Annotated in this window: 44 protein-coding genes and 1 tRNA gene (2 of these 45 running past the window's edge); 24 read left to right on the forward strand and 21 right to left on the reverse strand. The window is 54.8% G+C overall.

The window, feature by feature from the left end; all coding sequences use genetic code 11:
* Nucleotides 1-854, forward strand: partial view of an NAD(P)/FAD-dependent oxidoreductase gene (locus J2I47_RS12315; protein ID WP_207364874.1) — the 3' portion only. It extends 496 nt beyond the left edge of the window; only the last 854 of its 1350 coding nucleotides appear in the window; its start codon lies beyond the left edge, outside the window; its stop codon occupies nucleotides 852-854.
* Nucleotides 855-929: 75 nt separating this feature from the next.
* Nucleotides 930-1559: a sterol desaturase family protein gene (locus tag J2I47_RS12320; RefSeq protein WP_207364875.1), complete on the forward strand. Its 630-nt coding sequence runs from the start codon at nucleotides 930-932 to the stop codon at nucleotides 1557-1559.
* A 78-nt stretch (nucleotides 1560-1637) separates the two neighbouring features.
* On the opposite strand, the gene J2I47_RS12325 is transcribed toward J2I47_RS12320, so the two are convergent.
* The 11 genes from J2I47_RS12325 to J2I47_RS12375 form a co-directional block, all read right to left on the reverse strand.
* The gene (locus J2I47_RS12325; RefSeq protein ID WP_207364876.1) at nucleotides 1638-3140 is read right to left on the reverse strand and encodes a hypothetical protein; all 1503 of its coding nucleotides are present in this window, start codon (nucleotides 3138-3140) and stop codon (nucleotides 1638-1640) included.
* A gap of 42 nt (nucleotides 3141-3182) precedes the next feature.
* Nucleotides 3183-4592, reverse strand: coding sequence for a glycosyltransferase family protein (locus tag J2I47_RS12330; protein ID WP_207364877.1), 1410 nt, complete (start codon nucleotides 4590-4592; stop codon nucleotides 3183-3185).
* Entirely contained in the window at nucleotides 4589-6262 is a 1674-nt protein-coding gene (locus J2I47_RS12335; protein ID WP_207364878.1) for a hypothetical protein, read from the reverse strand. The genes J2I47_RS12330 and J2I47_RS12335 overlap by 4 nt, the downstream gene beginning before the upstream one ends.
* 285 nt (nucleotides 6263-6547) lie before the next feature.
* Nucleotides 6548-7279, reverse strand: a complete 732-nt coding sequence (locus J2I47_RS12340) for a GNAT family N-acetyltransferase (protein WP_207364879.1) — start codon at nucleotides 7277-7279, stop codon at nucleotides 6548-6550.
* A gap of 8 nt (nucleotides 7280-7287) precedes the next feature.
* Nucleotides 7288-7737 carry a DMT family transporter gene (locus tag J2I47_RS12345; protein ID WP_207364880.1) on the reverse strand — a complete coding sequence of 150 codons (450 nt, stop codon included), beginning with the start codon at nucleotides 7735-7737 and terminating at the stop codon, nucleotides 7288-7290.
* A gap of 58 nt (nucleotides 7738-7795) precedes the next feature.
* Nucleotides 7796-8398: a Crp/Fnr family transcriptional regulator gene (locus tag J2I47_RS12350; RefSeq protein WP_207364881.1), complete on the reverse strand. Its 603-nt coding sequence runs from the start codon at nucleotides 8396-8398 to the stop codon at nucleotides 7796-7798.
* A gap of 12 nt (nucleotides 8399-8410) precedes the next feature.
* Nucleotides 8411-8935: an NADH-quinone oxidoreductase subunit C gene (locus tag J2I47_RS12355; protein ID WP_207364882.1), complete on the reverse strand. Its 525-nt coding sequence runs from the start codon at nucleotides 8933-8935 to the stop codon at nucleotides 8411-8413.
* A 32-nt stretch (nucleotides 8936-8967) separates the two neighbouring features.
* The gene (locus J2I47_RS12360; RefSeq protein WP_207364883.1) at nucleotides 8968-9678 is read right to left on the reverse strand and encodes a 2-phosphosulfolactate phosphatase; all 711 of its coding nucleotides are present in this window, start codon (nucleotides 9676-9678) and stop codon (nucleotides 8968-8970) included.
* Nucleotides 9679-9785: 107 nt separating this feature from the next.
* On the reverse strand, nucleotides 9786-10892 hold the full coding sequence (gene gcvT / locus J2I47_RS12365; protein WP_207364884.1) for a glycine cleavage system aminomethyltransferase GcvT: 1107 nt from the start codon (nucleotides 10890-10892) through the stop codon (nucleotides 9786-9788).
* A 190-nt stretch (nucleotides 10893-11082) separates the two neighbouring features.
* Nucleotides 11083-12549 carry a TonB family protein gene (locus tag J2I47_RS12370; RefSeq protein ID WP_207364885.1) on the reverse strand — a complete coding sequence of 489 codons (1467 nt, stop codon included), beginning with the start codon at nucleotides 12547-12549 and terminating at the stop codon, nucleotides 11083-11085.
* A gap of 127 nt (nucleotides 12550-12676) precedes the next feature.
* Complete coding sequence (locus J2I47_RS12375) at nucleotides 12677-13957, reverse strand: citrate synthase (RefSeq protein ID WP_207364886.1); 1281 nt, start codon at nucleotides 13955-13957, stop codon at nucleotides 12677-12679.
* A 273-nt stretch (nucleotides 13958-14230) separates the two neighbouring features.
* On the opposite strand from J2I47_RS12375, the gene J2I47_RS12380 reads away from it, so the two are divergent.
* Entirely contained in the window at nucleotides 14231-14887 is a 657-nt protein-coding gene (locus J2I47_RS12380; protein WP_207364887.1) for a phosphoribosylanthranilate isomerase, read from the forward strand.
* Between the two features lie 69 nt (nucleotides 14888-14956).
* Here J2I47_RS12380 and kdsA read toward each other — a convergent pair whose 3' ends face one another.
* Nucleotides 14957-15775 (reverse strand): 3-deoxy-8-phosphooctulonate synthase, encoded by an 819-nt coding sequence (gene kdsA / locus J2I47_RS12385; protein WP_207364888.1) that lies wholly within the window; start codon nucleotides 15773-15775, stop codon nucleotides 14957-14959.
* Between the two features lie 266 nt (nucleotides 15776-16041).
* On the opposite strand from kdsA, the gene J2I47_RS12390 reads away from it, so the two are divergent.
* The 3 genes from J2I47_RS12390 (at nucleotide 16042) to J2I47_RS12400 (ending at nucleotide 17801) form a co-directional block, all read left to right on the forward strand.
* On the forward strand, nucleotides 16042-16281 hold the full coding sequence (locus J2I47_RS12390) for an acyl carrier protein (RefSeq protein WP_207338510.1): 240 nt from the start codon (nucleotides 16042-16044) through the stop codon (nucleotides 16279-16281).
* A 110-nt stretch (nucleotides 16282-16391) separates the two neighbouring features.
* The gene (gene rnc, locus J2I47_RS12395) at nucleotides 16392-17159 is read left to right on the forward strand and encodes a ribonuclease III (RefSeq protein ID WP_207364889.1); all 768 of its coding nucleotides are present in this window, start codon (nucleotides 16392-16394) and stop codon (nucleotides 17157-17159) included.
* An 81-nt stretch (nucleotides 17160-17240) separates the two neighbouring features.
* Complete coding sequence (locus J2I47_RS12400) at nucleotides 17241-17801, forward strand: Uma2 family endonuclease (RefSeq protein ID WP_207364890.1); 561 nt, start codon at nucleotides 17241-17243, stop codon at nucleotides 17799-17801.
* An 11-nt stretch (nucleotides 17802-17812) separates the two neighbouring features.
* Here J2I47_RS12400 and J2I47_RS12405 read toward each other — a convergent pair whose 3' ends face one another.
* From J2I47_RS12405 to J2I47_RS12415, 3 genes are all read right to left on the reverse strand, one after another.
* Nucleotides 17813-18178 (reverse strand): hypothetical protein, encoded by a 366-nt coding sequence (locus J2I47_RS12405; RefSeq protein ID WP_207364891.1) that lies wholly within the window; start codon nucleotides 18176-18178, stop codon nucleotides 17813-17815.
* A gap of 227 nt (nucleotides 18179-18405) precedes the next feature.
* On the reverse strand, nucleotides 18406-19500 hold the full coding sequence (recA, locus tag J2I47_RS12410; RefSeq protein ID WP_207364892.1) for a recombinase RecA: 1095 nt from the start codon (nucleotides 19498-19500) through the stop codon (nucleotides 18406-18408).
* A 140-nt stretch (nucleotides 19501-19640) separates the two neighbouring features.
* Entirely contained in the window at nucleotides 19641-22583 is a 2943-nt protein-coding gene (locus J2I47_RS12415; RefSeq protein WP_207364893.1) for a hypothetical protein, read from the reverse strand.
* Between the two features lie 114 nt (nucleotides 22584-22697).
* Between J2I47_RS12415 and J2I47_RS12420 the strand changes: the two genes are divergently transcribed.
* The 8 genes from J2I47_RS12420 to J2I47_RS12455 all read left to right on the forward strand — a co-directional run bounded on the left by J2I47_RS12420 (nucleotide 22698) and on the right by J2I47_RS12455 (nucleotide 33446).
* Complete coding sequence (locus J2I47_RS12420) at nucleotides 22698-23438, forward strand: ABC transporter ATP-binding protein (RefSeq protein WP_207364894.1); 741 nt, start codon at nucleotides 22698-22700, stop codon at nucleotides 23436-23438.
* 95 nt (nucleotides 23439-23533) lie between these two features.
* Complete coding sequence (locus J2I47_RS12425; protein ID WP_207364955.1) at nucleotides 23534-25141, forward strand: ABC transporter permease/substrate-binding protein; 1608 nt, start codon at nucleotides 23534-23536, stop codon at nucleotides 25139-25141.
* Between the two features lie 283 nt (nucleotides 25142-25424).
* The gene (locus tag J2I47_RS12430) at nucleotides 25425-30122 is read left to right on the forward strand and encodes a T9SS type A sorting domain-containing protein (RefSeq protein ID WP_207364895.1); all 4698 of its coding nucleotides are present in this window, start codon (nucleotides 25425-25427) and stop codon (nucleotides 30120-30122) included.
* Between the two features lie 130 nt (nucleotides 30123-30252).
* Complete coding sequence (locus J2I47_RS12435; RefSeq protein ID WP_207364896.1) at nucleotides 30253-30690, forward strand: nucleoside deaminase; 438 nt, start codon at nucleotides 30253-30255, stop codon at nucleotides 30688-30690.
* 124 nt (nucleotides 30691-30814) lie between these two features.
* On the forward strand, nucleotides 30815-31429 hold the full coding sequence (locus J2I47_RS12440) for a superoxide dismutase (protein ID WP_207364897.1): 615 nt from the start codon (nucleotides 30815-30817) through the stop codon (nucleotides 31427-31429).
* Nucleotides 31430-31565: 136 nt separating this feature from the next.
* Nucleotides 31566-31639, forward strand: a tRNA-His gene (locus J2I47_RS12445).
* 72 nt (nucleotides 31640-31711) lie between these two features.
* Nucleotides 31712-32365 (forward strand): carotenoid biosynthesis protein, encoded by a 654-nt coding sequence (locus tag J2I47_RS12450; RefSeq protein ID WP_207364898.1) that lies wholly within the window; start codon nucleotides 31712-31714, stop codon nucleotides 32363-32365.
* Nucleotides 32366-32567: 202 nt separating this feature from the next.
* Nucleotides 32568-33446 carry a MerR family transcriptional regulator gene (locus J2I47_RS12455; RefSeq protein WP_207364899.1) on the forward strand — a complete coding sequence of 293 codons (879 nt, stop codon included), beginning with the start codon at nucleotides 32568-32570 and terminating at the stop codon, nucleotides 33444-33446.
* 97 nt (nucleotides 33447-33543) lie between these two features.
* On the opposite strand, the gene rpsJ is transcribed toward J2I47_RS12455, so the two are convergent.
* From rpsJ to J2I47_RS12470, 3 genes are all read right to left on the reverse strand, one after another.
* Nucleotides 33544-33849, reverse strand: coding sequence for a 30S ribosomal protein S10 (rpsJ, locus tag J2I47_RS12460; RefSeq protein WP_015329401.1), 306 nt, complete (start codon nucleotides 33847-33849; stop codon nucleotides 33544-33546).
* A 172-nt stretch (nucleotides 33850-34021) separates the two neighbouring features.
* Nucleotides 34022-36130 carry an elongation factor G gene (fusA, locus tag J2I47_RS12465; protein WP_207364956.1) on the reverse strand — a complete coding sequence of 703 codons (2109 nt, stop codon included), beginning with the start codon at nucleotides 36128-36130 and terminating at the stop codon, nucleotides 34022-34024.
* 316 nt (nucleotides 36131-36446) lie between these two features.
* Nucleotides 36447-37346, reverse strand: a complete 900-nt coding sequence (locus J2I47_RS12470) for a helix-turn-helix domain-containing protein (RefSeq protein ID WP_207364900.1) — start codon at nucleotides 37344-37346, stop codon at nucleotides 36447-36449.
* 176 nt (nucleotides 37347-37522) lie between these two features.
* Here J2I47_RS12470 and J2I47_RS12475 point away from each other — a divergent pair, with 176 nt between their 5' ends.
* From J2I47_RS12475 to J2I47_RS12485, 3 genes are all read left to right on the forward strand, one after another.
* Entirely contained in the window at nucleotides 37523-38356 is an 834-nt protein-coding gene (locus J2I47_RS12475; protein ID WP_374759905.1) for a phytanoyl-CoA dioxygenase family protein, read from the forward strand.
* A gap of 112 nt (nucleotides 38357-38468) precedes the next feature.
* On the forward strand, nucleotides 38469-40754 hold the full coding sequence (locus J2I47_RS12480; RefSeq protein ID WP_207364901.1) for a protein-disulfide reductase DsbD family protein: 2286 nt from the start codon (nucleotides 38469-38471) through the stop codon (nucleotides 40752-40754).
* A 15-nt stretch (nucleotides 40755-40769) separates the two neighbouring features.
* Entirely contained in the window at nucleotides 40770-41168 is a 399-nt protein-coding gene (locus tag J2I47_RS12485; protein ID WP_207364902.1) for an HIT family protein, read from the forward strand.
* 10 nt (nucleotides 41169-41178) lie between these two features.
* Here the strand turns inward: J2I47_RS12485 and J2I47_RS12490 are convergent, their stop codons facing one another.
* On the reverse strand, nucleotides 41179-41577 hold the full coding sequence (locus tag J2I47_RS12490; RefSeq protein ID WP_207364903.1) for a DoxX family protein: 399 nt from the start codon (nucleotides 41575-41577) through the stop codon (nucleotides 41179-41181).
* Between the two features lie 139 nt (nucleotides 41578-41716).
* The gene (locus J2I47_RS12495; protein ID WP_207364904.1) at nucleotides 41717-42724 is read right to left on the reverse strand and encodes an NAD(P)H-dependent glycerol-3-phosphate dehydrogenase; all 1008 of its coding nucleotides are present in this window, start codon (nucleotides 42722-42724) and stop codon (nucleotides 41717-41719) included.
* Between the two features lie 322 nt (nucleotides 42725-43046).
* Between J2I47_RS12495 and J2I47_RS12500 the strand changes: the two genes are divergently transcribed.
* From J2I47_RS12500 to J2I47_RS12530, 7 genes are all read left to right on the forward strand, one after another.
* Nucleotides 43047-43757 (forward strand): META domain-containing protein, encoded by a 711-nt coding sequence (locus tag J2I47_RS12500; protein WP_207364905.1) that lies wholly within the window; start codon nucleotides 43047-43049, stop codon nucleotides 43755-43757.
* An 85-nt stretch (nucleotides 43758-43842) separates the two neighbouring features.
* Nucleotides 43843-45108: an McrC family protein gene (locus J2I47_RS12505; protein ID WP_207364906.1), complete on the forward strand. Its 1266-nt coding sequence runs from the start codon at nucleotides 43843-43845 to the stop codon at nucleotides 45106-45108.
* Between the two features lie 103 nt (nucleotides 45109-45211).
* Nucleotides 45212-46543: a gluconate:H+ symporter gene (locus tag J2I47_RS12510; protein WP_207364907.1), complete on the forward strand. Its 1332-nt coding sequence runs from the start codon at nucleotides 45212-45214 to the stop codon at nucleotides 46541-46543.
* A gap of 17 nt (nucleotides 46544-46560) precedes the next feature.
* Nucleotides 46561-47487: an alpha/beta fold hydrolase gene (locus J2I47_RS12515; RefSeq protein ID WP_207364908.1), complete on the forward strand. Its 927-nt coding sequence runs from the start codon at nucleotides 46561-46563 to the stop codon at nucleotides 47485-47487.
* Nucleotides 47488-47622: 135 nt separating this feature from the next.
* Entirely contained in the window at nucleotides 47623-48279 is a 657-nt protein-coding gene (locus J2I47_RS12520) for an SGNH/GDSL hydrolase family protein (protein WP_207364909.1), read from the forward strand.
* 107 nt (nucleotides 48280-48386) lie between these two features.
* Nucleotides 48387-49148, forward strand: a complete 762-nt coding sequence (gene eutC, locus J2I47_RS12525; protein WP_262899015.1) for an ethanolamine ammonia-lyase subunit EutC — start codon at nucleotides 48387-48389, stop codon at nucleotides 49146-49148.
* A 39-nt stretch (nucleotides 49149-49187) separates the two neighbouring features.
* Nucleotides 49188-49952, forward strand: coding sequence for an MBL fold metallo-hydrolase (locus J2I47_RS12530; protein ID WP_207364911.1), 765 nt, complete (start codon nucleotides 49188-49190; stop codon nucleotides 49950-49952).
* A 2-nt stretch (nucleotides 49953-49954) separates the two neighbouring features.
* Here J2I47_RS12530 and J2I47_RS12535 read toward each other — a convergent pair whose 3' ends face one another.
* A protein-coding gene (locus J2I47_RS12535; RefSeq protein ID WP_207364912.1) for a hypothetical protein crosses the window boundary here: on the reverse strand, nucleotides 49955-57671 show its 3' portion. 3515 nt of this gene lie beyond the right edge of the window; only the last 7717 of its 11232 coding nucleotides appear in the window; its start codon lies beyond the right edge, outside the window; it ends in the stop codon at nucleotides 49955-49957.

The raw sequence follows: 57671 nt of genomic DNA on the forward strand, positions 1-57671 counted from the left end.
TGGTGGTGGTAGGCGGTGGGCCCACGGGCGTAGAACTCTGCGGTACCCTGGCCGAGATGCGCAAGACCGTGTTGCCGCGTGATTACCCCGAACTCGATTTTAAAGGAATGGATATCCACCTGATCGAATCGGGGGGTGAGGTATTGGGGCCAATGTCGAAACAGTCACAGGAGCATTCGCTGGCTTATCTGAAAGAGTTGGGTGTAGATGTGCGGCTGAACACCCGCGTGAAAGATTTCGACGGAAAAACGGTGTTCATGAACGACGGCACGACTATCCGCACCAACAACCTGATCTGGGCGGCGGGTGTGAAAGCCAATACCCCCACGGGCATTCCCGCCGAAGCCATTGGGCGCGGCGGGCGGCTCATCGTGAACCGGTTCAATCAGGTGCAGGGTTTCACCGACATTTTTGCCGTGGGTGATCTGGCCACGATGGCCGAAGGCGACGCCTGGCCTAACGGACACCCACAGGTAGCGCAACCTGCCATTCAGCAGGGTAAATTGTTGTCGAAAAACCTGACGCTGCTGATACGAGGGGGGCAGATGAGGCCCTTTGTCTACAATGATCTGGGCTCAATGGCTACCATTGGACGAGGCCTGGCCGTGGTCGATTTGTCATTCATCAAGTTTCAGGGCTTCTTTGCATGGCTTACCTGGTTGTTCGTGCACCTGATGGCTATTTTGGGGGTGAAAAACCGGCTTCTTATTTTCATCAACTGGATGTGGAATTACCTAACATACAATCAATCTTTGCGGTTAATCATTAAACCTAAGCTGCCCAAAGCTCCATTGGACGTTCCAAAGGAACGATTAAACGATTCGGTGGAAGTTGCCAGATCAGGGGCGATTTAGTCAATTTGGTTGACTGTCTGGAACAGACAAAAGATGAAATAGGTTAATATTGCCAACTACTAATTACTCGATTGTATGCAAGTTGAAGAATACAAAGCGGTTCATTCAAGACCCAAAAACAACGGAACCAAGCAACTTTTCGACAACCCAATTCTCGAAGCGCTTTCACGTACCCATATCTCGGTTCCTATCACGATGTGGCTGACTTTATCGGCCTTCCTGGCGTGGTACGCATTTACCTACACCAATATGAGTGCGGGGCGTATTGGCGGTCTGTTTGCCATCGGCTTGTTTGTGTTCACCATTTTCGAATACGTGCTTCACCGTTACCTATACCATTTGGCCCCAACTACTCCTGAGCGGGCCAAGATTCAGTACACGTTTCATGGCGTTCACCACGAGTATCCGAAAGACAAAACCCGGCTTGCTATGCCCCCGGCACTGGCCATCATTGTGGCGGGCTTCTTTTTCGGCTTGTTTTTTCTGATGATGGGCGAAGCTGCCTATGCCTTCTTCCCCGGCTTCATGGTAGGCTACACGGGCTACCTGGCGGTCCACTTTATTGTGCATGCCTACGCCCCGCCTAAAAACATGTTTAAGCAGCTTTGGATTAACCACAGCATTCACCACTACAAAAACCCCGACAGCAACTACGGCGTTTCCTCGCCCATGTGGGACTACATTTTCGGGTCGTTCCAGAAGTAGGCTATAAGAAGTAAGAGGTGAGAAGCAAGAGACAAGATTGAACTCATCGTCAGCAGATCCAATCTTGTCTCTCACTTCTCACTTCTTTCTTCTTAGAAGGTACACGGCATTGAGGTCATCCTGATACACCCGCTCGTAGCGCCCAACGCGAGCGGGTGTTTCTTTAGGTATGCAATAAGAAAAGTCGCGCCCATAGTCGCTGATAACGGCTACGGCACCGTCGGCCTCTGCCAGCCCGAAGAACTGCCCAACGGTCAGGCGGCCCCCATACGATTTCTGGTTGAGCAGGTGGTAGTAGGTCAGGCCGTGAATTCGGTAATGCTCATGCTGGTTGTAAAAGAAATCGAGTGGCGCAATCACCCGGGCACCAGGCTGCTGAATGTAGGCCGCCAGTTGGGCGTTTTTCTGGACGATATTGGGCTGCGCCATGTTCGACTGAATGGTTACCACGGCTTTGTAGGCACCTGCCAGCAAGTACACGCCCAGCAATAAACCCAGGCCGTAGGATCGCCAGCGAACCATAACCGGTGCCGTTTTAGCCGTTGACCAACTTGCCACGCACTGGGTGACCCAGACGCACATGAAAGGCAGAAAAATGAGGTAATAATAGTCGGTGTTGCTTTTGGTAATGAGCGCAAAAGCCAGCAACAGCAACAAAAGATACCGACCCGTTTTGGCCGACTCGGATGTGACAATAGTCTGTTTCGGCAGGGTATATTGTCCGGGCCAATAGGTCAGTCCAACAACGCCAATAACCAGCGCCGACAGGCTTGTTTCTTCCTCGCTGTGGAACAGAAGTTCGTGTAGTTTGCTGGATATCAGTAGCTTGTCGGAAATGGTTGATACGCGGCTGATTGTGCTGATATTGCTGAATTGATCCCAAAGACCGGCTAACTGGTTGGCAAACAGGGCATCGGCCAGGTAGAAACTGCTAACCAGTGCGGCAACAAAACCGAAGCCGAAAACAGTAGGCCAGGGTGTTGCGGTGGCAGACTGAGGCGTGTTGGCGGGCGAGTTGGCCGGCCGGTGGTTATTCCACAGCAACCAGCCCAGCCCGGCCAGCACGAAGCATAATCCATTGAGGTGAGTGAGCACCGACAGCCCGGCCAGTAAGGCTGCAACCAGAAGCCGTCCGCGGTTTAAGAACGAAAAGGACAAAAAGCCCAGCGCGGCATACATCGATTCGGGGCGGTAAACGAACGTGTATTCAATCAGCATGCCGTTGGCTACGTAGAGCAGCAGGGCCAGCGAGATCCATTTGTCACGTAAACCTAACCAGCGCAGATGCCACCAGATAGCCAACCCGCCTACCAACGTCCAGAAGGCCCCAATGGCTTTACCAATGGGCGGCGAAAAGCCCAGCCAGCCCTGCACCAGCGCCCCCAGCGCGACAAAAAGTTTGTGGAAGACGAAAAGCTGTTGTTCACTGCCGTCCATGCCCCTGAAAAATTCGGAGTGTACGTGGCCATCCTGCACCAGCCAGTAGGCCTGCTCTGCACACCAGGCTTCGTCGAAATGTTGGGTTCGGTGGTAGGCCGTAGCAAGCAGCAATACCAGAAAAAGCCAAAATAAACGATTCATTCGTTGAGTAGTTGAGCCGGAGCTTAGTCCTTTAACGACATTTTAGCGGTCAGGCAGATACAAACTGTTCCAACGGTCCTGATATACGCGATGATACCTGCCGATGTGGTTGAGCGAATCGAGTAAAGGACGGGTATCTGATAGGGGGGCGGTGGCGCCTTTGCCATCGTAGGTAATGACGGCGGCAAAACCTTCGCGCCTGGCCATGGAGAATAGTTGCTCGTTGGTTAGTCCGGTCCCCTGGTGGAGGGGGGCAAAAAAGCCACCCAGGTGGCGGTCGATGCACCGGATTTTATAATGGCCAATTTGCTCATAAAAAAAGTCAACAGGAGCCAGCACTTCGCTGCCGGGTTGGCCAATAAGTGCGGCCATTTGCGCGTTCAATGCCGTCACCTGGGGTATGGTCAGGTTGTTATAAAGTAGCAGGCTACCCCGGTATAGCCCCGCCAGCAAATACGTTCCCAGCAAAGTTTGCCAAAGCCAACTGGCACGTTTGGGTTGCCACGCCGCCAGCTGTAGCGCCACAAACGCACACACAAACGGCACAAACTGCAGACCATACTGGATGGCGCTGCTACGACTGGCCGCGAGGTGAGCGATAACCAACAGCACCAGATAACGAGCTACCGGCTGTGAGGGAGTGCTTTCGGGGCGGGGTTGGCGGGTTAGCCAGTGTGCACCAACAGCCAACAGTCCTATTTCGAGGATTAGCCGTACCGGTTTCAGGGCCTGAAAGGTCGCTTTCAGCTTGTCGCTAAGGCTGTTGATGTGCAACAGGGCCGGTTCGTTGCGCCACTGCATCAGCAGCGCAGCCCAGCCGTCGGCCAGCCATACATCGAGGAGATAAAAGCTGGAGACCACACCAGCGATAAATCCGAAACCAACGGCCCAACCAGGCTTTCGGTACCACAGCAGCCAGCCGAACCCCGCCAGCGCAAAGCACAGACCATTGAGGTGAGTAAGCGTGGCCAGCCCGGCCAGCACACCCGCCCAGGCCCAGCGGTGGGTGGTCAGCAGCCAGAACGAGGCAAACCCAAAGGCCACGCACATAGGCTCGGGGCGATAAACAAAAGAGAACTCAATGACCAGACCATTGGCCACATACAACGCCATGCCCAGCCAAATGTGCTGACTATCCTGCCGTTGCTGCCGGAGGTATCCCCATAACAGCAAACCCAGCAGCCCGGCCCACAATCCGCTGAACGCTTTGCCCGCTACCAGCGAAAAACCAAACACCTTCTGCCAGCCCGCGCTGAGGTAGATGAAGAGTTTATGGTAGATGAACAGCTGCTCTTCCCAACCGTTCAGGCCGCAAAAAAGCTCAGACCGTACGCGCCCGTCCTGCACCAGCCAGTAGGCTTGTTCGGCCAGCCAGGCCTCATCGAAATGATGGGTGCGGTGATAGAACGTGGCCAGCAGCAGGACCAAAAAAGCCCAGAAAAGGGCCTTCATTTCAGCAGTTCGCGGATTTGCACTACCAGTTTGTCGAACTGATCGGGCAGCAGGGCCTCCTTTCTGTTGAGCTTGCCGGCAGGCGTGAAGATTCGGGCGGGGTTAGGGTCATACAGGTTAAGCAGCGATGTTGCCTGTATCGTCTGGGCTTCGCTGAGGCGCACGTGCTCACCACGCAGGCGGTTGCGCACGATAAACTCCAGCCACAGGTCGTCATCCGTGTTGTTGGTAGAAACAAACAAAAGGGTTAGGTCGCGGGGGCTGAAAATGTCATTAAGCCGTTGAACATCCTGCGCCAATTGCACTGTAGGCCCACTTTCCGGCGACCAGATCACCGTATACACCACCCGCCCCCGGTTGCGGTCAAGTACTTTCTGTACCAGATCAGCCCCGTTGTCGAATGAAGCGGCGGTAACAATGATGCCGTCGTCGACGGGACCAGTGGCGCGTTTTTTGTCCAGGGCGAGGTAAGCCGTGCGGGCCAACCGAACGCGGGCCGTGTCGCGCAGGGCCAGGGCCAGCACGTCGTTGAACGACTGACTGAGGTGCTGCCCCGCCAGTTGGGGGCGGATGTGCTGACCCAGCAGCCTGACAACATCCAGGGTGAGCTGGGGTATTTCCGTAGCCAGGGTATAGCCTTTCAGGTAATTAACGGCCGTGCTGTCGAACAGGCTACGGGCCGCCGCGAGTGTATTTTCGTAAGCAATTACTTTGCCCAGCGTGTCGGGGTTGCGCTCCATGAGTTTGGAAAAATAGCGCAGGTCGGCCTGACGGGCGGTGTTGCTTTGTTCAAAACCCGCCAGTCGTTCGCGGTCAGCGGGGGTAAGGTCTTTACCATAGCGGAGCAGCAACCCGGCTATGGTACGTACTTTGATGTTGCGCCCGGCCAGCGACGAATTTTGGGCAACGGCAGTCACGGCATACGTACCAAACCGCCCAAGGGCCGTGGCGCGGGCGGGGGTCATGAGGTTGTCGGCACCTGAGAAAAGGCCCGTCTGACCCAGGCTACCTATTTTCTGGCCTGTTTCGTTGGCTTTGTCGAGCACATACGCCGCCGCATCGTAGCGGGCATTGGCCTGCACCCAGGTATTTACCAGTGGAAACACAGTGTGCGTTGCTGAAAACGATGACAATGGGCTACTAAACAACGCGTTAAGGGTGGTAAAAGCATCAGACAGTGAGCCACCCAGTGCTCTCTGAATTGCTTTCTGGCGAGCCGTTGCCGCCTTACCGGCCTGCTGTTCGGCTTCGTAGGCTTTGTATTGCGCAAACTGCTGATTGACCTGCGCGTTGACCCCGCCAAACTGAAACGGCACCGCCGCCACATACAGCGAATCATTATCAATGTTGATCGTTACCGACCCCGCCGTAGCCAGGAAAGCCGTGGCCGCGTTGCCCACCTGAAACTGCATTTCTTCGAGTGGGTAAATAATGGGCACTGCCACCCGAAACCGCCCGTCGGTTTGTAGCGGTGCCGAAAACAACTGGTCAACGCCCCCGCGCAGGATGTTGGTGCGGCTCACCGCAATGTTGGGTGACTGCCGATACAGGCGCGCCGACAGCCGCTGCACCTGCCCGGACACAATCACCGAATCGACCGCCGTTTGGGCGTGAGAAATCCCCGCCAAAGTCAGGCAAAACAGACCAACCAGAATAAACCGCATGTTCATAGGGAGGTAAATTAGGCAAAAAAACTGCCTCCTACTTTGTAGCTGCTGGTCAAGATGATATATCTTGACCAGCAGCTACGTGACCGAATGGGTTTGAGCGAAGGCGAAAGTGGGGAGGAGAAAAACCGTAAGTAAGAAGCGTGCGGCAGAAAGCATAAGGCAGGAAGTTGGCCTGCTAAAATAGTGGTGAAACGCCCGGTTGGCACGAAAAATTAGCAATATAAGCTCGCTTCGCGCTACTTTATTCCACAGCCCTCGCCCATTCCACAGGTAAATCAGCACCCGCTATGCGTCAGGCGGCAAACTGTAGTTTACTTGAACAAACTGCTCGCTAAAGCCCAACGTTAGATACAGCCCCTTGCCCATAGCCGATGCCTGGAGCACTGCATAAGTGAACCCTTCCGCCATTGCCTGGTTGAGTACCGTTATCATCGTTTGGCGAGCCAGCCCTTTAGCCCTCATCGTCGGGATAATCCCCACACTATGAATGCCAATGATAGACCCGTTGGTATGGTGAAGAGCGCACGTCCCAATGGGTGTATTATTCAGATAAACCAGGAAGAACGCTGTCGTTGGATAGGTCGGCAGAAGTAGGTCGGCGGTAATTCGATAGCCAAAAGCTTGACTAAACAACGCCTCCCACTCAACGGCCATTGCTTTGGTTCTAACGGTCTCTAAACGAATGGGTTGCGTTTGTTTCAGGGGGTGGTGCAGGTCCATACCCATACCTGCCTGCTCTGATATTCTCTTGAAACCGGCACGCTCTAACAGACTCTGCGACCCGCTATTGTAGATGTCCCAATAAGGAACGATCAGCTTCACAGATGCGGCTTTTACTTGCTCCAAGGCCAGCTTCACCTGCGCCTCGTTATGATCACCGCGAAACCATAGTCGGTTGGGCCACTCGGCGTTATTGACCATACAGATGTCGAACTCCGGAGTTGACAAGTATGCGTTTACTGACTGGCCCACTGTCTGCCAGAGCGATGTCAGGTTCGCTATGTTCTCCTGGATCATGGTCGGTCTTACGATTTATTAATGAGAAATAAGTCTAACAGCAACGCCCCTACACCCCATGCTTTTTTGGCATTGATTGGCTGAACGGACAAATCGAACCAGCCAAAATATCCCGCCAAAACCGAGAAAAGAAGTTGACCGCTCAGGCCTAAAGGCAGCATAGTGGCAATTCCCAATTTGGGTACAGTACAATGGTAAAGCTCAATGCCTGCCATGCTACATATGCCGCCTGCAAACCATAAATAATGGGGCACGGCTTTCAACTGATGTAGCGTTGGGACGTTTTTAACACTCAATAGCACCACTAGGGTACCAACAACCGCGCTGCTAAGAAAAGCAGACAACGAAGCCAAGAGGGAGTGTTTGAGAAGAACGCCCAACAGGGTATTCAAACCAGCCTGAAGGGCCAGAAAAACGCCTCCCACAAAAGCGAGCACAGACAAGGTTACTTGATTCATGCCCAAACTTAAACGAGAGCCTAACCAACGGCATTTACATATGTTAAGTGGGCAAAAATTAGATAAGATTTAGCCCTTTACGAATGCGACTTAGCTGCGTCGGCGTGATACCGAGGTATGAAGCAATGTGTAGCTGAAGTACCTGCTTCTCCAGATCAGGGTAATCGTCAAGGAATGTAAGATACCGCTCGGTAGCGGTTTGAGTGGCGAAGGCTAACTGCCGCTTCTCGTTGTTGATGACCCAGTTTCTTTCTAAATAAGCAATATAGAAATTCGTCAGATCGCTGTTTTCGCAGATGAGCTGTTTGTACTGACGATAATCAACCACCAGTATGATGCTCTCGACTATTGCCTGTAAACCGAAGGCCGACGGAGAAGCCTGAAGCAGCGACACAGTCGAACCGGCAAAGTTACCGGCTATGAAAAAGTTTTTGATGTGAGCCGCTCCTTGTTGATTGATCAGCAGCGACGCCAGTATGCCCTCGCAGACGAAGTAAAAATTACGGGCTGTTTGGCCGGTTTGCACCAAAAAATTCCCTCTCGGCACCGATTGACACCGCAGTAGAGCGAGGAGTTTAGCGAACGATGCGTCGGTAACGACCGAATAGCTGTCGATCGTTCGCCGAAATTGGTTGCTATAAGCTTCTGGTACAACTTTCATCGAAGTATCGTGTCATACTACGTTCGTCGAAATACCGTGGTATCGTTCTGGTTCGGTGTAGTCGCGGCGGAGGGGGTGGCCGGTCCAGTCGGTGGGGAGCAGAATACGGCGCAGGTCGGGGTGGCCCACAAACCGGATGCCGACCAGATCAAATGCCTCGCGCTCATGCCAGTCGGCGGTACGCCAGATGGCCGTTAGGCTAGGTACATCGGGCAACGCTATCTCACTAATATTTTCTAAATCAACTGGTTGGATTATTTGTACAGGTCGCGCAACGGTCAATTTTAGCATAAGGTCGTGACCGTATGGAATGGATGTCAGGTTATAAATTACTTCCATCGTTCCCGTTTCTACCCCGTTATCAATCGCCGTGACGCAGGCCAGCAAATCGAAGAAAAGGCGGTCGTCGTTGCGCAAAAACTGACAAAGTGCCACCAGTTCCCCAGCCTCCACCGTCAGGTACGGCTGAAAGTTCGCTTCAACAGGCGTTACTGTAAAGCGCTGGGCAAGGAGGTCGGTGATTTGGGAGAAAGTCATTACAGTAGGCAGTATGCAGTGGCAGTGGGCAGCTATAGTTCCATTTTCACCAGTGCATTGCCGCGCAGCACGGGCACCACGTCGTAGAGATCGTGTTGCAGGCAGTAGGCAATGTCTTTTTGAATGCCCAGGCGTTGCAGGCGGCGGATGTGCGAGGCGGCAGCGAGGTAGCTAATGAGGTTCTCCTTGCCGTCGCAATAGAGGCGGTGGGCCATCAGGACGCTGTCTTCCATCATCGAATACTCGTCTTTAAGGCGGTCGGCGAGGGCACCGGCAAAGAGCGTGTCTTCCAGGTTTACCCGCCCTTTCCAGCCCGCGCACAGCACCAGCACGTCATACGACTGCCCGCGCAGGTAATTGGCAATGGCGTCCAGGTTCAGAAACGACCCCACCAGCACTTTCACCGCCGACCGCGATTTGGTAATAGCCAGGGTGCCGTTGGTAGTGGTCATGGCAATGTCGGCGCCATCCAGCCGCTCATCCATGTAGCTAAACGGTGAGTTGTCAAGGTCAAACCCTTCCACGGTGCGCGCATTGCGCTCAGCCGCAGCCAGGTAACCCCGTTCCTGCAGGTTGCGGCACTCCTCGACGGTGGCCACGGGAATGATGCTCCCCACGCCATAGGCAAAGGCCGTAACCATGCAGGATGTAGCCCGGAACACGTCGGCCACCACCACAATCGTGTTGTCTACGTCGTGAAGGTGCAGTAAATCCGGGGTCAAACAAACGTCAATGTGTTTCATAGAAGAGAAGGAGAAAAGGAGGAGGGAGGAAAGCAGGAAGGGGCTTCGCCTTGGTCTTCTGGTACAGCGCGAAGCCTCTTCCTGCTCTCCTCCCTCCTCCTTTCTGCCTATTTTTTAATAAAGGGTATTTTAGTCACCTCGGCTTTCAACAGTTTATCGCGCACCTTCACGAAAATATCGGTACCGGGTTTGCTTAATTCGGTGGGTACGTACCCCATACCGATGCCCTTGCCCAGCGTGGGCGATTGGGTACCCGATGTTACCTCGCCGACTGCGGTGCCGTCGGCAGTGCAGAGTTCGTAATGACTGCGCGGAATACCCCGGTCTATCATACTGAAACCGACCAGCTTACGCGTCAGCCCTGCTTCTTTTTGCGCTTTCAGGGCGGCAGCATTAATAAAGTCGTGACTACCCGCAGCCGTAGTAAACTTGGTTACCCAGCCCAGCCCGGCTTCCAGCGGTGAGGTCTCGTCGGTGATATCGTTGCCGTAGAGGCAATAACCCGATTCCAAACGGAGCGTATCACGGGCACCGAGACCTATTGGCTTGATGCCGAAGGGTTTGCCAGCTTCCATAATGGCATTCCAGACGGCTTCGGCCTGATGATTCGACACGTAGATCTCGAACCCACCCGCGCCCGTATAGCCCGTTGCCGACACAATCACGTTGGCCATACCCGCAAAATCGGTCTTCTCGAAAGTATAGTAACTCATCGAATCAAGCAGGGCGTTGGTCAATGGTTGTAAGGCTTTGGCGGCCAGCGGCCCCTGTACGGCAAACAGGCACATGTCGTCAGACACGTTCACCATCTCGACATCGAACTCTGAAGCATATTGACTGATCCAGTTCCAGTCTTTCTCAATGTTTGAGGCGTTAACCACGAGCATATATTCGATCTCCGAAATCCGGTACACCAGCAGGTCGTCGACCACACCGCCCTGGTCATTGGGGAGGTAGGAATACTGCACCCGCCCGTCATAAAGTGCGGTAGCATCGTTGGCCGAGACTTTCAGAATAAGGTCGAGTGCACCGGGGCCTTTGAGGACAAACTCGCCCATGTGCGAGACGTCGAAGATGCCCACGGCATTGCGAACGGTGTTATGTTCGTCGAGATCGGAGGAGTAGCGAACGGGCATTTCGTAGCCCGCAAAAGGAACAATCTTGGCCCCCAACGCCCGGTGGACAGCCTCAAGGGGAACGTGTTTCAGCGACATGTTGACGAGTTAATAAGCCGCAAAAATACGTCCTTTCGGCTACACCCGTTGATCAGAAGAAAATTTGCCGTTCATAGCTGTCGAACGAGTGGTGTAGTGGGGATGGCACAGACACACAACACTGTTGCTTACAGACCGACCCTATGAATCGGCTTGTTACTCAAGGCCTAGCCCGTCTATTAACAATACTCTATTCTAATTGAAACGACACCGGCAGTCTATATCTGGTCCTCACTGGCTCACCCCGCTGAACGCCAGGTTTCCAGTTAGGCATCCTTTTTGCCACTCGCAATGCCTCCTCATCAATAGAGGGATGTACGCCTTTAAGAATCTCGTAATCGCAGAGTGAACCATCGGTGCAGACGGTAAAGGACAGGAATACCTTACCAGAAACATTTTTTCTTTGTGCGTCGGCAGGGTAGCGTATGTTCCGGCCCAGAAAGGCATATAATCCCGAAACACCCCCGGCGAATTCAGGCATTGTCATGGCTTCATCATAGGCCAGGGTTTTACCATTCAGTAAAGCTTTGCCGCCCTTGCATCCGCCTTTTTCGTACTGCTCTTCGTAGCTATATGACCCGTCGGCATAGCGCCCTTTCCAGATGCCTTGTTTCAATCCATCAGCATAAGCTCCTTCTTCAACGAACGTCGTTTTGTGGCTTGAATCACGCCGGGATGCAGCCTCATAGTGGAGTAGCCGGTAACCGTTTCCACGGGTCACTTCTGCTTTACCCGTACTGTCCCAGGCACTGACCAACAGATTGTAAGACGTGTAGTCGGCGGGCTTGTCTTTTTTTTGGGTCATAATGCTTCGCAACTGTCCGTCAGGATACCAATCTACTATCGGTTCGTTATTGCCGAACGTCGTGATACGCCGTACCATGCCGTTACTGGCGTATAATATTTCGCGGCCATTTTGCCGGTCTGCGGGCATCACGCTGAGCACCTTGCCTGTGGCATCAAGTGTGTAGATCAGGCCAAGCCAGTCGCTCGTTGGCTGCTTGTGGCCAACCTGATAGGTGGGTTTATCAGCTGATTTGGTGGGTTTGATCTCATTACGCACCAACGGAAAGCGGCTGGCTTCTTTACCCTTCACCCCCCTGTCCATTTCGTAGAAAATGACATCACCATTGGGCATTCCCGTCAGGGTATCAATAGGGGTTAACTGTACATAACGGGCTGTTGCCGGATCACTCACCGAAGCAAATTTGATGTCGTAATAAGCCATCAACATGCCATCTTTAAAGGGCGTAGGTTCGTTGGCCCGAAAAGCAACGGGATACGTTACGCTTTGCCGAACGGGCTGTCCGCCTTTGATGGCAGGCTTCCAGGCATTAAACAGGCCCATAGCCCGCAGAGCCTCCCGGTCACAGTCGGGACGCAACCCGCGGACGATCTGCACCTCAGATACCCGACCGCTGGGTTCCACAATCGCTTTTACGTAGACCTTACCCATTATGTTGGCCACCTGCGCCATAAAAGGCTTTTGTACGTTCGCCTTCAAAAATGTCTCCAGCATGGGGTAGCCACCACGCGGTACGGCCACTGAATCAACGTTGACCGCCTCATAGACAGGTGCCTGTGCATGAGCATATTGGCCGAGAACAAGCAGAAGAAACAAGCTGCTCAGCCCAACAAAGCGCTGACTGGAAAACATGGTGAGGTAGTAAGTTGTGTACTATCAAATATAATCTAAAACATAAAACGCATAACAAAAATGGGCTGACACCTTAGCGCCAGCCCATTCTCAATTTCTTACTTCTTGTCTCTCACTTCGTGCCTCTCTACCGCTCCCCCATCGCTTTAAAATCGCGGAGGGTGGAGCCGGTATAGATCTGTCGGGGGCGACCAATGGGTTCTTTCTGCTCGCGCATTTCTTTCCACTGTGCAATCCAGCCCGGCAACCGGCCAATGGCAAACATCACCGTAAACATATTGGTCGGAATGCCCAAGGCGCGGTAGATAATGCCCGAATAAAAATCGACGTTGGGGTACAGCTTGCGCTGCACAAAATAAGGGTCGTTCAGGGCGGCTTCTTCCAGGCCTTTGGCAATTTCCAGCACCGGGTCGTTCACGCCGAGTTTGCTCAGCACGTCGTCGGCGGCTTTTTTGATGATCCGGGCGCGGGGGTCGAAATTCTTGTACACACGGTGGCCGAAACCAAACAGGCGGAAACCCGTGGTCTTGGCGTTTTTGGCCATGTCGATGTATTTCGCCACGTCGCCGCCCCCTTCCTTGATTTCTTCCAGCATCTCGATCACCTCCTGATTGGCACCACCATGCAGTGGTCCCCACAGGGCATTGACTCCGGCGGCAATGGATGAATAAATATTGGCCTGCGACGAACCCACCAGCCGGACTGTGCTAGTTGAGCAGTTTTGTTCGTGGTCGGCGTGGAGGATTAGCAGCACGTTCAGCGCCTGCGCCACTACGGGGTCTACTTTATAATCTTCTACCGGCAACGCGAACATCATGTTCAGGAAATTCGCGATGTAGTCGAGTTCATTCTTCGGGTAGTTGATCGGGTGGCCCTGCGACCGTTTATACGACCAGGTGGCTATGGTGGGCAGTTTGGCCATCAACCGGGTAATGTGCAGGTCGGTGTTTTGGTTGCCTTCGTACGAGTCAGGATAAAACGCGCTCATGGCGTTCACCAATGAACCCAGCACACACATCGGGTGGGCGTTGACGGGGAAGCCATCAAAGATCTTCCGCATGTCTTCGTTCACCAGCGTATGCCGACGGATACCCGTGGCAAAGGCGTCGTATTGAATCTGTGTGGGCAGTTCGCCATAGATAAGCAGGTAGGCTACTTCCAGAAAAGAGGCCTTTTCGGCCAGTTCTTCAATAGAATACCCCCTGTAACGTAGAATGCCTTCTTCACCGTCGAGAAACGTAATGGCACTTTGGGTGGCACCGGTATTCTTGTACCCCCGGTCGAGGGTAACGTAACCCGATTGGTCACGGAGATTAGAAATGTCTACGGCTTTTTCGTGTTCAGAGCCTTCCAGGGTAGGAAAACTGTACGATTTGCCGTCAACGATTAGTTCAGCATTGCTTGCCATACGTGCGTGCGGGGAAGAATTTCAGCGTTAACAGGTTGTGCGCCCGTGTTTCAGAGCAGCGGGCGAAATTAGTACCAAAACGATTCGAAAGCCCCGCGCTTTCGCCGAAAAGTTCAAGTGCAGGGCGGTTCGTTCATACAACACCGAAAGGTGGGAGCCAGTTTTAAAGAGTGAAAGATAGAAAGATAGAAAGAGTGCTTTTATCGGCGTATGGCCAGTTAGTGTCAACTATACGCCGATAAAAGCACTCTTTCTATCTTTCTATCTTTGCCCATGGTTCGCGTAAAAATCTGTTGCATCTCCAGCCCCGACGAAGCCCACATGGCTATTCGCTATGGTGCGTCGGCACTGGGGTTGGTTGGCCCCATGCCAAGCGGCCCCGGCGTTATTACCGACGAAGAAATTGCGGCCATTGCCAAAACGGTACCGCCCCCCGTCGCCACGTTTCTGCTCACCAGCGAAACCGACGCCGACGCCATCATTGCCCATCAACGGCGGGTAAACACCAACACGGTTCAGATCGTAGATGCTTTACAATCAGGCGAATATGCGCAGATCAGGGCTGCGTTGCCTGGTATTCGGCTGGTGCAGGTGATCCATGTTATTGACGAAAAATCGGTGGCCGAAGCCTTGCAAATCGCCCCGAACGTCGATGCGCTGTTGCTTGATAGCGGCAATCCGAATTTGGCGGTGAAAGAGTTGGGCGGCACGGGACGTGTACACAATTGGGTACTCAGCCGCCAGATCCGCGAGCAGTCGCCCGTGCCAGTTTTCCTGGCCGGCGGCCTCCGCCCCGACAACGTCCGGCAGGCCATCGACGCCGTTCAACCCTTTGGCCTCGATCTGTGCAGCGGCGTCCGCACCAACGGGAAACTAGATGAGGAGAAGCTGAAGGCGTTTATGAAGGAGGCTTTAATGTACAATGAATAATGTACAATGTACAATGGCTGACGCACCCCTATTACTGACGCGAAGCCATTGTACATTATCCATTGTACATTATTCATTGTACATTAAAGCCTCCCTCACCCTTACCAGCCGTTCCAAAAGGGCCTCCAGTTGGTCCAGGGGCAACATGTTGGCTCCGTCTGACTTGGCTTCGGCGGGGTTGGGGTGTGTTTCGATAAAGAGGCCGTCGGCACCGACGGCAATGGCGGCTTTGGCGATGGTGGCGATCAGGGCTGGTTTGCCGCCCGTTACGCCCGACGACTGGTTGGGCTGTTGCAGCGAGTGCGTACAGTCCATCACCACGGGCACGCCAAACGACTGCATCGCAGGAATGTTCCGGTAGTCGACCACCAGATCGCCATAGCCAAAGCTATTGCCCCGGTCGGTGAGGAAAACGACGGCGTCGGGGTTGGTAGCCTTTACTTTTTCGGCGGCAAACCGCATGCTCTCGCCCGACAAAAACTGCCCTTTTTTCACGTTAACGGCCTTCCCTGTCCTGGCGGCGGCTTCCAGCAACTCGGTCTGGCGGCACAAAAACGCCGGAATCTGGAGCACGTCCACGTGCGGGGCCGCTATAGCTGCCTCGTGTGATTCGTGGATGTCAGTTACAGTCGGAATATTAAAGGTGCGGCCTACTTCCTCCAGAATAGACAGGGCCAGTTCGTCGCCGATACCGGTGAATGAGTTAAGCTTGGTGCGGTTGGCTTTGCGGTATGAGCCCTTGAAAATGTAGGGAATCTGGAGGCGGTCGGTAATCGCGACGATGCGCTCGGCAATGCGTAGCGCCATGTCTCGACCTTCAATGGCGCAGGGGCCGGCCATCAGAAAAAAGAGGCCACTATCGGTATGTTTCAGTTTGGGAAGTTGCATGTAAATAATGGTCAGCAATATGAGCAGGCGAAGGTAATGGGTTGGCCGTTGCCGGAAGAGTAACCATATTACACTACTTTACAAATAGAGTAATTGGATGATTGGTCCAGGCTACCTCTTTTATGTGTTTGTAACCTATTCATAAACAGTATGTTATCGTGACTATTTCGGGTTCGGTGAACGCTGTCGGACTGAAAAAATTGTTTGGCAATCAGCGGGTAAAGTGTTTTCTTTGCATCGTTTTTTAACAAAAAAGGACTACCAAAATGTCTCAGACTGACGAAAAAGTAAAGCAAATCATCGTTGACAAATTAGGCGTTGATCCGTCGGAAGTTACGCCGGAAGCAAGCTTTACCAATGACCTGGGTGCCGACTCGCTTGATACTGTTGAGTTGATCATGGAATTTGAAAAAGAATTCAACATCCAGATCCCCGACGACGAAGCCGAGCAAATCACGACCGTAGGTCAGGCTATCAAATACCTTGAAGCAAACGCTGGCAAGTAATGCCGTTTACCCGGTATTGGTGCTAACAGCCTGCTGCTCACACGAATACCGGGTAATTCGCCCTTCCTCTTTTCGCCGAAAACTTCTCTGTTCCCCACGTCAACTTGTTCGTGCCCCTCGCGTTACCCCGCTTTATCACGCAGCCTTTAGCTGACTGGTTTGGTCCTTCTAAAGAGAAAGACCGCCGGAAGCAACTGCGTCAGGCCATAACGCATATCATTGGCGAGAAACCAGGTAACCTGGGGCTGTACCAATTGTCGTTACGCCACACCTCGGCCTCAAAAGAAACCATCGTCAAAGGGTTTCGGGAGTCGAACGAACGGCTGGAATACCTGGGCGATGCCGTGCTGGGCATGGTCATTGCCGAATACCTCTTCAAAAAATACCCCTACAAAGACGAGGGTTTCCTGACCGAAATTCGGTCGCGCCTTGTGAACCGGGAGGCGCTCAACATTATTTCGCGGAAAATTGGCTTAGACAACCTGCTCGAATACGACGGGCAGCGTGGCCGCATGATGCCCGCCCGCACGTCGATGTACGGCGACGCCCTCGAAGCACTCGTCGGAGCAGTTTATCTGGACAAAGGGTTCAATTTTACGCGCCGTTTTATTCTACATAACCTCTTGACACACTACGATTTAGAGGCCATTGTGAATAACAATGTCAACTTCAAAAGTAAGCTCATCGAGTGGGCGCAACGCGAGGGCAAAGAACTCCGGTTCGATATTGTGCTGGAGCGAGGTACGAGCCAATTCCGTGAGTTTGTAGCGCAGGTGCTGGTCAACGAGCAGCCACTAGCCACCGGTACGGGCTACAGCAAGAAAAAAGCAGAGCAGTCGGCCGCCGAAAAAGCGTTTGAAACGCTGGGGCTGGATTAATCATTACAAGTCGTTAAGAAGGAGCCTTGTGCCGAAGTAGGAGTCTCAACGCTATCTTTATCTCCGAACACGTTTGAAAACATGGAAACGGCAGTCGAGCAGCGAGTGTATACGGTTGAAGAATACCTGACTTTTGAGGAGACAGCCGAACTCCGCCATGAATTTGTTGATGGGCATTTAGTTGATATGGCAGGAGAATCAATTGTTGCGAATATGATCGCCTTAAATCTGGCGGTGTTTTTTAAGGCCACGTTGCGTGGTCAACCCTATATTACCCTCACTCATGAGGTCAAATTGAAGGTCAACGAAAAACGCCGGTACCGCTATCCAGATTTAATGGTTGTGCCAGCTACGGCCCGCCGCGAAACGCACATGGTAACCGAAGCCGTGCTGGTGGCCGAAATTACGTCTGAGAGTACAATTGAGACTGATACGCACAGCAAGTTGCTGGAATACTCGTCGCTGCCGTCGGTACAATGCTACCTCATCATTGCACAGACCGAGCCGCTTGTTGAAGCCTATATCCGTCGGGGTGATGCGTGGGAATACAAACCCTTTCGCGCTGTGACCGACTCAGTTACCATTCCGGCACTGAACCTGACCCTCGCGCTGACGGACCTATACGAAGGTATTTTTCAGTAAACGTCACATACCTACCTGTGCAGAGCCAATGTGGAAACTGCCTGCGCAGACAAGGCCTGAGTTAGCCGCTTATTTAGCCATAGTACTACCGATACTTTTCTGATATTCAGCCGCTTCTGTAGCAACGTATCTATCTTGATTTCCCGGTTCTGATCGGTATAGTACCGAACGATGATTGGCCCTTTTTGCCGGATATAGTCTTCCACAACCCAGAAACCACCAGTGGGCATTGGCGGTGGCTGGCGAAGTCGGTTTATCAGCTTAGCAGCGTAGACGTCGGACCAGGTACCGGTGGTAGGTGGATCGGGGTCGATGATTTGTGCTTCCATGGCCCCGCTGAGCCAAAAGCTGATGCAGATAGTCAAGAACGTTTTCATGGTGGGTAGTGTGAATGGTGAGACTCATGGTGTGTATAGAGCGGAAAGCCGCTTTGACTAGTACAAACCTCGGCAGGCTGACCATTACAGCGCGTCCCATAAACGAGTGACGTAGAAACTACGCAGTAGGGGAGATATACGCGACAACAAAAAAGCCGTTTCCTGCATGGAAACGGCCCTTTTTTTAGTAAACCACAAGGCTTTGAGAACCTATAATGGTTGTTAGACTATACGTCTGCTTCGTCTTCGGCCTCGTCGTCGTCTTCGGCACCGGCAGGGTCGAGAAGGGCGTTTTGGTCGTCGGCGATCTTGGTGCGGATCTTGTTCTCCAGTTCGGCCATCAGTTCGGGGTTGTCCAGAATGAGGTCTTTCACGGCATCGCGACCCTGGGCCAGACGGCTGGTGCCATACGAGAACCATGAACCCGACTTCTTGATGATCTCCATCTCAACAGCGAGGTCAAGAATTTCACCTACTTTCGAGATACCCTGGCCGTACATGATGTCGAACTCGACCACTTTGAAGGGGGCAGCCATTTTGTTCTTTACCACTTTCACCTTGGCGCGGTTACCAATGATGTTGTCGGCACCTTCTTTGATCTGCCCAATACGGCGGATGTCGAGGCGAACCGAGGCGTAGAATTTCAGGGCGTTACCACCGGTGGTTGTTTCGGGATTACCAAACATCACGCCGATTTTTTCACGCAACTGGTTGATGAAAATGCAGCAGCAGTTGGTCTTGTTGATCGTGCCGGTCAGCTTCCGCAGGGCCTGCGACATCAAACGGGCCTGCAGACCCATTTTGCTCTCACCCATTTCGCCTTCGATCTCGGCCTTGGGCACAAGGGCGGCAACGGAGTCGATGACAATAATATCGATGGCACCTGAGCTGATGAGGTGCTCGGTGATTTCGAGGGCCTGCTCACCATTGTCTGGTTGGGCAATAAGCAGGTTGTTTATGTCGATGCCCAGTTTTTCGGCGTAGGTACGGTCGAAAGCGTGTTCGGCGTCGATAAAGGCAGCAAGGCCACCCGTTTTTTGTGCTTCGGCGATGCAGTGCATCGTGAGCGTGGTTTTACCTGACGATTCTGGTCCGTAGATTTCAACGACACGACCGCGGGGAAGGCCACCAATACCGAGGGCCAAATCAAGGCCGAGTGAGCCGGTCGAGATTACAGGAACGTCCATGACTTTGGTCTCGCTGAGCCGCATCACGGTGCCTTTACCAAAGGCTTTGTCTAGTTTTTCAATGGTGGTCTGAAGGGCTTTCAGCTTATTGTCATTAGCAGATGCTGTGGCCGTAGCCGAGTCCGATTTTGCCATGTTTACGGGGTTGTTTAACTGGATAAAAGTACTACTTTTTTGGCGCTTTTCCAAGCATTGATTTGTCTAAAAATAGCCCGCTGGTACCGCTGTACGCCGACAGGTTTGGTGGCCTTAGGAAGAACAAAAACGGGCCTGTTTTACTTCCCGGTCGGCGGCACTTTCTCCCGATTTATTTGCCGCCTCAACTGCCCAAATAGTGTGAGTGGCCGCTTCAGGCTGTCGCCTAAATTTCGGCTGGCCTGTTCACCCATTCGGGCTACGGCGGTGGGTGAAATGTACCATCCCAGCGGATAATGATGGTTTTTGGTATCCAGCACCAGACTGGTGTAATCAAAGCTAAGCCCGCCCCGGTCGCGGCGCAGGGTGCGGCCAATGAGCTGGTTCAGACCCACGCCGTTGCGATCCCAGGTGCGCAGAAACCCCTGCACGGGTTCGGTCAGAAACCGGAAGGCACCCAGTGGTCCTTTGGTTTCGGCGGCGGCTGAATTGGGCAAAAACAGGAGGTAATACTGCACGGGCCGACAACCCAGCCAAACGGGGGGATGAAGGCGGAGGTCGGCTTCGATGCGCTGCATATTTTTGATGAGCTGCACCGCCGTCAGCAGCCCCGTATTTTCGGCATAACCACCATCGATAATGTGGTAGTTGTGGTCGGTGTTACTGTCGGAAATATTGGGCAGCGGGCCGCTTGTTCGTCCGCCGCTGGTTACAAACGGGAAGCGGGCGCAGAGGAAGGTGGCTGTTTTGTAGGGTACGTCGTGGCCCGCGCTGGCGAAGAGGTCGGCCACGTCGTAGAATGGATTGGTGAGGTCGGCGGTGTTGCCCAGGGCCAGGTTGGTCATGATGATTTTTTGGCCGGTTTCGGCCACGGCCCCGTTTAGCAGTAACGCGGGCAGCGCAAGCGAGGCCGTATCCAGGTTGCGCCCCGCTGATGGCCAGAACGCCAGAAACGACTGCGGTAAGTCGCGGCGGGTAACGGAATCGGGCAGGATGTCGGCGGTGAGCATCCGGCGCTCCCAGGCATCTTCAAGCCAGCGGTTACGGTCCAGCGCAGGTACGGGCACTGGCATGAAATTGTGCACCCCACCCCGAAACAGCATCGACGCCACCGTGGGCGATACCAGGTCTTCTGTAACAACGTAGCGCAACCGCCGCCGAAACTCGGCTGGTGCCGCCGATTGCCCCCCGCGCAGCAGGGCCACGTAGGTAGCCGCCCCCACCCCCCCGCCCGACACCCCACTGATGCCAAACAGATGCCGGTTGAAGTTGGGTAGTTGCTGATTCAGCGCAAACAATACTTCGGTGGTCCAGGCCGCTGCCCGGATGCCGCCCCCCGCCGTGGCAATTACCACCACTGGTAATGGACTGGTTGAGTCAATAGGTTGGCCGGGCACCGGGGCAAGGCGGGTTTGCAGCCAGCGACTGTAATAAGCCGCCAAGGCGGGGCGCAGCAGGGCGGGCGACGGGGCCAACTCGGCTTCGCGGCGTGTTTGCCGGGTGGGCAGGGGACTTTCGCGGATGGCGCTGTTGTCATTATAGCGCGAAAAGATCAGTACCGCTGCAATCAGCGCCACAATAACCGGGTAACTCGGCAGCCGGTTGAACTGGTACAGGATCGTGATAAAATAGGTCAGCGCGGCCAGCCAGAGCAGCACAATGGCGTAGAGGCCAATGGTTTTCGCCAGCACCAGCCCTGTAGCCGTAGGCAAAAAAGCCATCATAGTACCTGCCAGCAACCCCTGCCCAAACAAAATGCTGCGCGGAGCCAAATCGACCAGCAGGGCATAGTCGCGGAACGGGTTAACCGATTTGAAAAGAACAATATCACGCTCGTCGAGGCTTCGGTGAAAGTAATTGATGATCCGGGTAAATAGCCAGTAAGCCCCTGCCAGCACCAACAGAATCAGCACGTATTTGAACGCGTAGTCGGGGTTGCCCTGCTCATCGGGCCGGAGGCGGTTGTAATTTAGCCCCAGTGTGATCAGCATCAGCAGGAATGGGCTGTAGGCCAGCCACTTGGGTGTGTTGCGCAGCAGCCGTAGTTCGCGTTGGTGCATGAGTAGTATGCGGGCGGTGGAGCGGGCATCGCCGGGGTCTACTTCGCCAAAATAAGTGGGCTGCACAAACAGGAGAATCTTACTGCACACATAGACCATACCACCCCAGAGGCCCAGTGCCAATAGGGTAGCCAGCAACACTCCAAAGCCGCGCCCTTCGGTGAGCAGGAAAAAGAACAGTTCGTCGAACTGATCGAGTTGAAAAACGGCCCCCATCAGCAGGATGAGGTAGATGACATACTGCACATTCAAAAAACCCTTCCAGGCTGTGCTGAGGTAATCACGAAAGCGGAGGCGACGGGTGCGGGGCTGGTGCTGTTCGCGCAGGTCGGCCAGGGCGTCGTTGATGGCGATCTCGTTTTTTCGCCGGCTGATGATGTGGTTCAGCAGCGTACGCCGACCGTCGTTCTGGGTAAATCCTGATACGTTGAACAGATTAAAAAACGCCTCACGAACGGAGAAAACGATGGCTAGCGGGTGGAGCAGAATATAGAAAATGGCCAGGGCGATGGGGCCAAGTTTCAGCACGCGGATGGTGCCCACGAACCAGGGCGGCAGGGTTAGCGCCACGTTGAGCAGCCAGCCAATCAGGGTCTGGTTTTCCACCAAATCAGCCGCTGCCCCAATGAGCAGCGCGCCCGTAGCCAGTTGCCCAAACCGCCGCATGAACCGGGCAATGTGTGGCTGGTAGGGATTGGTGACAAAGAGCGTGTGGGCCGAAAAGTACCAGCACCAGACAGCCAGCGTGGTCAGGTAAGCGGGAATGAACAAAAACGTGTCAACCAGCACCTCCAGCCACGCCAGCCGCTGCCGGTTGGGTTCCCAGCGCCGGATCAATGCCATTGGGCTCAATTCCGAATCCACATACCGCCCCGCCAGGGTGTGGATATCCTGCCCGTCGAACTGGTTTTCGATAAACGTAAGCAGCCCGCCAACGGCCAGCGTAAGCAGCAGCCAGTAGACCCGGTTGGGGGCCTGTTTGTCCAGAAATGTCAGCAAACGGGTGCGCAGGGGAGAATGCATGACGGTTGGGTACGTACTTCCGGCAGCAAGGTACATGCCGAGGACGTAGTCTATTTACGGGCTTAAAAGTAATTTTTGCGAGCATGCCCCGCCGAAACTTCCGTTCTTGGGTGAATGAATCCAACGCCTGCTGCCATTGACCTGCAATCGGTAACGAAACGCTACCAGAACCGCGCCGTTGTTGACGACCTTACGCTGACGGTGCCAGCGGGCGAGACATTGATTCTGCTGGGCACCAGTGGCTGCGGTAAAACCACCACGCTGAAAATGATTAACCGCCTTATCGACGCTGATGGAGGCACGGTAGCTATCAATGGGGTGGACGTACGGCAGCAGGAACCCCATGAGCTACGGCGGCACATCGGATACGTGATTCAGGACGCGGGGCTGTTTCCGCACTACACCGTGGCGCAGAACATCGCCGTGGTGCCACGACTGCTGAACTGGAGCGCTACTCAGATCACCGACCGCACCCACGAACTGCTGACCCTGCTTCGCCTGCCCGAAACCGTACTCGACCGCCTGCCCGATGCCCTTAGCGGTGGTCAGCGGCAACGGATAGGCCTGGCCCGCGCCCTGGCCGCCGACCCGCCCATTATTCTGATGGACGAACCCTTTGGTGCCCTCGACCCCATCACCCGCGACGACATCCGGCAGGAGTTCAAACAACTGGATGTCTTTCAACGAAAAACCATTGTTCTCGTCACCCACGACGTCCGCGAAGCCTTTGCTCTTGGCGACCGTATTGCGCTGATGGACAATGGCCGGATCGTACAAATGGGCCAGCCCGACGATTTCCGCCAAAACCCTACTACACCATTTGTAGAGCGGTTTTTGGAGGCAAGCGGGTATTGATGTACGATTTACGATGTACGATTTACGATTTATTGCTGACGCATAAGAAGGCTGGCGTCAGCAATAAATCGTAAATCGTACATCGTAAATCGTACATCATTCCCGTGTTCACTTTCCTCCGCGAAAATGCCGCCAAGCTAGCCGACCAGACGCTGACGCACCTGGGGCTTACGTTTGCATCGTTGTTGATGGCCCTGCTGCTGGGCTTGCCGCTGGGTATTTACATTGCCCGGCGGAAGCGCGTGGCGTCGGCGGTGCTGGGTGTGGCGGGGGTGCTGCAAACCGTGCCGAGTATCGCCTTGCTGGGCTTCCTGATTCCGCTGCTGGGTATCGGCGCTGGCCCAGCCCTGACGGCCCTGTTTCTCTACGCCCTGCTGCCCATCATTCGGAATACCTACGTCGGCATATCGGAAGTGAACCCCACCCTGACGGAGGCGGCGCGGGGTATGGGCATGACGGCCCGGCAGGTGCTCTGGCGGGTGGAACTGCCCCTGGCGATGCCTGTCATTTTCGCGGGAATCCGCACGGCCACGGTCATCAACGTGGGCGTGGCTACGCTGGCGGCCTATGTGGCGGCAGGTGGTCTGGGTGAATTTATTTTCGGTGGTATTGCCCTCAACAACACCAACATGATGCTGGCCGGGGCCATACCCGCCGCGCTGCTGGCTGTTGGCTTCGACCTGGGTTTAGCGCGGTTGCAACGCGTGCGCTGGTCGGGATCAGTAGGGGGCGATGCGGGGGGGGCATCGGGCAAGAAACGGGTGGCCACAGGAGCGGGGCTGCTGGTGGTTGTGGCCGTGATGGCGGTGGCGTGGCCCAGAAACAACCCACACCGGCTGCTGGCGGGGTTTGCGCACGAATTTGGCGGACGGGCTGATGGGTATCCGGGCCTCCAGAAAGTCTACGGTATGACCATCGAAAACCGCCTTCTCGACCAGAGCCTGATGTACGAAGCCATCCGCACCAATAAAGTCGACGTCATCAGCGGCTACTCCACCGACGGGCGCATCAAAGCCTTTGGCCTGACCGTGCTAGACGATGACAAACACGCTTTTCCGCCCTATGCCGCCGCGCCCGTAGTTCGTGAGGCCACGTTGGCGAAATACCCTGAACTGCAACCCGCGCTGGATCGCCTCAACGGCCGTTTGACTGATTCGATCATGACCGAGCTGAACTACCGCGCCGACTACCTGCATGAGTCGCCGGAGCGGGTGGCGCGTGGTTTTCTGATGAAGGTAGGTTTGCTGCAACCCGCCATAGCCGCCCGCACGGGGCAGGTGGTGATGGGGTCGAAGGTATTTACGGAGCAATATATTCTGGCCGAAATCTACCGGCAACTCATCGAAGGCTATACCACGTTGCGGGTCGTGTCGAAAACGGGTTTTGGGGGCACCCAGCTTTGTTTCGACGCCCTGCGTACCGGCGCCATCGACTTCTACCCCGAATACACCGGCACGGGTTTGCTGGTCATTCTGCAACCCGCCCAGGCCACCCTCGATTCATTGAAACGGTTGCCCGGAGCAAAGCAGCCCGCCGCCATCTACAGCTATGTGAAGGCCGAATTCACCCGCCGCTATGCCCTGCGCTGGGGGGTACCGCTGGGCTTCAACAATGCCTATTGCCTCATGATGCGCCAGACCGATGCCAAACAACGGGGGATACGTACGCTGTCTGAGCTGACGAGGTATGTGAAGGGGGTTTAACGTTCAATGTCTAAAGTTCAATGTCTAAAGTTTAAAGTTGCTTCGCGCACTAGATTACGCTGGTGCGCGAAGCAACTTTAAACTTTAGACATTGAACTTTAGACATTGAACGTTAAACCCCCTTCATATTTTCCGGCTTACTTTTTGTGGTAGCGTAAAAATCTGCCTGACAGTCGAATATGCGCCTGATTGGTCGAAGCCTACAGTAGTAAGCCGGGGCCTTCGGCTATTTGTATTAATTTTAGGCCATCTGTTTCTTTGATAACCCATAGTACACGCTTGTATGAATTGGAATACTACGTATCGGACCCTACTGGTCACGGTCTGCTTAAGTCTAGCTACCCTTGCCAGCAGCCTGGCACAGACCATTGGTATCCCCAGCATTTCACCAACTGCACCCTGTCCGGGAGCACCCGTATCAGCAACGGTGAGCACCACCGGCTCCTTTTCGGCAGGTAATATATTTACGCTTCAACTTTCCGATGAGTTTGGCACGTTTGGTAGCGTCACATCTGTGGCTAGTGTCACGGCTGCGCCCACGAGTGCTACGTCTATTGTTTTTCCAGCCACAGCACTGCCCACATCGCTCAACTACGGAACGGCCTACCGGTTCCGGGTAACGTCTAACAAGCCGACCGTACCTCCAAGCCAGACGAACCCGATAAGCATTGGCACGCCTCTACCCGGTTTGGCCACTACAGCATCTTTCTGCCAAAATACGGGCAATCAGAACATCACGGCAACAGGAAATAATATAGAGTGGTATGCGGGGTTCGCCGCGAATGCACCGGTATTATCTCCAACTGGCAATACGTATCCGGTTTCTACGTCCTTGGCTACTACTGGTAACGGCATTACCTATTATGCCACGCAAACGCTGAACGGCTGCAAAAGCGCCAAAGCAGCCATCAACGTTACGGTAGTTGCGCCACCCAGCACTCAACCCACTGTTGGAAACCTTAGCCCTGCCTATTGCCCGACGGCATCACCCACGCCGCTGTCGGCATTGACCAACGGAACGGGAGCCAGCATTCGGTGGTATTCGCCCCCCAGCAGCACCACGTCGGGCGGAACAACACTGGCAGCCCCCCAGACTACAGGTACGTATGCCTATACCGTTAGTCAGTTGAACGCCCAGGGTTGCGAAGGCCCCAAGCAGTTTGTGAACGTTACGGTGTATGATACTCCTACAACGAAACCCAAAATTTCGGGCAGTCTTACTCCACAGTTCTGTTCGAATCAATTACCTGCCGTGCTGTCAGCCACCAACGACGGTACCGTCGGTACTAAAATTCGGTGGACCACATCTGGTGCTACAGATGTTGACAATTTCACCATTGCGGTACCTAATACGTCGAAGACCTATCAGGTGTACCAACTCTCTGCCAACAACTGCCCGTCAGGGGTATTTGAAACCGTTGCTGTTTCAGTCAACACAACCCCCGGTAAGCCGACGTCGGCTTACACCAACGATACGCGGAGTTATTGCGCTGGTAGTACACAGGCCGCCATATCAGCCAATGCCAACTCTGGTTACAGCCTGAAGTGGTACCTGCCCGCCGCTGCTGGCGGTGGCACAAAAACTCAATCGACCATCGATGCGCCCACCGTAGCTGGTACCTATGCCTACACCGTGACCCAATTGAACCAGGTAAATGGGTTTACCTGCGAAAGCTCACCGCTGGTGATTACTGTAGTGGTGAAGGACGCGCCCACTGGCAAGCCCAAAACTAATTACCCAAACAACTCGCCGAGCTATTGCGCTAATCAGGTGCCAACCAGCCTGGAGGCTAGCACCGACAACAACGCGGGTACGTTTGTCCGTTGGACATTACCTAATAATACAATTTCTGATAGCCCTACCGTCAATGCACCTGCCACCTCGGGAACTTACCAGGTCCGGTTGGTCAACACCGCCACGGGTTGTGAGGGGCCACAACTGGCTGTTCCGGTAGCGGTCAATGGCGTTCCCGGTGCACCCACGCCAACTAATACAGCGCTTACCTACTGTATTGACAATGCTCCGGCCACTTTATCGGCTAACTCGGATGCCGGTAATAAGCTGGTTTGGTACGTGCCGGGTGTGACTGGCGGGCAGGAGCAAACCACCTATCCAGCCCCAAGAGTTGGCGGTCCATACGCCTATAGTGTCAGTCAGAGAACAACGGCTGGCTGCGAGGGAAGCAAACTTGAGTTAAAAGGAACGGTCAACGTAGGTCCAACCACGGCACCTTCCGTGCAAAACGTTACGTATTGCGATAACCTCCGGCCTGTTAGTCTGACGGCCACTACCACCGGTACAGGCAAGACGATTCGCTGGACACAACTTGGCGGGTCAACCACTGACGGACCCACCATCGATGCACCTAAAACAGCTAATACCTATTTTTATGAAGTTCAGCAGCTAGATGCTAACGGTTGCTCAAGCAGTTCACCCAAATCAATCACGGTAACGGTTAATGGGTCGCCATCCGCACCCCTGGTAAAGACGCTGACACTTTGCCAAAGCCGCACTACGCAACCGCTGGCAGCTACGGCAACGGGTACAAACGTGTTAACCTGGTATGATGCCGCTGGCAACGCACTAACCGGTACGCCTTCGCCTGCTGTTTCGGCCACGGGGACTACCGATTATTTCGTCACCCAAACTAACGGCAATGCCTGTATCAGTGACAAGGCTAAACTGACCGTTAGTGTCAATGCCGTTCCGACGAAACCTGCTCCGGTTACTCCACGTGACTATTGCGCTGGCGAAACGGCCAGTGCCCTGTCAGCTACGGGTAGTAACCTGCTCTGGTACGGAACCGACCCAACGGGCGGCACCGGAAGTGGGCAAGCCACAACGCCTGCTACGTCTACTCCCGGCGTGACCAACTACTACGTGACTCAGACGGTAGCCTCTTGCGAAAGTGATCGTCAGGTTATTCCCGTCACGGTGAAACGTAAGCCAGGTCTACCAACGGCAGTTAATAACCTCGAATTCTGCCAGAACTACACGGCTCCCATTCCCACAGCCACGGCTGAAACTGGTGCTTCATTGTCATGGGTATCAGGCAACACGGCTTCTCCTACACCGCCCAACGTCCCTACAAATTTGGTGCAGACATACACCTATGCAGTGTACCAAACGCTCGATGGTTGCGCCAGCGACCGGGCACCGTTTACCGTGCGGGTAAAGCCCACGCCCGGTCAGCCTGGTACTACGCCGTTTCAGCTTTGCCAGTTTGGCCCTACACGTTCACTGGATGTACAGGGAACCCAGATCAAATACTATGACGCCAACGACCAGTTGCTGGGTGGTGCGCCAACCCTGCCCGTCGATCAGCCGCAGACGTTGACGTACAAAGTGACCCAAACGTTGGATGGCTGCGAGAGTCAGCCTAAGAAAACATACAGTGTGATCGTGTACCCCAAACCGGGCGCGCCCACTACGCAGTCGGTTCAATATTGTCTTGATACGCAGGACCAGCCCAAACAGACTGTGCAACCTCTCACAGCTGGTGGTCAGAACCTGCGGTGGTTCTTTGTCGATGGAGCCGAGTTCCCGGGAGCACCCACACCTGTTACCTCGTCTACGTCGGTGTTCGATTTTGGAGTAACACAGACTGTCAACAATTGCCAGAGCGACAAAGCAACCCTGCGCGTGAGTGTACTATCAACGCCCACGCCGGTACTCTCCAGCAGTGTAGTGGCCTATTGCCGCAATGACGTAGCCAAACCGTTTGAGGCAACGGGAGAGAACCTGACCTGGATTGATCCCAATGGTGTAGTGACCAATACCACACCAACGCCACCCACCATCAACGCCATCAGCGGGGCCACGTATCAGGTGTATGCCAGAGGAACCGCCAACGGTTGTTACAGCGCACGGGCCAAAGTGAAGCTCGTTGTCAATACCAGTCCCACGCTGGCGCTTTTGGGTGGGACAACCATTAACTACGGTCAAACAACTAACCTACAACTGCGTTTTACGAGCACCCCACCCTACGCCTATACATTGTCGGACGGTACGTCGGGCACGGCGGTCGATTCGCTAGCGACGGTAGCGGTAAAACCCCTGCGCACTACGACGTATCAGGTTGCCAACGTAACCAACAACTGCGGAAGCGGCCTGCCGGGTAACCCCGCTACGGCTGTCATTACGGTCAACATTCCCACCATCACTACGGCGCCGCTGGCGGTTACGGGTGGACTGTGCGTGGGCAACACGTTCAGCGTAGGCTACACCACTACCGGGTCGTTCAACACAGGCAACGCGTTTAAAGTCCAGATTGCCGACACTACGTCGAAAATATACGTAGATGCCTCGCCAGCCTCACTAGCCAACCCGCTGACGGCCTCTCTGCCGACCACGCTCAAGGGCGGGCCGTATTTTGTGCGTGTCACGGCCACCAACCCCGGTGCCGAAGTGGCTGGTGCCAACAGCCCCACGGTGCTGACGGTGCGCGCCCTGCCCACCGCCACGCTGCTGGGTACGCAAAATATCTACGAAACGTATCCCGCTAACCTGACCGTTGTCCTCACCGGCGATGCCCCCTGGGCCATCACCTACAGTCAGGATGGGGGCAGCCCGATTTCGTTCAACACCGCAGCCAGTCCCCATATCCTGAACGTGCAACCGGCTAAAACAGCCACCTATACGCTGGGCACTGTGACGAATAGTTGCGGTACGGGCGTGGTATCAGGTACGGCGGTGGTGACAGTACTGCCTTTGCTGGCAGTCGAAGAACCGCTCAATGGTGCCGTAGACGTGTACCCCACGCCAACACAGGCTGTGCTGACAGTTGATATCAACGTTAGACTAACAGCCGAGAACCCGGCTACGCTCACATTGACAGACATGGTTGGCCGCCCTATGCTCACGCGCCGTGTTACGGATCAGCATACGCAGCTGGACCTAAGTCAACAACCCGCTGGCCTGTACCTCCTCAACGTATCCGTCGGCGACAAACGGGTGGTGCGGAAGGTAATGAAACAATGATCTGATTTACGAGCGGTCCGCCGCCGCGGTTACGATGTACGAATTACGATTTATTGCTGACGCGTCAACTTGCTTTTGTGTAAGTTGACGCGTCAGCAATAAATCGTAATTCGTACATCGTAATTCCATTATGTTTTCCGACGAATACTTCATGGAAATAGCCCTCAGTCTGGCTGAGGAAGCCGACGCGGCGGGGGAAATTCCGGTGGGAGCGGTGGTGGTGTGCAAGAACCGGATCATTGGCAAAGGCCGCAACCAGACCGAACAACTCACCGACGTGACGGCCCATGCTGAACTAATGGCCATTACGGCCGCTACGCAATCACTCGGCGGCAAATACCTCGCCGACTGCACGCTCTACGTGACCCTCGAACCCTGCGTGATGTGTGCCGGGGCCATTTTCTGGGCGCAGTTGGGCCGACTGGTTATTGGCGCCGACGACCCCAAACGGGGCTATTCGCGGCTGCAACCTTCGCCACTGCATCCTAAAACGCGTCTGGAAACGGGCATCCTCGCTGACGAAAGCCGCCAATTGCTGACTAACTTTTTCGGACGCCTAAGAACATAAAATTGGAACCCGCTGTTAAACCCGATGAATCGACAGGGCATAGCGTGGTTGCACTGCCCCCGGTCTGCCGCTTTTCAGTCGGCTTAACGTCGAACTCCAAACGTCAAACTATAAATACCTCATTATGGCCTTCGTTCTAGATCCGCTGCCTTATCCGAGTGATGCACTCGAGCCAAATATTGACAAGCAGACCATGGAAATTCACCATGGGAAGCACCACAACGCTTACGTGACCAACCTCAACAACGCTGTAGCGGGTACTGAGATGGAGAGCCTTGCTATCGACGAACTGGTAGCTAACGTGAGCAAATACCCTATGGCCGTGCGTAACAACGGTGGCGGACACTTCAACCACACCCTGTTCTGGAATATCCTGTCGGCCAATGGTGGCGGGCAGCCTACCGGACAACTGGCTGAAGCGATTAACCAAAAGTTTGGGTCATACGATGCGTTCAAAGAGGAATTTACCAAAGCGGCTACCACCCGTTTCGGATCTGGCTGGGCCTGGCTGATTGTCAACGCCGATGGTGAGCTGGCTATTACGTCAACGCCAAACCAGGATAATCCGCTTATGGACGTGGCTGAGCAGAAAGGCACACCCGTTATTGGCCTCGACGTTTGGGAACACGCCTATTACTTGAAATATCAGAACAAGCGCCCCGACTATATTGCTGCATTCTGGAACGTAGTCGATTGGAATGCCGCTGAGAAACGGTATCAGCAGGCTAAGGCAGCGTAAAGAAAAAATGTAGAATGAATAATGTACAATGAGTCAGTTGGTTACAAGGTTGCTAGCGTGCTTTTAACAAAATCATCGCTCATTTTACATTCTTCATTTTACATTTTTCATTAAATTTGCACTCCCAAACAACATGGTGCGCGTAGCTCAGTCGGTTAGAGCATCGGTTTGTGGTACCGAGGGTCGTGGGTTCGAGCCCCATCGTGCACCCAAAGCCCCCCGCCTGAGCGGGGGGCTTTTTTTATTTGTTATGCCGCTATAATCCTGCCAATACGCGTCTCTATGACCACCGAGTCTATATATCGCTATGCTGTGCCTATCCGTGTTGTGCTGGTGTTGGCTTACGTGGCAGGTCTGATTGGTCTTCAACTGCCAGCCGTAGCCGGGTATTTTAAAGCACTTACGGCTCTTAATCTGCTGGCCACGCTGGCTGTGCTGCTCTATTTCCATACCGACTGGCAACCATCATTCTATTTCTACGTAGCTCTGGCCGTGCTGACGGGTTTTTTTGTAGAAGTACTGGGTGTGCACACCGGTGCCGTATTTGGTGGGCCATATGCCTATGGAACCGGCCTTGGCCCCAAAATTTGGGGAGTACCACCCGTGATCGGTGTAAACTGGCTGCTTTTAACCTACTGCTTCGGCTCCCTTGCCGACAGGCTCTCGTTGCCAGTCTACATGAAAGCCATTCTGGCAGCTACAGGCATGGTGTTGCTCGATTTCCTTATCGAGCCGGTAGCCATCCGGCTCGATTTCTGGACGTGGTTTGGTGGGCCAATTCCGTTACAAAATTACCTTGGCTGGTGGCTGGTAGCGCTGGTTTTATTAAGCGTGTGGTACGGACTACCCTTCCGAAAGGAAAATCGCGTAGCAGGTCTGATTATCAGCCTGCAAGCCTTTTTCTTTGCAGGACATAATCTGCTTTACTATTTATGAGTGGCTATAAACAGAACCCTGTTTTTTGAGTTATATCCGTTGGAGCTAGCCTAATTTTTTAACAACGCAACTAAAAATTTGCAATTCGATTTTGAGGTGCCTAGTTTAGATGTTACTTCTGTCGAAGAAAAGTTAAACGGAACTTAGCTGAACTACTTAGGTACGTGCAACTCCCACCATATTTGTATAATCAGACTATCCCATGAGTAACTATTCGATTAAAGATTTGGAGCAACTATCGGGTATCAAAGCCCATACGTTGCGCATCTGGGAGCATCGCTATAATATCATTTCGCCTAAGCGGACAGATACCAATATACGTACCTACGACGACCAGGACCTGAAGCTGGTACTTAACATCTCACTGCTGAAGGACCACGGTTACAAGATCTCCGAGATATCCAAGATGTCGGTTGAGGCGATGTATCAGGAAGTCATCAAGATTTCTGACCGTCAGCTGAGCTACCCCGATCAGATTCATGCGCTAACCATCTCGATGATCGACCTCGATGAGGAGCGCTTTGAGAAGATTATCAGCACCAACATTTTGCAGTTTGGTTTCGAGAGTTCGATGATTCATATCATCTACCCATTCCTGAGCCGTATTGGTACGCTCTGGGTAACGGGTTCCATTGGTCCGGCACAGGAACATTTCATCACGAACCTGATTCGGCAGAAGCTGATTGTAGCTATTGATGGGCAGGTAAACAAGCAACGCCCTAATGGCAAAAAATACATGCTCTACCTGCCCGAGGGCGAGTTGCACGAAATAAGCCTGTTGTTTGCCAATTACATTATTCGTGCCCGTCACAACCGGGTTGTTTATCTGGGTCAAAGCCTCCCGTTCAACGAGTTAGTATTTGCCTATAACGTGCATAAGCCCGATTATATCTTCTCGGCTATTACGTCGGTGCCCTCCAACCACGAAACGCAACTCTACGTCGACAAATTAGCCAAACAGTTTCCCGAATCTCATTTGTTGCTGACCGGGTATCAGGTAGTTGGTCAGGATATTCAGATGCCCGAAAACGGCACAATTATTAATAATATTGACGATTTAATTCGTATGGCGAGTGTCTGATAGAGCGATTTGCTCCGTTTTCCAACAAAATAAAAAACGGAGCAAATCGCTCCGTTGGACTTTGAACAAAAAACCCGGCTTCTGGCCGGGTTTTTCATTATACTTTGATTTCAACATCGACACCACTGGGGAGTTCGAGCTTCATCAGGGCGTCAACCGTTTTGGCGCTGGTCGAGTAAATATCTACCAGACGCTTGTAGGTGCAAAGCTGGAATTGCTCACGCGCCTTCTTGTTGACGTGCGGTGACCGCAGCACCGTGTAAATCTCCTTGTCGGTAGGAAGGGGAATTGGACCACTCACTACCGCACCCGTTGACTTCACGGCTTTCACAATTTTTTCAGCCGACTTATCAACCAGCATGTGGTCAAACGACTTCAGTTTAATGCGAATCTTCTGATTCATAACTAAGCGGCTCGTTTTGTTAAAGTATATCCCCACCGAAAGAGCCATTTACTCCGGCAGGGAAGTTCTTTAGTTCAACGTCTAAAGTTTAAGGTTTAACGTTGCTTCGCACATTACTTGGGTTGAGCGCGAAGCAACGTTAAACCTTAAGCTTTAGACGTTGAACTTGATTTTACACCCCTTTCTCTTTCTTCACTACGCCGTCGGCAATGTTCTGCGGAACGACTTCATAGTGAGAGAACGTCAGGTTGGCCGTAGCACGACCTGATGACATGGTGCGAAGCTCGGTGATATAGCCAAACAATTCCGACAGAGGAACGTCGGCTTTCAGCACCTGCGAACCAGCACGTGAGTCCATGCCTTTCATGATACCCCGACGGCGGTTCAAATCGCCCGTGATTGGACCGGTGTATTCTTCCGGCGTCAATACTTCAACGGACATGATCGGCTCCAGCAGTTTAGGACCAGCCTGACGACCTGCTTCGCGGAAGCCCAGACGAGCGGCTAATTCAAACGAGAGTGAATCGGAGTCGACATCGTGGAATGAACCGTGGAACAAACGCACCTTCATCGAATCAATAGGATAACCAGCAAGAGGACCCATCGACATAGCTTCGCGGAAGCCTTTTTCGATTGCGGGAATAAACTCGCGGGGAATCACACCACCTACGATAGCATTATCAAACTGAAGACCAGCCTTCACCGTACCGTCTTCTTCGGCATCACGGGGCATAAGTTCAAACACGATGTCGGCGAATTTACCGCGACCACCCGTCTGCTTCTTGTATACCTCGCGGTGTTCAACCTTCTTGGTCAACGTTTCTTTGTAGGCAACCTGGGGGGCACCCTGGTTCACTTCTACTTTGAATTCGCGCCGCATCCGGTCGATGATAATCTCCAGGTGAAGCTCACCCATACCCCGGATGATGGTTTGGCCTGTTTCGGTGTTCGACTCTACTTTGAGGGTAGGGTCTTCTTCCAGCAGTTTACCAATGGCCTTCGAGAAGTTATCCTGGTCAGCCGTTTTCTTGGGCTCAATCGCGTAGCCGATAACGGGTTCCGGGAACACCATCGATTCAAGAACGATTGGGTTCTTCTCATCTGACAGGGTATCACCGGTTTTGATGTCTTTGAAACCAACTACGGCACCAATGTCACCCGCTTCGAGGCGGTCGATCTGGTTTTGCTTGTTGGCGTGCATCTGGAAAATCCGCGAGATCCGCTCCTTGCTGCCCGACCGGTTATTCAACACGTATGAACCTGACTCCAGCACACCCGAGTATGAACGGATGAAGCACAGACGGCCTACGTAGGGGTCGGTAGCAATTTTGAACGCCAGTGCCGAGAACGGTTCTGCCGTAGAGGGCTTACGCGCAATCTCAGCGCCCGTGTCGGGGTTGGTACCTTTGATGCTCTCCTTGTCGAGCGGCGATGGCAACAGGGCCATCACATAATCGAGCATGGTTTGAACGCCTTTGTTCTTGAATGACGAACCGCAAAGCATCGGCACGATTTTCATGGCGATAGTTGCTTTGCGAAGCGCCGCCAGAATTTCGTCTTCCGAGATGGACGTAGGATCGTCAAAGTACTTTTCCATGAGCTGGTCGTCGAATTCGGCAACGGCTTCAAGGAGTTTTTCACGCCATTCGGTAGCCTCGTCCAGCATGTCGGCCGGAATGGGTACTTCTTTAAAGGTCATGCCTTTGTCGTCTTCGTTCCACTCAACACCGCGGAAGTTAACGAGGTCAACTACACCTTTGAAGTTTTCTTCTTCACCAATGGGCAGTTGAAGAGGCACGGCATAGCTACCCAGCATCTCCTTCACCTGCTTGCAAACTTCCAGGAAGTTGGCACCCGAGCGGTCCATTTTGTTGACGAAGCCAAGGCGGGCCACGTTGTAGTTGTTAGCCAGACGCCAGTTGGTTTCCGACTGTGGTTCAACGCCATCAACAGCACTAAACAGGAACACCAGCCCATCGAGTACACGCAGTGACCGGTTCACTTCAACGGTGAAGTCGACGTGGCCGGGTGTGTCGATGATGTTGATGTGATATTTCTGGTCGCGGTAGGTCCAGTCAACGGTAGTAGCAGCCGAGGTGATCGTGATACCACGCTCCTGCTCCTGCTCCATCCAGTCCATTGTGGCAGCACCATCGTGCACCTCACCGATCTTGTGACTTACCCCGGCGTAATAGAGAATACGTTCGGTAGTGGTCGTTTTGCCTGCGTCGATGTGGGCAGCGATACCGATGTTTCTCGTCAATAATAAATCGCGAGCCATTAGCTTGTTATACAGAAAGTTATGTGATTTCTGGGACAGTGAAAAGAACCCACCCGCCAATGCCGGTGGTCTTTTCATGAATCAGGTCGCAAAATTACTGACTTTCAGTGGCAAAGTCAAGGGAAGAAAGAGATAAGAAGGGGAGAGATAGGAGGGGAGAAGCGAGAGACAAGAAGCAAGAGACAAGAAATAAGAGACAAGAAGTGAGAAATAAGAGACAAGAAGGTTAATGCCCAATATGCTGGCGCACTGGTCATCATGTTTCTTATCTCCTATTTCTCACTTCTTGTCTCTTATTTCTTATCTCTCCCCCCTCTTATTGGCTCAGCTCTGCCATGGCTGTGAGCAGGGGAGCCTGCTTGTCGCGGTAGGTGGCCTGATAGCGCAGGGGCGTGGTGCCGGTTTGCTGCTTGAATTGCCGGTGGAAGTGCGAAATATTGTTGAAGCCACATTCCAGCCCTACTTGTCCTACGCTTAAATCGGCATGCGTGAGCAGTTTACGGGCGTGGCTGATGCGTAGCTCGTTGAGGTATTCAACAAATGATTTGTTGGTGCGTTTGCGAAAATATCGGCAAAACGCCGCCGGGGCCATACCCGCCACGGAAGCAATCTGTTCGATGCGGATTTCCTCGCGGAAATGCTTTAAGACAAATTCCAGCACCCGTTTCATGCGTTCGGTTTCAGCTTCGGAGGCCGTAAGCTGGTAACTATCGGAAGCCAGCAGCATGGCCTCACGGTCGGTGGTTAGCTCGTTGAGGATGCTGAGCAGTTCGAGCACCTGATTCATGCCTTCCTGTTTGGGCAGTTGCGTCAGCCTGTTGGCGATGCGGGCTACCATTTTGGCGCTAAAGCACAGGCCGTAACGGGAGCGGTGCAACAGGTGCCGCACCGGTTCTGATTCTGGAAAGGACCCCAGCATGTTTTCGTCGAGCGAGGCGGGGAACTGCACCACAATGGCCTCGGCGGGCGGTTCGTTGAGGCGGTCGTCGTCGTTGCGCCAGAAATGGGGGAGGTTAGGGCCAATCAAGACCAAATCACCAGCGTCGAAGTTGGTGACGTGGTCTCCCACGAAGCGCTTACCGTTGCTCTGCATGATATAGGTAAGCTCGTATTCGGGGTGGTAATGCCAGAGGGCACCAAAGGCGTTGAGGCGAATATGTTTTACCAGCATCGAATGCTGTTCGTCAATGGTAACTTTCTCGTAGAGGGCTTTCAACGTAGTAGCTCATTTTAACTAGTATGGGCGCATTCGACCAGAAATTTAGTCAAAAATTCATACAAAACAGATAAAAATAGCAGTACGTCGCCATTTTGTCCTATCTACATTTGTCATGACTCAGCGACTATCCGATTCGCCGATAGGTCTGTTAACACCTGAACCCCCTTACCTCTATGGATGTCATGCAAGCCCCGACAGACTTTAGTCTCGAACTCGATAGTCCTTATTCACTCAGTAAGGATGCTGTTGCCTTCTACCGCGAGAACGGTTATGTGAAATTGAAAAACGTGCTCAGTCCAGCCGTGATCCATCACTACGGGCCAATCATTTCCGACCTGGTCATTCAACTGAACACGCTAACCAAACCCATGCACGAACGCACCACCTATGAACGGGCGTTTTTGCAAATCATGAACCTCTGGACGCGCAACGAAACCGCCCGCGAGTTTGTGTTTTCGAAGCGGCTGGCCCAAATCGCGGCCCAGTTGATGGGGGTTGAGGGTGTGCGCCTCTACCATGACCAGGCATTGTACAAGGAGCCGTCGGGGGGCATAACGCCCTGGCATGCCGACCAGTTTTACTGGCCTCTGGCCACGCCCAACACCGTTACGGTCTGGATTCCATTGCAGGAGACGCCCATGCACATGGGGCCGCTTGCCTTCGCCGAAAAAAGCCAGCATGTAGCCATTGGCCGTGACATCGAGATTAGTGATGCGAGTGAAAAAATTCTCTCAGACGAGTTACAGCGGCTAAATTTTAACGTCAACGATACCCCCTTTGACTTAGGCGAAGTAAGCTTCCACGCAGGCTGGACGTTCCACCGGGCGGGGCCAAACACGTCTGACTCGCCCCGGCGGGTAATGACCATGATTTACATGGACAAGGATCAGACCATTATGGAGCCGCGTAACAGCTACCAGCGCAACGACTGGGCCACCTGGCTGACCAACTGGCCCGTAGGCAGTAAACCTGAAGGCCCGCTGAACCCGGTTATCTGGGAGAAATAGGCTGTAGGAAAAAATAGGCTGGTAGCATGCGCCCGGCTAGTTTCCAGACTTACGCTTGGGTTCGACTATTTTTGTGGAAATGCTGTTGTTCCCCTAGCGAACATTGTGCTCCATGATACATCGACTGCCTCTGCTGGCCCTTTTGGGGCTTTTTTGCCTGCCTGTTTCTACCAAAGCTCAGTTTGGGCAGGGTGGCATCAGCAAGCCTACCACGTTTTTTTACGGCATTTCGCCCGCCAAGGCTAAAGTTGGCGACGTGGTGACGCTTAAGATAACGGCCCGCTCCAAGGAAGGCTGGCACATGTATGCCGCCAAAACCAACCCCAAAATTGAATTTGGCCCCCAGCCAACGGTGTTGACGTTAGCTAAAAACAGTACCTACAAACTGGTTGGCGGTCTCGAATCGGTAGGGTATCAGACTAAGTATGAGGAGGCATTCGAGGGCGATGTGTATCAGATGCCTAATCCGGCTATTTTTATTCAGAAGATAAAGCTGTTGGCCGTCAAACCCATTTTGAAAGGAACAATTGAAGGCCAAACCTGCCAGGAAGTATGCGTCAATGTTAATGATGATTTTGATTTATCGAAGCAGATAACAGTAGCTGCACCAACCGGGGCGACTGTGGCCGTGCCTGAATCCAAACCAGTTGACCAACTGGCTGATAACCAGATTAGTGTTGTCACATCTGAATCTGCTGCGGCACAAACTGGTGTTGTTGGTTCGGGTGTTTCGTCAACGGCCAACGCCGAAACGGCCCTGGCTGCTGCTACGGAAGCAACGGTTGGCGTGCCCGCCATAGGCACGCCTGCTCAACCCCAGTCACTCTGGAAATTTGTGTTGGCGGCCTTTCTGGCGGGACTGGCAGCCTTATTGACCCCCTGCGTGTTTCCCATCATTCCGATGACGGTGAGCTACTTCACCAATCAGAAAGGCGGCTGGTGGAAAGCACTGATCTACGGCGCGTCGATTATTGGTATCTATGTACTCATCGGCACGGTGGTGTCGCGGATCAACGGGCCGGGCTTTGCTAATTTCGTGAGCACACACTGGGTGCCAAACCTGCTGTTTTTTGCCGTATTCTTTGTTTTTGGCCTATCGTTTCTGGGGCTGTTTGAGATCACGTTGCCTAGTTCGCTGGTGAACAAAGCCGATGCAGCCTCAGAGCGGGGTGGCCTGGCGGGCATCTTTTTCATGGCCTTTACGCTGGTGCTGGTGTCATTTTCGTGCACTGGCCCCATCGTAGGAAGCCTATTGGTAGCCTCGGCGGGGGGCGAAGTGATCAAGCCCATTATTGGCATGGCGGCGTTTTCGTCGGCCTTTGCCATTCCGTTTACCCTGTTCGCCATGTTTCCGCAGTGGCTCAAAAGTCTGCCCAAATCGGGGGGATGGCTCAATTCAGTGAAGGTGATACTGGGTTTTCTGGAACTGGCCCTGGCGCTGAAATTCCTGAGCATCGCCGACCAGGTTTACCACTGGCATTTGCTTGACCGTGAGGTCTATCTGGCGTTCTGGATTGTTATTTTTACTATGATCGGCTTCTACCTGTTGGGTAAGCTTCGCCTGCCGCACGACAGCCTGCCGATGGCCAGTGGTAAAATCACGCTCGACAAGTTTTCGTTGAAGGGCGAGATGGCTCAGGCAATGATGGGGGCTAAAGACGAGGGTTCAACGGGCAGTGCCGTAAACCTGAGTACAACCCCGGTGCGGGGCGAGCTTAAACTGGCCGGTAGCCCCGACGACCGGGTGAGCATTCCCCGCCTGTTACTAGCTATCGTCACGTTTACGTTTGTGGTCTACATGGTGCCCGGTATGTGGGGCGCGCCGCTCAACGCCCTGGCGGGGTATCTGCCGCCCGAAACGTCGCAGGATTTTAATCTGAATGGGGGAGGCGGACAGCCGCCTGCAACAAACAGTAGTGGTCAGGTGTCGGGCAAAAAGCACGCGGATCTGTTCAAATTACCCCGGGGTCTGCAGGGCTTTTTCGATTATAAAGAGGCGCTGGCGTATTCAAAAACGGTGGGGAAACCCGTCTTCATCGACTTCACCGGCCACGGCTGCGTGAACTGCCGCGAAATGGAGCAGCGCGTCTGGAGCGACCCGAAAGTGATGTCGCGGCTGCAAAACGACTATGTGCTGGTGGCCCTGTACGTCGATGATAAAACCGAACTGCCCGAAGCAGAGTGGTACACGTCGGGTTATGACCAGAAAGTGAAAAAGACCATCGGTGCGCAAAACGCCGATCTCCAGATTACCAAATACGGCAACAATGCCCAGCCGCACTACTGCCTGGTCGACGAGACGGGTAAACTACTGGTGACCCCAACGAATTACAATTTGGATGTCGACAAATTCGCTGCTTTCATGGACGCGGGAAAAACTGCGTTTGCCAAAAAATAACTGCCTACTGTAACTATGCCTTCAATCTTCTCCCGCATTGTAGCTGGTGAAATTCCAGCTCACAAAATTGCCGAGACGGATCAGTTTCTGGCTTTTCTCGACGTGCAGCCCACCACCACGGGCCATACGCTGGTGATTCCCAAGCAGGAAGTTGATTACCTCTTCAACCTCGACGACGAGTTGTATCTGGGGCTGATGGCCTTTGCCAAACGCATTGCCCCGGCCATTGAAAAGGCCGTACCCTGTCGGCGGGTGGGGGTGGCCGTCATTGGGCTGGAAGTGCCCCATGCCCACGTCCACCTGATTCCGCTCAACAGCCTGGCCGACATGAACTTTAATCACAAAATCAGCCCCACGCAGGAGCAACTGGCCGAAACCGCCGCCGCCATCCGGGCGCAGCTGGGCGAGGTGTAGCGCGGTCAGGCTATCTCATTCTGCTAAACTGTTCGTCAATAGAATACCGCCCCGGACCGTTGAGCAACAGAAAAAGGCTCACGGCAACCAGGTTGAGCGATGGCATGGTGTTCTGGTAGCTGTCGTTGATATGGAGGTGAGCCATACCTAGTGCGACGCTGAAGTTGATGAGCACAAACGCCGACGCCAGCCGCGTCTGGAACCCTAGTAGCCACAAAATACCGCCAATGAACTCTGTATAGGCCGATACGTAGGCGCCCGGTGTGGGAAACGGAAAACCCAGACTTTGCAGGTAGGCCACAAACTGCGGCATGTTTGCCGCCGGATGAATGACGTTTTCGTAGGATACTTTCACCAGTTGAAAGCCAAACGCCAGCCGCAGGGCCAGAATACCAAGGTTACGATTCATAAAATAAGAAGAGATTTTGGGACAGGATTGGCAGGATGGCAGCGGACGCCGCGCGGGATAAACAGGATTTTCCTTTCTTGCTTTAGTTGAAAGAAAGGAAAATCCTGCCATCCTGCCAATCCTGTCCCAAAATCTCTTCTTATTTCATTTCCCGCTTCAGCGCGTTCATTTCCGATACTGGCGAAGCTCCTTCATAAAGGATGCGGTAGACCGAGTCGACAATGGGCATGGGCACGTTGTGAGGCTCGTTGATAGCGTGGATGCTGCGTACAGCGTAGTAACCTTCGGCGATCATGTTCATCTCCATTTGTGCCGATTGGATGGTGTAGCCCCGGCCAATGAGGTTGCCAAACGTACGGTTGCGGCTGAAGGGCGAGTAGCAGGTTACGAGCAGGTCGCCGAGGTAAGCCGATTGACTGAGGTCGCGGGTGGCAACGGGAAAAAGCGTATCGACAAACCGGCGGATCTCCTGCGTAGCGTTGGATACCAGCACGGCCTGAAAATTATCGCCGTAACCCAGGCCATGCGTGATGCCGCAGGCCAGCGCAATGATGTTTTTCATGACGGCGCAATATTCTACACCATACAAATCATTGATGGGCGAGGCCTTCACGAAACGGCAGGTCAGCAGCGCCGATACCGCTTCGGCGCAGGGTACGCCGGTAGATGCGATCGTCAGGTATGACTGTTTCTCCAGGGCTACTTCTTCGGCGTGGCATGGGCCGGCAATGCACGAAATATGGTCTTTGGGAACGTCATACGTGGTTTCGACCCAGTCGGTAACGAGCTGATTGACTTCGGGAATCATGCCCTTGATGGCCGAGACGATATGTTTTCCGGCAAACTGTTTTGGTGTCAGGCCCAGCAGTGCGTTGGAGACGAAAGCCGCGGGCACAGCCAGAATAACATAGTCGGCGTCGCGGAGTGCCTCGCGAATTTTGGTATGCACTTTCACCTTGCGGGGGTTAATCTGTACGTCGCTGAGGTAACTTTTGTTATGATGATAGCGCTTGATATGGGCCGCGTCTGTTTCGCTTCGCAGCCACCAGCGGACAACGACGTTACCTTCCGAGAGTATTTTCACGAGCGCAGTAGCCCAGCTACCGCCGCCAATCATGGCAATGCGGGCAGGAGTGGAGTTTTTCATGGGGTAAAGATAAAGGAGAGGGGGAGGAAAGGAGGAAAGGAGGAAAGGAGGATGGGAGGAAGGAAAGGAATGGCTGATGCCAGAGCAGTCCGCTAGCCTCAGCCATTCCCTGCTTTCCTGCTTTCCTCCCTTCCTCCTTGTTTTCGCACTAATTCATATTCTATTGCCGTTATAGGATATGCTTATGAAACAAAGGAACCTAATAGGGCTATTGGGCATATTGCTGTTGTTGCTGGGAAGCTGCGAACGGTCTGCTCAACCCCTAACCCGCTCAACGTCTGTAAAAAGTAGATCGACGGTATTGCCCGAGTCCTCAGTTTGGATGGAGAAACGCAGAGCAGGCATCGACTTCATTGCCGCAGGTATCACACCCGCCGAGTGGTCGATGGACGTTGATTTTTCCAAACAAATTATCTTCAAGCCCCTCAGCGGTTCAACCCTGGTAGCCGACATGCCCAAGCCGCAGCCCAGCGGTCGTAATAGCGGCGTACTGCTCGACGCCCGTGTGGGCACAGGGTTGGTAGCAGCTTCGAATAAGAAAAATTACGCGCCGAAGACCAGCCGCATGAAGGTGTTCATTGAACCCGTAGTCACGCGCGACAACCTCACAGGCAGGCTATATGCCTACACGGTTCGGGTGGAAAGCAACGGGCGGAAATACATGGGCTACGGAGCGTTTATCAAAGGCAGTGACCGCCTCAACGGCACCTGGACGCTCGAAACGTTTAAAGGGCAGCGGGTGCGCCCGGGTCAGTTTCCCAACAAAGCCTTGCCCGAACTGACCATTAACCTGGAGGATAACCAGGTGGAAGGCAGCACGGGTTGCAACAAGCTAAAAGGCGAAGTATCGGCTGAGGGTGACCATGTGAAGTTTATGGTGAAAACCACCACCAGCAAGAAATGCACGAATCCATTCGAGGACGATTACCTTGCTGCTCTAACGCAGGCAACGCTGTTTCGCATCGGTAAAGACCGCCTAACCCTGTTGGTCGATGGTCAGTATGTGCTGACGATGAAGCCAGCGGAGAAGTGAGGGGTTATAAAGTCTAATGTCCAAAGTCCAAGGTTTAAGGTTGTCGGCAGCAATACCCTACCGATAACCTTAAATTATAAACCTGATGAAAAAACGGGTCTACGTCCTTACCGAACGCGCTACCCTGCGCCGGGCGACCGACTACCCGGATCAGGTTCCCGCGCCCGACGAATGGCTGTTGCCCGACGATGATTTCGACATCATCAAACAGTTTGCCGCCGACGCCCCCGATAACACCGCCGATGCCCTGCTGACCTACAGCCTCAGCCGGGGGCGCGATACCATCCGCCTCCGTACGTACGCGGGCCTGCTCGATTTGCGGGGTGGTCTCAGCCTCGACATCCGGCCCCGCGTTGGCTACCTGCCCAACCTCCTCCGCCACCTGCCCGACGCGGCCTTTCACCGACTTCATACGGGTCAAACCGGGGCTATGAACCTGCCCCTCTGGGAGGTTTTTATCGATGCTTTTTTGCGCGAAACGGCCCATGCGCTGGGGCAGGGATTAGCCCGGAACTACGTGGCTGAGACTGTGGAGACGGCTACACTGCGAGGAAAAATTCGCATGACCCAGCAGGCGCGGCAGCCTTATTTCCAACCTGACCGCCTGGCTCTGATTCAGGATGAACATACGGCCAATATTGCTGTAAACAGGGTGCTGAAAACGGCGCTGCTGCGCGTGATGGGCCGTTCAGACGTGGTGGCGAGTCAAACCCGCTGCCGTCAGTTGCTGGCTTTTCTGGCCGACATCCCCACCTCGACGAACCTGCCAGCGGATCTGCGGGCCATAGCGTCTACCAACCGGCTGTTACGTCGGTATGACCTGGCTTTGCGCTGGGCCACGTGGCTGTTGCGCGGTCAGGGGGCGGGTCTGTGCGTGGGGCCTACGGTAACGAACTGCCTGCTGTTCTCTATGGAACGCGTCTTCGAGCAATACGTGGCGGCGGGATTTCGGCGGGTGGGTGCTGAGGTGCAGGAATCGTCGGCGCACCTGATCGACGAACATGCCGGGCAACCCAAATTCAAACTGCGCCCCGACCTGATCCTGCGCCAAAACGGGCAGACCATTGTGCTCGACACGAAGTGGAAACTGCTGGATGCCACCGACCAAAACGGCCACTACGGCATTGATCAGGCTGATTTGTACCAGCTATATGCCTACGGCAAAAAGTATGATGCCACTCAGCTGGTGCTGATTTACCCCGCCCATGCAGGTTTTACGAAGCCCCTGCGCGTATTCGGCTATGACGACGATATGCGCCTGCACGTGGTACCCTTCAACCTGGACAAACCCCTGGCCGACGAAGTGGCGACCGTGCTGGATGAAGTAGGAGGAGGTGCGTTTAAAGTTTAATGTCCAATGTTCAAGGTTCAAAGTTACTTCGCGCATTACAGTAGAGCGCGAAGCAACTTTGAACCTTGAACATTGGACATTAAACTTTAAACGCTAAACCCCCATGCCTTTACTACTCACCTTTGCCGGTATTCTGGCCTTGATTTTCCTGATTGCCTACGTTCATCTAGATACCTTTATTTCGTTTATCATCGTGTCTATCGCCATTGGGCTGGCGGCGGGCATGGACGTGGGGGCGGTGGGCAAATCCATCTCATCGGGCATTGGCGGAACCCTTGGCGACCTGGTGCTGATTATTGGCTTCGGCGCTATGCTGGGCAAAATCGTGGCCGAAAGCGGTGCCGCCCGCCGCATCACCGACGTGCTCATCAGCGTGTTTGGCATCAAAAATATTCGCTGGGGGCTGGCCCTGGCGGGGTTTATCATCGGCATTCCGCTGTTCTATAATGCCGGGTTTATCATTGTGGTGCCGCTTATTTTCACCATCGCTGCCTCCACGCGCCTGCCCATGCTGACGGTGGCCGTGCCGATGCTGGCGGCGCTGTCGGTGGCACATGGCTACCTGCCACCACACCCCTCACCGGCGGCCGTAGCAGCGCAGTTGGGTGCTAATATTGGCAAAACCCTACTCTACGGTATCCTGGTCTCTATTCCGGCTATCATACTGGCCGGGCCTATTTTTGGCAAAACCCTAAGCCGCTTCACTCCCAAACCCGACAATGAACTCTTCGACGCCAAAGATGCGCCTGTGAAGGACCTTCCCGGTATCGGCATTAGCTTCTTTGTAGCGCTTATGCCCGTGTTTATGCTCACGGTTTTTGGTCCGTTGCGTGGCTGGCTGAAAGATCACGGCTACGCCCAAACGCTCTGGGGCAAAACCCTGACGCTCTTCGGCGAGCCCTACGTGGGCATGCTGGTGTCAGTGCTGGTGGCGGTTTATGCGCTGGCGTTGCAGCGGGGCGAGACCATGAAAAGCGCCATGAAACTGCTGGAAGAGGCCATCAAAGCCGCGTCGCCCATTCTGCTTACCATTGCCGGGGCGGGGGCACTGAAGCAGATTTTCAATGATTCGGGTACAAGCGTGTATATCGGGCAGCAACTGGCCGGGCTCAACATGCCGCCGCTGGTGCTGGGCTGGGGCATCGCCGCGCTCATTCGGGTGTGCGTGGGGTCGGCCACCATTGCGGGGTTAACTACGGCGGGCATTATGGTGCCGCTGCTGCAAACGCAGGCTGCTGTCCGGCCCGAACTGATGGTGCTGGCCATTGGTGCGGGTAGTCTCATGCTCTCGCACATCAACGACGCCGGTTTTTGGCTCTTCAAAGAATATTTCAACCTAAGCATCAAAGACACCCTCCGCACCTGGACCGTCATGGAAACCATCGTGGGCATTGTGGGTTTGCTGGGCGTGCTTGTTTTGAATGTTATTTTGTAAAAAACCTGCCGAACCTGATGAAAAAGATTGCCTTGATCCTGCTGGCTTTATTGGCTGTGGTCTACGTCGTTTTGTATCGTAGTGATCTTACCGTCAGAGAGTTAATCGAGCGGTATACGACCCCTAACTCGCGCCACATCACCGTCGACGGTATGAACGTAAACTACCGGATGGAAGGCAATCCATCAGACACCTTGCCGCTGGTATTGCTGCACGGCACGGGGTCTATGCTCCAAACGTGGGACGGCTGGGTGAGTGTGCTGCAGGGGCAGCGCCGCATTATCCGGCTCGATTTGCCCGGCTACGGCATTACCGGGCCACAACCCGACAACAAGGCGTCGGGTACGTATTATGCCGATTTCATGATTCGGTTTCTGGAGAAAATTGGTGAGAAACGTTGCGACGTCGCGGGCAATTCGCTGGGGGGCAGCATTGCCTGGCACATGGCTATGCTCTATCCAGACCGGGTGCGCAAACTGATTCTCATCGATGCCGCCGGTTATCCGTTTACGCCTAAATCGGTACCCATCGGGTTCAGAATGGCGCGGGTGCCGGGCATCGCCGGGCTGGTGGCCAAACTCACCCCCGACGCCCTGTTTCGGAGCAGCCTGGAGAATGTTTATTTCAATGACAGCCTCATTACCGACAAACTGGTGCAGACCTACGCTGACCTGAACCGCCGGGAGGGCAACCGGCAGAATTTTGTGCGACGAAAGCCAGAACCGGACTCACTTTGGCAGAAAATGAGGCAGATCAAACAACCCACACTGATTCTATGGGGGCAGCATGACGACCTTATACCCGCTATCGTTGCCCGGCAGTTCCACCGCGACCTGCCCAACGATACGCTGATTGTTTACCCCAACGCGGGCCATGTACCCATGGAAGAGATTCCCGCTCAAACGGCAAAAGACGCCGCGGCGTTTTTGAGTAAGAGCAAGTAATCTACGACTTACGATGTACGAGCGGTCCGCCGCCGCGGTTACGATTGTTGCTGGTGCACTCATACGCTTGCGTAAGCAACAATCGTAACCGCGGCGGCGGACCGCTCGTACATCGTAAATTATAAATCCCTTCACATGCGCGCACTTCTCCTTCTGCTTCCGCTGTTGCTGGCCTTCACGGCTCCCACCAAACCTACCCGTATTATCTTCTTTGGCGATTCCATCACGCAGGCTGGTGTGCAACCCAAAGGCTACATCACCGACTTGCAGGACATGCTAATCAAGCAGGGTAAAGCGGCTGATTATGAATTAATTGGTAAAGGTATCGGTGGCAACAAAGTGTATGATCTCTACCTCCGCATGGACGATGACGTGCTGGCTCTGAAGCCCGACGTGGTGGTTATTTACGTAGGCGTGAACGACGTCTGGCACAAGAGCAGTTACGGCACGGGGACTGATCCTGATAAGTTTGTGAAGTTCTACGAAGCCATCATCCGCAAAATCCAGGCGGGGGGCAGCAAAGTGGTGCTGTGTACGCCCGCCGCCATTGGCGAAAAAACGGATTTCAGCAATTCACAGGATGGCGACCTGAACGCCTATAGTCAACTCATCCGTGATCTGGCCGCTCGCCAAAATTTGCCCCTGGTAGACCTGCGCAAGGCTTTTCTGGATTACAACCTGAAAAATAACACCGCCAACAAAGACCGCGGCATCCTCACCACCGACCGCGTTCACCTCAACGACGTCGGCAACCAATTCGTGGCCGATCAGATGTGGGCTGTCCTTAAATAAAGTTTACTGTTTCCAGTTTGCTGCGGCCCGCCGCCCGGTCTTCTGTTGCTTCGCTTGCGGTTTAGTCTTGCGAAGCAACAGAAGACCGGGCGGCGGGCCGCAGCAAACTGGAAACGGTAAACCCCCTTCCCATGAATACCTGGTCTTTGCTTCGCGAGTATACGGCTGCCCGGCTGGCGCAGGGCATAACAGGGCATAGCCTCCCCACCCGCGCTCTGCTCGACTTTCAGCTCGATCAGGCCCGCGCCCGTGATGCCGTGTACTCTACGCTGGAATGGCCCGAATTGCTGACCGGATTAACCACTATACTACCAACCAACGCCGCACCCATACGCCTGCAAAGTGGGGCACCCGACCGCGCCACGTACCTGAAACGCCCTGACTTGGGGCGGCGGTTAAATGAGTCGTCGATGCGTCAGTTAGTGCAGTTAAACGCTACCCCGGCAGACCTAAGTATTATCCTGGCCGACGGACTCTCGGCCACGGCAATCAACCGTCATGCGCTGCCCGTGCTAGCCCTGTTGCTACCCGAAACAGCCCGTATGGGCTGGTCGCTGGCACCTGTTTGTGTGGTAGACCAGGCCCGCGTGGCTATTGGCGATGAAGTGGCCCATGCCCTGCAAGCCCGCATGACAGTCATATTAATTGGTGAACGGCCCGGCCTGTCTTCACCCGACAGCCTGGGCGCCTACCTAACCTATAACCCCCGCCCCGGCCTCAGCGATGAGTCGCGGAATTGTGTATCGAACATTCGCCCGGAGGGGTTGCCGTATGGGTTTGCGGCCCAAAAACTGCTCTATCTGCTCACCGAAATGCACATCCGCAAACTGTCGGGTGTGAATCTGAAAGACGAACTACTTTTGGGCTGATTCACCGAACGATACCCCAAAACCCGCCGTTGACTATACATGCCCCTTTTCATTAGTTCATTAAATTCGGGTAGCAACGCCAACTGTTATTACGTTGGCAATGCTCAGGAAGCGGTCCTGATTGATGCGGGCCTGTCGTGCCGCCAAACCGAACAGCGCATGAAGCGACTGGGGTTGTCGATGCAACTGGTGAAGGGCGTTTTTATCTCGCACGAACACAGCGACCACATCAGCGGGCTGGAGCAACTGGCCTGGAAACACCAACTGCCCGTTTACATCACTGCTGGTACGCTGAAACATTCCCGACTGCCGCAACAGTCATTCCCCATCCATCACTGGCCCGCCGACAATACAATCCATATCGGTGCATTGACCGTGACGGCCTTCCCGAAAGAGCACGATGCCGCCGACCCGCACAGCTTTCTGGTGCGCGATGCAGAAACATGCGTGGGCATTTTCACCGACATTGGCGTGGCCTGCGAACAGGTTATCCACCACTTTAGTCAGTGCCATGCTGCCTTCCTGGAGGCCAACTACGACGAAGATTTGCTGGAAAATGGCCGCTACCCGTACTTTCTGAAACAACGCATCCGGGGTGGTCGGGGGCACCTCTCCAATCAGCAGGCGTTGGCCCTGTTCCGGGCGCACAAATCGCCGTTTATGAGCCACGTGGTCATGTCGCACCTGTCGCAGTCGAACAACAGCCCGCAGTTGGTGGCTGAACTGTTTGCCCCGCACCTGTCCAATACCAAGCTGATTATTGCTCCCCGCTTCGCCGAAACAGCCGTGCAGGTAGTGGGATGAAATTACTTCGTTTTCCGGATTACCAACGGCGCGCAGATATCGGGTTTGCAGACGCAGTTGGCTTGCAACAGGGTTAGCGTGAGGTCTTTCGTGCAGCCGTCGACGGTGAAAATGCGGACGGTGTAGGGCTGACCCATAGTGGTAGTGGGGTTTGCTAACGTGTTGATTAACAATCCATCCGAAGAAATAACAGGTAACGCAGTCGGGTCATTGATAACCGTGGTGAAGCTGCTACCCGTCGAAATGGCAAATCGCCAGGTGGGGTCGAAGTTAGTAAGGACAAGCTGGCCGTCGGGTCGGGGTGTTGGCCCGGCGCAATTGGGCGCAATCGCTACACCTGCCAATGTCAGGGCTGCGCTTTGGGTGAGGCTGAAACTGACCACTTCGTGGCACCCGTTTGCATCGGCGACGGTAAGCGAATAGATCCCGGCAGGCAAATTGGTGAGGTCCTGCGTCTGTGCGCCATTACTGCCCGGACCGGTCCACAAGTAAGTGTACGGTTGGTCTGGCGCACCGGGTGTGGCCCCTTCTACCGTCACGTCGATGCTGCCCGTGGCTGACCCGTTGCAAATTACCGGGTTAACCACGGCGTTGATGCCAAACGGCGGCGGCTGAGACACCGAAACAGGTGTGGTGGCGGTGCACCCATGAGCGTCAGTCACGGTTAATGAATACGCCCCCGCTGTCAGGCTCACCACCGTGGCGATGGTGCTGCTGTTGCCGCCCGAATCGGTCCAGGAGTAGCTGTACGGGCTGGTACCGCCACGTACTTCGGTGGTCACGGTGGCGGGTTGACCCGTACACGATACCGAGGTGGGCAGAGCAGACACCGTCAGCAGGTCGGGTTGGTCAATTACAAACCGGTCGACGAGTGAACAGCCGTTGCCATCTGTCACCGTAACTGAGTAAGTTCCTGTCTTTAACGCCGTAATGTTTTGGGTAGCAGACGAAAAGGAAGTCGTTGCGCTGGCCCAGGCGTATGTGTAGGGTGCCGCGCCCGTTGCCGATGTGCCACCGGAAACAGTCAGGCTGATACTACCGTCAGTGCCGGAGAAGCAGTTGACAGCAGTAGTCGTACCTGCCAGGCTCAAAGCGGTGGGTTGACTTACCGAATAGGATTGTTGCAGCGTACACCGGTTGGCATCGGTCAGGGTAACGGAATACAAGCCTGCTGCCAAGCCGGAAGCAACTGACGTTGAGGTTGTTAATGCGCCATGGCTATCGCGCCAGGTATACAGGTACGGTTCAACGCCACCGAGCGCGGTGAGGCTGATGACGCCATCATGCCCGCTGAAACAGCGTACCGGCGTGAGCGCTTCCACCAGGCTTAGCGCGTCGGGCTGACCAATGCCGATGGTTAAGTCGACCTCGCAATTGTTGGCGTCGCTGATGTGCAGCAGGTATGTACCGGTTATCAGGTTGGTTTGGCTGGACGTAGCGGGTAACGGTGCACCTCCATTTGTCGTCCAGGCAAAGGCGTAGGGTGGCGTACCGCCAGATAAGGTCGTGCTGATGGCCCCGGTACTGTTGCCAAAACAACTGACGTGGGTCAGGCTGGTGAGCGCGGCCAGGCGGGTGGGTTCGGTGAGGGTCACAGACGTTACTTCGCGGCAGGCTTGGCTGTCGGTCGTGATGAGCGAATAAGTGCCTGCCGGGGCATTGTCGAGCGTATTGGTATTGCTCAACACGGCCCCGCCTACCCCAACCCAGGTATAGCTATAGGGGCCGGTACCCCCCAAAACAGTGGCCATGGCGCGGCCTGTGCGGTCACCTTCGCACCGATTATTTTGCTGCGTAATAGTCACCGTCAGGCGTAGAGGCTCCGTCACCGTGACCGATGTAGTCAGCGAACAGCCATTGCCGTCGGTGGCTGTTACAGAGTAGACACCTGCTATAAGGCTGGTTTGGGATGTGGTGGTGATCGCGTTAGACCATACAAAACCGTAGGCTGGTGTGCCGCCCGTGGCTGTTGCGCTCACGGTGCCATCGGCCGCCCCGGCGCAGGTAGCCGCTGTGGCGGAGGCCGTTAATGAGAGGGCCGAGGGCTGCGAAATGGTATCACTTCGTATGTCGCTGCACCCCTGCGCGTCGGTCACCGTCACAGAATAGACACCCGCCGAAAGGCCGTTGATGGCTGATAACGAGCTGGTTGTAGTCCAGGCATAGGTGTATGGCCTGGTGCCACCCGTCACGACGGCCGTAAGTGAGCCGTCGTTACCGCCAAAGCAGCTCACCGCCGCCGACCCCAGCGACAGCCGCAGTAAATCGGGTTGATTGATGGTGCGCGCGAGGCCCGTTTTGCAGCCGTTGGCATCGCTGATGCCTACCAAATAACTACCCGCCGTGAGGCTGGTGCGGTCTGAAATGGCTGGTCCATCGGCCCAGGTATACGAATACGGACCGGTGCCACCGGCCACCGTGAGGCTGATGGTGCCGTTGGCAGCGGCGAAACAAAGGGCATCAGTGCTGCTGGCCGAAACGCTCAGCGCCGTAGGTTTTGTTAGGGTAAACGACTGACTGACAGTGCATTGGTTGGCGTCGGTGGCCGTTACAGAATACGTTCCGGCGGTCAACCCCGTGCGGTTGGGTGTTTGCGCCCCGTCTGCCCACCCATACGCGTAAGGACCTGGACCAGCAGCCGGTGCACCGCCCGTGGCCGAGACGGTGATGGTGCCGTCGGCACCGCCGAAGCAGGCGATGTGTTGGGCCGTGGTCACGAGCGTGAGTACAGGGGGGTGCGTCAGCGTAAACGACTGGACGACCTGACAGCCGTTGCCATCGGTGACGGTGGCCGAGTACACCCCAGCCCCCAACCCCGACTGCGTGGCCGAGGTGCTGGCCGAATGGCTCCAGGCGTAGCTATAGGGGAGGGAGCCGCCTGTGGCTTCGAACGAAATTTGCCCATTCAGTCCATTGAAACACAGAATGTTCTTAGTAGAACCCGCTACGCTGAGGCTGCTGGGTTGCTCCACCGTAGCCGTAGCCGACGCCGTACAGCCGTTACCGTCGGTAGCCGTTACGGCGTAGAGGCCCGTGGGCACTGCAGGAAGCGTTTGGGTTAGAGCACCGGTGCTCCACACATAGGTGTAGGGCATGCCTGACCCCGGCGTACCCCCCGTGGCGGTAGCTGATACCTGTCCATCGGTGGCCCCGTTGCAACGGGCTGGCAGGGTAGATAAAGACAGGGCTACTGGCGTGGGCTGGTTCAGCGTTTGAGTCAGACTAAACCGGCATCCGTTGACATCGGTGATGTTGACAGTGTACGTGCCGATGGCCAGGCCGCTGCGACCCGGTGTGTTCACGGGGGCGTCAGTCCAGGTGTAGCTGTACGGACCGGCACCTCCCAAGATCGTGGTGCTGATGGTGCCGGTGAGGCCATTAAAGCAGCCGGGGTCGACGCCCGCAATCTGGCCCGTCAGGGCCGTGGGTTGCGTGAGGGCGAGGCTGTTTTGCGCTGCACAACCATTCGCATCGGTGGCCGTTACGGAGTAGATGTTAGCTGATAAAGTACTGATCGTCTGCGTGATAGAACCTGTGTTCCAGCGGTACGTATATGGCACAACGCCCCCCGAAGCTGTTAGGCTGGCTGTGCCGTTGGTGCCGCCGAAGCAACTAATACCGGTTCCCGAAGTGGCCACCGACACGGCCGTGGGCTGGGTCAGCGTGAACGTCTGGACATCACTGCAACCGTTGGCATCGGCCACGGTGACAGAATACACCCCCGCCGGTAAGCCCGAAATGTCCTGCGACGTTGCTCCCGGTCCACCGTTACTGTTCGACCAGGTATAACTATACGGCGACGTGCCACCTGTCACGGTCAGGTTGATGGCCCCGTCGGTGCCGCTGAAGCACAATATGCCCGTCGCCATGCCCGCTACCGACAGGGCGGTGGGCTGTCCGACGGTGGTCTGCGCGGCTACTGTGCAGGCGTTGCCGTCGGTCACGGTAAGCGCATAGATGCCGGTGGGAATGGTCGTCAGATTTTGGCCGACGGCTCCCGTGTTCCAGGCAAAGCTGTAGGCTGGCGTACCGCCCTCAATGCTCGTTGTGATGCCTCCGGTGCTGCTGCCGAAACAGGCCGCTGGCGTCGGCGTGAGGGCTGGTTGCAGGGCCGTAGGCTGGCTCAACATGGCCGAATTGGTTGCCTGACAGCCGTTGTCGTCGGTGATGAGCACAAGGTAATTGCCCGCCGCCAGTCCGGTGCGGTGTTGGGCAATAGCACCATCGATCCAACTGTACGAATAGGGTAGGGTACCACCCGTGGCCGTGAGGCTGATGCTGCCCGTGGTGCCGCCAAAACAGGCAATACTCTGGCTCGAAATGATTGAGGTAAGCGGGGTGGGTTGAATGATGGTAAACGATTGACTAGCAGCGCATTGATTGGCATCTGTTACCGTCACCGAATATATGCCCGCCACTAGTCCGGTGCGATGCTGGCTTGTGGCGCCATCCTGCCAGCGGTAAGCACGCGTGCCTGTCCCGCCCGAAACGGTTAGGCTGATTTCTCCCGTTGCCCGCCCAAAACAGGCTACCAACACCGTAGCACCGGTCAGGGTTAGAACGGCGGGTTCGGTGAGCGTAACAGACTTCACCAGCGAACAGCCATTGGCATCGGCAATAGTGCTGGAATAAGGCCCGGCAGCCAGATTGGTCTGATTTTGCGTTGTCGAACTGTTACTCCACAGGTAGCCATACGGCGCGGTGCCGCCCGCAGGCAGCAGGTCGATTTGGCCCGTAGCGTTGCCCTGGCAGGTGAGGTTTTTGGCCAACAACTGCGCCGAAAGGGCCGTGGGTTGGCTAATGACAAACCGGATCTCATCAGAACAGCCGTAGCCGTCTGTCACCGTGACGCTGTAGGCACCCGCCACCAAACTCGAAATGGTCTGCGTCGTCGCGCCGTTGTTTATTGGGCCGGTCCACGCATACGTATGCGGAAGGGTGCCCCCCGCCGGGAAAACCGTGGCCTGTCCGTTGGTGCCGCCAAAGCAGGAAACATCCGTAAAACTGCCGCCCAGGCTCAGCAGGGGCGGTTGCGTAAGGCTAACCGCTGTGGTAACTGTACAGGCGTTGGCGTCGGTCACCACCACCGAAAAGCTGCCCGCCCCCAGACCCATGCGATTGTCCACCGTGCCTCCGTCTGACCAGGCATACGCAAATGGTTGCCGACCGCCCAGGGCAGTAAGACTGATGGCTCCGTCGAGGTTGCCGTAGCAATTGATGTGAGTCAGGGCCGTGCTGAGAGTGATTACGGGTGGCTCCTGCACGGTAATCGCTACCGTCTGAATACAGTTATTGTTGTCGACTACGGTGGCTGAATACACCCCCGCCGTAAGCCCCGAAACGGTCGAACTGTTGCTGACAACCGTATTGGCCGGGCTTTTAATTGTAAACGCGTATGGCGGTGTAGCCCCTTCCACGGTCAATACAATTTGGCCGTTATTGCCTGAATTACAGGCTACCGGGGTAACAATGGCCGCAATACCAAACGGTGGTGGCTCCTTAATCGTGGCCGACGTGGTGGCTGTGCAACCGTTGCCGTCCGTCACGGTTAGTGAATAAGTAATGCCGTTGATGACATCGCCGGGCAGGTTATAGACCGAAGCCGTAGTAGCCCCGTTGCTCCAGGAATAGCTGTAGGGTTGTGTGCCGCCGCGCGTGTCGGTCACGATGCTGGCTGTTTGTCCGTTACACAGTACGTTCGACGGGTCGGGTTGCACCGTCAGCGGGCGGGGCTGGATGATGGGCACGGCATAGTTGAACGAGCAACCGTTAGCGTCGGTGATGGTGACGACGTAGGTGTTGGAAGTCAGGCCCGAAATGTCCTGGGTAGTGGCCCCCGTATTCCATAGATAGGTATAGGGAGCTACCCCACCGCTGGGCGTTAAATCGATACGCCCGTTGGCCCCGCCGTTGCAGCTGACGTTGGTGAAACTGGCCGTGGCGGCAATGCCTGTAGGCTGCGTTAACGACCGGCTTAGCGTGATCGAACAGATGTTGGCATCGGTTACGGTTAGTGAGTAAATGCCCGATGATAAGTCGTTTAGATCTGCCGTGGTGCTGCCATCTGACCAGTTGAACCGATACGGCGCGGTACCACCCGATGGCGTGGTATTGATGGCCCCGGTCTGCCCATTGGCGCAATTAATGTTCGTAACAAAAGCCGACAGTGACAGCGCCGTGGGCTGCGAAACAGTGGCCGTGGCAAGTTTACGGCACCCGTTTCCGTCCGTCACCGAAACGGAATACGTCCCCGCCAATAACCCGCTCAGGGCTGAACTGCTGGCTGCATTAGTCCATAAATACGTATACGAACCCGTGCCGCCCTGCACCGTCAGGCCGATTTGCCCGTTGCTGCCGCCAAAGCACGACACGGGGCGCGGGCTGGTCGTGAGCGTCAGCGACGAGGGTTCCTGAATGGTAGCCTGAGTGGTGGCCGTACAGCCGTTGGCATCCGTGACGGTGACGGAGTAAACGCCCGCGGCAATGCCGGTTAAGTCTTGCGTTGTGGCTCCGCCCGCCCATCGGTACGACAAGACACCCGTACCGCCCGTGGGCGTCAGGTCAATGCTGCCCGTGGCGGCTCCGTTGCAGGCTGCATGCTGGGTCGACGTAGCCAGCGACAGGGCGGGCGGATTGATTAGCGTGGTGGTAGCCGTGCGGCTGCAACCCTGCGCATCAGTGACGATAACGGTGTAGGTGCCCGCGCCCACGTTAGCCAGGTTTTGGGTGGTGGCTCCGTTGTTCCAGAGGTACGAATAAGGGGCTGTGCCACCGCCCGGCATACTATTCAACGAACCCGTATTAGCTCCGAAACAGCCCGGATTTTGGCCCGTAACGGTCACACTCAGCGCGGGTGGGTTGGTGAGCGTCACGCTCCGAACGAGCAAACAACTTTGCGCATCGGTGAGGGTGACCGAATACGTTCCGGCTGTTAATCCGGTCAGGTTTTGGGTGACGGCACCGGTACTCCATCGGTAGGTATAAGCAGTAGTGCCGCCTGTGGCGGTGGTGCTGATGCTGCCCGTGGCCGTACCGAAACAGGCGGGGTTTTGTGCCGACGTGGCTAGACTAAGGGCCGTGGGTTGCGTGAGCGTATACGAAGCCGTGGCTTTGCAGCCGTTGGTATCTGTCGCTGTTACGGAATAGACACCTGCCGACAAATTTGTAAGGTCTTGTGAAACAGAGCCGTTACTGGTTGGTCCAGCCCAGATATAGGTATAGCCGCTCCCCGCTGTGCCCCCCGCCACCGTCAGGTCGATGCTGCCGTTGCTGCTCCCCGCGCAACCCGGATTCCGGATGCTGGCCGACAGCGAAATGGCCGTGGGCTGGGTCAACAAAATGGAGGTCGTGGCCATGCAGCCAACCGCATCAGTGAGGGTGACGGAATAGGTGCCGGCTACTAACCCGGTCAGGTTTTGGGTCGTTGCGCCCGTGTTCCATTTGTAAAAGAAAGTGCCCGTACCGCCGGTAGGAGCCAAGTTTGCCGCGCCGGTGTTTCCGCCAAAACAGGCAATGTTTTGTCCGGTCAAATTCGGAACAAGGGGCGCGGGCTGGGTGACGGTAAACGACTGGGTAGCCACGCAATTGTTGGCGTCGGTGACGGTCACGGCGTAATTACCCGCTGTCAGATTGCTCAGGTTTTGACTCGTAGTACCACCCGTCCAGGTATACCGAAATGGCGCTGTACCTCCCAGCACAGTCAGGTTTATGCCACCCGAA

The sequence above is a fragment of the Fibrella rubiginis genome (genome assembly GCF_017353185.1).
GTDB lineage: Bacteria > Bacteroidota > Bacteroidia > Cytophagales > Spirosomataceae > Fibrella > Fibrella rubiginis.

What these genes read in the sequence shown, in the direction of transcription:
- J2I47_RS12320 (WP_207364875.1), top strand. Translation starts at nt 930, where the DNA reads ATGCAAGTTGAAGAATACAAAGCGGTTCATTCAAGACCCAAAAACAAC.
- J2I47_RS12325 (WP_207364876.1), bottom strand. Translation starts at nt 3,140, where the DNA reads ATGAATCGTTTATTTTGGCTTTTTCTGGTATTGCTGCTTGCTACGGCC.
- J2I47_RS12330 (WP_207364877.1), bottom strand. Translation starts at nt 4,592, where the DNA reads ATGAAGGCCCTTTTCTGGGCTTTTTTGGTCCTGCTGCTGGCCACGTTC.
- J2I47_RS12335 (WP_207364878.1), bottom strand. Translation starts at nt 6,262, where the DNA reads ATGAACATGCGGTTTATTCTGGTTGGTCTGTTTTGCCTGACTTTGGCG.
- J2I47_RS12340 (WP_207364879.1), bottom strand. Translation starts at nt 7,279, where the DNA reads ATGATCCAGGAGAACATAGCGAACCTGACATCGCTCTGGCAGACAGTG.
- J2I47_RS12345 (WP_207364880.1), bottom strand. Translation starts at nt 7,737, where the DNA reads ATGAATCAAGTAACCTTGTCTGTGCTCGCTTTTGTGGGAGGCGTTTTT.
- J2I47_RS12350 (WP_207364881.1), bottom strand. Translation starts at nt 8,398, where the DNA reads ATGAAAGTTGTACCAGAAGCTTATAGCAACCAATTTCGGCGAACGATC.
- J2I47_RS12355 (WP_207364882.1), bottom strand. Translation starts at nt 8,935, where the DNA reads ATGACTTTCTCCCAAATCACCGACCTCCTTGCCCAGCGCTTTACAGTA.
- J2I47_RS12360 (WP_207364883.1), bottom strand. Translation starts at nt 9,678, where the DNA reads ATGAAACACATTGACGTTTGTTTGACCCCGGATTTACTGCACCTTCAC.
- gcvT (WP_207364884.1), bottom strand. Translation starts at nt 10,892, where the DNA reads ATGTCGCTGAAACACGTTCCCCTTGAGGCTGTCCACCGGGCGTTGGGG.
- J2I47_RS12370 (WP_207364885.1), bottom strand. Translation starts at nt 12,549, where the DNA reads ATGTTTTCCAGTCAGCGCTTTGTTGGGCTGAGCAGCTTGTTTCTTCTG.
- J2I47_RS12375 (WP_207364886.1), bottom strand. Translation starts at nt 13,957, where the DNA reads ATGGCAAGCAATGCTGAACTAATCGTTGACGGCAAATCGTACAGTTTT.
- J2I47_RS12380 (WP_207364887.1), top strand. Translation starts at nt 14,231, where the DNA reads ATGGTTCGCGTAAAAATCTGTTGCATCTCCAGCCCCGACGAAGCCCAC.
- kdsA (WP_207364888.1), bottom strand. Translation starts at nt 15,775, where the DNA reads ATGCAACTTCCCAAACTGAAACATACCGATAGTGGCCTCTTTTTTCTG.
- J2I47_RS12390 (WP_207338510.1), top strand. Translation starts at nt 16,042, where the DNA reads ATGTCTCAGACTGACGAAAAAGTAAAGCAAATCATCGTTGACAAATTA.
- J2I47_RS12400 (WP_207364890.1), top strand. Translation starts at nt 17,241, where the DNA reads ATGGAAACGGCAGTCGAGCAGCGAGTGTATACGGTTGAAGAATACCTG.
- J2I47_RS12405 (WP_207364891.1), bottom strand. Translation starts at nt 18,178, where the DNA reads ATGAAAACGTTCTTGACTATCTGCATCAGCTTTTGGCTCAGCGGGGCC.
- recA (WP_207364892.1), bottom strand. Translation starts at nt 19,500, where the DNA reads ATGGCAAAATCGGACTCGGCTACGGCCACAGCATCTGCTAATGACAAT.
- J2I47_RS12415 (WP_207364893.1), bottom strand. Translation starts at nt 22,583, where the DNA reads ATGCATTCTCCCCTGCGCACCCGTTTGCTGACATTTCTGGACAAACAG.
- J2I47_RS12420 (WP_207364894.1), top strand. Translation starts at nt 22,698, where the DNA reads ATGAATCCAACGCCTGCTGCCATTGACCTGCAATCGGTAACGAAACGC.
- J2I47_RS12430 (WP_207364895.1), top strand. Translation starts at nt 25,425, where the DNA reads ATGAATTGGAATACTACGTATCGGACCCTACTGGTCACGGTCTGCTTA.
- J2I47_RS12435 (WP_207364896.1), top strand. Translation starts at nt 30,253, where the DNA reads ATGTTTTCCGACGAATACTTCATGGAAATAGCCCTCAGTCTGGCTGAG.
- J2I47_RS12440 (WP_207364897.1), top strand. Translation starts at nt 30,815, where the DNA reads ATGGCCTTCGTTCTAGATCCGCTGCCTTATCCGAGTGATGCACTCGAG.
- J2I47_RS12450 (WP_207364898.1), top strand. Translation starts at nt 31,712, where the DNA reads ATGACCACCGAGTCTATATATCGCTATGCTGTGCCTATCCGTGTTGTG.
- J2I47_RS12455 (WP_207364899.1), top strand. Translation starts at nt 32,568, where the DNA reads ATGAGTAACTATTCGATTAAAGATTTGGAGCAACTATCGGGTATCAAA.
- rpsJ (WP_015329401.1), bottom strand. Translation starts at nt 33,849, where the DNA reads ATGAATCAGAAGATTCGCATTAAACTGAAGTCGTTTGACCACATGCTG.
- fusA (WP_207364956.1), bottom strand. Translation starts at nt 36,130, where the DNA reads ATGGCTCGCGATTTATTATTGACGAGAAACATCGGTATCGCTGCCCAC.
- J2I47_RS12475 (WP_374759905.1), top strand. Translation starts at nt 37,523, where the DNA reads ATGGATGTCATGCAAGCCCCGACAGACTTTAGTCTCGAACTCGATAGT.
- J2I47_RS12480 (WP_207364901.1), top strand. Translation starts at nt 38,469, where the DNA reads ATGATACATCGACTGCCTCTGCTGGCCCTTTTGGGGCTTTTTTGCCTG.
- J2I47_RS12485 (WP_207364902.1), top strand. Translation starts at nt 40,770, where the DNA reads ATGCCTTCAATCTTCTCCCGCATTGTAGCTGGTGAAATTCCAGCTCAC.
- J2I47_RS12490 (WP_207364903.1), bottom strand. Translation starts at nt 41,577, where the DNA reads ATGAATCGTAACCTTGGTATTCTGGCCCTGCGGCTGGCGTTTGGCTTT.
- J2I47_RS12495 (WP_207364904.1), bottom strand. Translation starts at nt 42,724, where the DNA reads ATGAAAAACTCCACTCCTGCCCGCATTGCCATGATTGGCGGCGGTAGC.
- J2I47_RS12500 (WP_207364905.1), top strand. Translation starts at nt 43,047, where the DNA reads ATGGAGAAACGCAGAGCAGGCATCGACTTCATTGCCGCAGGTATCACA.
- J2I47_RS12505 (WP_207364906.1), top strand. Translation starts at nt 43,843, where the DNA reads ATGAAAAAACGGGTCTACGTCCTTACCGAACGCGCTACCCTGCGCCGG.
- J2I47_RS12510 (WP_207364907.1), top strand. Translation starts at nt 45,212, where the DNA reads ATGCCTTTACTACTCACCTTTGCCGGTATTCTGGCCTTGATTTTCCTG.
- J2I47_RS12515 (WP_207364908.1), top strand. Translation starts at nt 46,561, where the DNA reads ATGAAAAAGATTGCCTTGATCCTGCTGGCTTTATTGGCTGTGGTCTAC.
- J2I47_RS12520 (WP_207364909.1), top strand. Translation starts at nt 47,623, where the DNA reads ATGCGCGCACTTCTCCTTCTGCTTCCGCTGTTGCTGGCCTTCACGGCT.
- J2I47_RS12530 (WP_207364911.1), top strand. Translation starts at nt 49,188, where the DNA reads ATGCCCCTTTTCATTAGTTCATTAAATTCGGGTAGCAACGCCAACTGT.